Annotated in this window: 56 protein-coding genes (1 of these 56 cut by a window edge); 22 read left to right on the top strand and 34 right to left on the bottom strand. The window is 72.5% G+C overall.

Translation table 11 applies throughout. The features are described 5' to 3' along the window. The 5 genes in view from AC1DQF_RS03055 to AC1DQF_RS03035 are tightly spaced (at most 3 nt apart) and all read left to right on the top strand, a layout consistent with a single transcriptional unit that may run on beyond the window. A protein-coding gene (locus AC1DQF_RS03055; RefSeq protein WP_477523737.1) for an NAD(P)-binding domain-containing protein crosses the window boundary here: on the top strand, window positions 1–877 show its 3' portion. Its footprint begins 479 nt before the window's first position; the window shows 877 of its 1,356 coding nt (coding positions 480–1,356); its start codon lies beyond the left edge, outside the window; it ends in the stop codon at window positions 875–877. Next, entirely contained in the window at window positions 874–2,136 is a 1,263-nt protein-coding gene (locus AC1DQF_RS03050; RefSeq protein WP_477523736.1) for an MFS transporter, read from the top strand. Before AC1DQF_RS03055 ends, AC1DQF_RS03050 begins: the two co-directional genes overlap by 4 nt. 3 nt (window positions 2,137–2,139) lie before the next feature. Next, window positions 2,140–2,526 carry an ArsR/SmtB family transcription factor gene (locus tag AC1DQF_RS03045; protein ID WP_477523735.1) on the top strand — a complete coding sequence of 129 codons (387 nt, stop codon included), beginning with the start codon at window positions 2,140–2,142 and terminating at the stop codon, window positions 2,524–2,526. Then, window positions 2,523–3,629 carry an ACR3 family arsenite efflux transporter gene (gene arsB, locus AC1DQF_RS03040; RefSeq protein WP_477523734.1) on the top strand — a complete coding sequence of 369 codons (1,107 nt, stop codon included), beginning with the start codon at window positions 2,523–2,525 and terminating at the stop codon, window positions 3,627–3,629. Before AC1DQF_RS03045 ends, arsB begins: the two co-directional genes overlap by 4 nt. Beyond that, on the top strand, window positions 3,626–4,069 hold the full coding sequence (locus AC1DQF_RS03035) for an arsenate-mycothiol transferase ArsC (RefSeq protein WP_477523733.1): 444 nt from the start codon (window positions 3,626–3,628) through the stop codon (window positions 4,067–4,069). The genes arsB and AC1DQF_RS03035 overlap by 4 nt, the downstream gene beginning before the upstream one ends. 29 nt (window positions 4,070–4,098) lie before the next feature. Here the strand turns inward: AC1DQF_RS03035 and AC1DQF_RS03030 are convergent, their stop codons facing one another. Then, window positions 4,099–4,488, bottom strand: coding sequence for a helix-turn-helix domain-containing protein (locus AC1DQF_RS03030; protein ID WP_477523732.1), 390 nt, complete (start codon window positions 4,486–4,488; stop codon window positions 4,099–4,101). Window positions 4,489–4,641: 153 nt separating this feature from the next. On the opposite strand from AC1DQF_RS03030, the gene AC1DQF_RS03025 reads away from it, so the two are divergent. The 4 genes from AC1DQF_RS03025 to AC1DQF_RS03010 all read left to right on the top strand — a co-directional run bounded on the left by AC1DQF_RS03025 (window position 4,642) and on the right by AC1DQF_RS03010 (window position 10,099). Then, complete coding sequence (locus AC1DQF_RS03025) at window positions 4,642–6,153, top strand: SulP family inorganic anion transporter (RefSeq protein WP_477523731.1); 1,512 nt, start codon at window positions 4,642–4,644, stop codon at window positions 6,151–6,153. A gap of 133 nt (window positions 6,154–6,286) precedes the next feature. Further along, window positions 6,287–7,513: an SGNH/GDSL hydrolase family protein gene (locus AC1DQF_RS03020; RefSeq protein ID WP_477523730.1), complete on the top strand. Its 1,227-nt coding sequence runs from the start codon at window positions 6,287–6,289 to the stop codon at window positions 7,511–7,513. A 41-nt stretch (window positions 7,514–7,554) separates the two neighbouring features. Further along, window positions 7,555–8,904 carry a hypothetical protein gene (locus tag AC1DQF_RS03015; RefSeq protein ID WP_477523729.1) on the top strand — a complete coding sequence of 450 codons (1,350 nt, stop codon included), beginning with the start codon at window positions 7,555–7,557 and terminating at the stop codon, window positions 8,902–8,904. A 91-nt stretch (window positions 8,905–8,995) separates the two neighbouring features. Next, a complete protein-coding gene (locus AC1DQF_RS03010; protein ID WP_477523728.1) occupies window positions 8,996–10,099 on the top strand; it encodes a Glu/Leu/Phe/Val family dehydrogenase in 1,104 nt (367 codons plus the stop codon). Window positions 10,100–10,316: 217 nt separating this feature from the next. Here the strand turns inward: AC1DQF_RS03010 and AC1DQF_RS03005 are convergent, their stop codons facing one another. The 10 genes from AC1DQF_RS03005 to AC1DQF_RS02960 form a co-directional block, all read right to left on the bottom strand. Further along, window positions 10,317–10,502: a DUF3073 domain-containing protein gene (locus AC1DQF_RS03005; protein ID WP_477523727.1), complete on the bottom strand. Its 186-nt coding sequence runs from the start codon at window positions 10,500–10,502 to the stop codon at window positions 10,317–10,319. Between the two features lie 144 nt (window positions 10,503–10,646). Next, complete coding sequence (purM, locus tag AC1DQF_RS03000; RefSeq protein ID WP_477523726.1) at window positions 10,647–11,738, bottom strand: phosphoribosylformylglycinamidine cyclo-ligase; 1,092 nt, start codon at window positions 11,736–11,738, stop codon at window positions 10,647–10,649. 35 nt (window positions 11,739–11,773) lie between these two features. Further along, on the bottom strand, window positions 11,774–13,303 hold the full coding sequence (gene purF, locus AC1DQF_RS02995; RefSeq protein ID WP_477523725.1) for an amidophosphoribosyltransferase: 1,530 nt from the start codon (window positions 13,301–13,303) through the stop codon (window positions 11,774–11,776). 24 nt (window positions 13,304–13,327) lie between these two features. Then, window positions 13,328–13,822, bottom strand: a complete 495-nt coding sequence (locus AC1DQF_RS02990; protein ID WP_477523724.1) for a (2Fe-2S)-binding protein — start codon at window positions 13,820–13,822, stop codon at window positions 13,328–13,330. Window positions 13,823–13,832: 10 nt separating this feature from the next. Further along, entirely contained in the window at window positions 13,833–16,163 is a 2,331-nt protein-coding gene (locus AC1DQF_RS02985; protein ID WP_477523723.1) for a molybdopterin cofactor-binding domain-containing protein, read from the bottom strand. A gap of 133 nt (window positions 16,164–16,296) precedes the next feature. Next, entirely contained in the window at window positions 16,297–17,649 is a 1,353-nt protein-coding gene (locus AC1DQF_RS02980) for a M20/M25/M40 family metallo-hydrolase (RefSeq protein ID WP_477523722.1), read from the bottom strand. Between the two features lie 38 nt (window positions 17,650–17,687). Beyond that, entirely contained in the window at window positions 17,688–18,488 is an 801-nt protein-coding gene (locus tag AC1DQF_RS02975; RefSeq protein WP_477523721.1) for a GNAT family N-acetyltransferase, read from the bottom strand. Further along, window positions 18,489–18,869 carry a sterol carrier family protein gene (locus tag AC1DQF_RS02970; protein ID WP_477523720.1) on the bottom strand — a complete coding sequence of 127 codons (381 nt, stop codon included), beginning with the start codon at window positions 18,867–18,869 and terminating at the stop codon, window positions 18,489–18,491. Window positions 18,870–18,903: 34 nt separating this feature from the next. Continuing rightward, entirely contained in the window at window positions 18,904–19,773 is an 870-nt protein-coding gene (locus AC1DQF_RS02965) for an alpha/beta hydrolase family protein (protein WP_477523719.1), read from the bottom strand. 3 nt (window positions 19,774–19,776) lie between these two features. After that, a complete protein-coding gene (locus AC1DQF_RS02960; protein ID WP_477523718.1) occupies window positions 19,777–20,340 on the bottom strand; it encodes a winged helix-turn-helix domain-containing protein in 564 nt (187 codons plus the stop codon). A 68-nt stretch (window positions 20,341–20,408) separates the two neighbouring features. Here AC1DQF_RS02960 and AC1DQF_RS02955 point away from each other — a divergent pair, with 68 nt between their 5' ends. Then, on the top strand, window positions 20,409–21,677 hold the full coding sequence (locus tag AC1DQF_RS02955) for an MFS transporter (protein WP_477523717.1): 1,269 nt from the start codon (window positions 20,409–20,411) through the stop codon (window positions 21,675–21,677). A gap of 18 nt (window positions 21,678–21,695) precedes the next feature. Here the strand turns inward: AC1DQF_RS02955 and purL are convergent, their stop codons facing one another. Both purL and AC1DQF_RS02945 read right to left on the bottom strand, forming a co-directional pair. After that, on the bottom strand, window positions 21,696–24,002 hold the full coding sequence (purL, locus tag AC1DQF_RS02950; protein WP_477523716.1) for a phosphoribosylformylglycinamidine synthase subunit PurL: 2,307 nt from the start codon (window positions 24,000–24,002) through the stop codon (window positions 21,696–21,698). Window positions 24,003–24,045: 43 nt separating this feature from the next. Then, window positions 24,046–24,324: a hypothetical protein gene (locus AC1DQF_RS02945; RefSeq protein ID WP_477523715.1), complete on the bottom strand. Its 279-nt coding sequence runs from the start codon at window positions 24,322–24,324 to the stop codon at window positions 24,046–24,048. Between the two features lie 104 nt (window positions 24,325–24,428). Here AC1DQF_RS02945 and AC1DQF_RS02940 point away from each other — a divergent pair, with 104 nt between their 5' ends. Together AC1DQF_RS02940 and AC1DQF_RS02935 are read left to right on the top strand one after the other, a co-directional pair. After that, the gene (locus AC1DQF_RS02940; RefSeq protein ID WP_477523714.1) at window positions 24,429–24,551 is read left to right on the top strand and encodes a hypothetical protein; all 123 of its coding nucleotides are present in this window, start codon (window positions 24,429–24,431) and stop codon (window positions 24,549–24,551) included. A gap of 168 nt (window positions 24,552–24,719) precedes the next feature. Further along, window positions 24,720–26,153, top strand: a complete 1,434-nt coding sequence (locus AC1DQF_RS02935) for a glycoside hydrolase domain-containing protein (protein WP_477523713.1) — start codon at window positions 24,720–24,722, stop codon at window positions 26,151–26,153. A gap of 41 nt (window positions 26,154–26,194) precedes the next feature. On the opposite strand, the gene AC1DQF_RS02930 is transcribed toward AC1DQF_RS02935, so the two are convergent. The 8 genes from AC1DQF_RS02930 to AC1DQF_RS02895 all read right to left on the bottom strand — a co-directional run bounded on the left by AC1DQF_RS02930 (window position 26,195) and on the right by AC1DQF_RS02895 (window position 31,382). Then, window positions 26,195–26,638: a DUF3817 domain-containing protein gene (locus AC1DQF_RS02930; RefSeq protein WP_477523712.1), complete on the bottom strand. Its 444-nt coding sequence runs from the start codon at window positions 26,636–26,638 to the stop codon at window positions 26,195–26,197. After that, window positions 26,635–27,303, bottom strand: a complete 669-nt coding sequence (purQ, locus tag AC1DQF_RS02925; protein WP_477523711.1) for a phosphoribosylformylglycinamidine synthase subunit PurQ — start codon at window positions 27,301–27,303, stop codon at window positions 26,635–26,637. Before purQ ends, AC1DQF_RS02930 begins: the two co-directional genes overlap by 4 nt. Window positions 27,304–27,352: 49 nt before the next feature. Then, on the bottom strand, window positions 27,353–27,628 hold the full coding sequence (gene purS, locus AC1DQF_RS02920) for a phosphoribosylformylglycinamidine synthase subunit PurS (protein ID WP_477523710.1): 276 nt from the start codon (window positions 27,626–27,628) through the stop codon (window positions 27,353–27,355). An 85-nt stretch (window positions 27,629–27,713) separates the two neighbouring features. After that, window positions 27,714–27,899, bottom strand: coding sequence for a hypothetical protein (locus tag AC1DQF_RS02915; protein ID WP_477523709.1), 186 nt, complete (start codon window positions 27,897–27,899; stop codon window positions 27,714–27,716). Then, window positions 27,896–29,452: a long-chain-fatty-acid--CoA ligase gene (locus AC1DQF_RS02910; protein WP_477523708.1), complete on the bottom strand. Its 1,557-nt coding sequence runs from the start codon at window positions 29,450–29,452 to the stop codon at window positions 27,896–27,898. Before AC1DQF_RS02910 ends, AC1DQF_RS02915 begins: the two co-directional genes overlap by 4 nt. Window positions 29,453–29,484: 32 nt before the next feature. Next, window positions 29,485–29,928 carry an SRPBCC family protein gene (locus AC1DQF_RS02905; protein ID WP_477523758.1) on the bottom strand — a complete coding sequence of 148 codons (444 nt, stop codon included), beginning with the start codon at window positions 29,926–29,928 and terminating at the stop codon, window positions 29,485–29,487. Continuing rightward, the gene (locus tag AC1DQF_RS02900) at window positions 29,925–30,821 is read right to left on the bottom strand and encodes a phosphoribosylaminoimidazolesuccinocarboxamide synthase (protein WP_477523707.1); all 897 of its coding nucleotides are present in this window, start codon (window positions 30,819–30,821) and stop codon (window positions 29,925–29,927) included. Before AC1DQF_RS02900 ends, AC1DQF_RS02905 begins: the two co-directional genes overlap by 4 nt. A 9-nt stretch (window positions 30,822–30,830) precedes the next feature. After that, on the bottom strand, window positions 30,831–31,382 hold the full coding sequence (locus AC1DQF_RS02895) for an antibiotic biosynthesis monooxygenase (RefSeq protein ID WP_477523706.1): 552 nt from the start codon (window positions 31,380–31,382) through the stop codon (window positions 30,831–30,833). A 130-nt stretch (window positions 31,383–31,512) separates the two neighbouring features. On the opposite strand from AC1DQF_RS02895, the gene AC1DQF_RS02890 reads away from it, so the two are divergent. Further along, complete coding sequence (locus AC1DQF_RS02890) at window positions 31,513–32,499, top strand: sulfotransferase family protein (RefSeq protein ID WP_477523705.1); 987 nt, start codon at window positions 31,513–31,515, stop codon at window positions 32,497–32,499. On the opposite strand, the gene AC1DQF_RS02885 is transcribed toward AC1DQF_RS02890, so the two are convergent. Then, entirely contained in the window at window positions 32,483–33,361 is an 879-nt protein-coding gene (locus AC1DQF_RS02885; RefSeq protein ID WP_477523704.1) for a hypothetical protein, read from the bottom strand. The two genes, AC1DQF_RS02890 and AC1DQF_RS02885, sit on opposite strands and share 17 nt — an antisense overlap. 84 nt (window positions 33,362–33,445) lie before the next feature. Between AC1DQF_RS02885 and AC1DQF_RS02880 the strand changes: the two genes are divergently transcribed. After that, complete coding sequence (locus AC1DQF_RS02880) at window positions 33,446–34,888, top strand: MFS transporter (protein WP_477523703.1); 1,443 nt, start codon at window positions 33,446–33,448, stop codon at window positions 34,886–34,888. A 7-nt stretch (window positions 34,889–34,895) separates the two neighbouring features. Here AC1DQF_RS02880 and AC1DQF_RS02875 read toward each other — a convergent pair whose 3' ends face one another. From AC1DQF_RS02875 to AC1DQF_RS02855, 5 genes are read right to left on the bottom strand one after another with little or no spacing between them, the layout of a single operon-like run. Beyond that, window positions 34,896–35,183 (bottom strand): acylphosphatase, encoded by a 288-nt coding sequence (locus tag AC1DQF_RS02875; protein WP_477523702.1) that lies wholly within the window; start codon window positions 35,181–35,183, stop codon window positions 34,896–34,898. Then, on the bottom strand, window positions 35,180–36,598 hold the full coding sequence (gene purB / locus AC1DQF_RS02870; protein WP_477523701.1) for an adenylosuccinate lyase: 1,419 nt from the start codon (window positions 36,596–36,598) through the stop codon (window positions 35,180–35,182). The genes AC1DQF_RS02875 and purB overlap by 4 nt, the downstream gene beginning before the upstream one ends. A 1-nt stretch (window position 36,599) precedes the next feature. Further along, the gene (locus AC1DQF_RS02865; protein ID WP_477523700.1) at window positions 36,600–37,391 is read right to left on the bottom strand and encodes a DUF402 domain-containing protein; all 792 of its coding nucleotides are present in this window, start codon (window positions 37,389–37,391) and stop codon (window positions 36,600–36,602) included. 1 nt (window position 37,392) lies between these two features. Further along, a complete protein-coding gene (gene purD, locus AC1DQF_RS02860) occupies window positions 37,393–38,676 on the bottom strand; it encodes a phosphoribosylamine--glycine ligase (protein ID WP_477523699.1) in 1,284 nt (427 codons plus the stop codon). A 48-nt stretch (window positions 38,677–38,724) separates the two neighbouring features. Then, window positions 38,725–40,008 carry an adenylosuccinate synthase gene (locus AC1DQF_RS02855; RefSeq protein WP_477523698.1) on the bottom strand — a complete coding sequence of 428 codons (1,284 nt, stop codon included), beginning with the start codon at window positions 40,006–40,008 and terminating at the stop codon, window positions 38,725–38,727. Window positions 40,009–40,186: 178 nt separating this feature from the next. Here AC1DQF_RS02855 and AC1DQF_RS02850 point away from each other — a divergent pair, with 178 nt between their 5' ends. After that, window positions 40,187–41,092 (top strand): diacylglycerol/lipid kinase family protein, encoded by a 906-nt coding sequence (locus AC1DQF_RS02850; protein WP_477523757.1) that lies wholly within the window; start codon window positions 40,187–40,189, stop codon window positions 41,090–41,092. Between the two features lie 9 nt (window positions 41,093–41,101). Here AC1DQF_RS02850 and AC1DQF_RS02845 read toward each other — a convergent pair whose 3' ends face one another. The 3 genes from AC1DQF_RS02845 to AC1DQF_RS02835 form a co-directional block, all read right to left on the bottom strand. Beyond that, a complete protein-coding gene (locus AC1DQF_RS02845) occupies window positions 41,102–43,699 on the bottom strand; it encodes a zinc metalloprotease (RefSeq protein ID WP_477523697.1) in 2,598 nt (865 codons plus the stop codon). Continuing rightward, window positions 43,696–44,838: a hypothetical protein gene (locus AC1DQF_RS02840; RefSeq protein WP_477523696.1), complete on the bottom strand. Its 1,143-nt coding sequence runs from the start codon at window positions 44,836–44,838 to the stop codon at window positions 43,696–43,698. Before AC1DQF_RS02840 ends, AC1DQF_RS02845 begins: the two co-directional genes overlap by 4 nt. A gap of 151 nt (window positions 44,839–44,989) precedes the next feature. After that, window positions 44,990–45,982, bottom strand: coding sequence for a helix-turn-helix transcriptional regulator (locus AC1DQF_RS02835; protein WP_477523695.1), 993 nt, complete (start codon window positions 45,980–45,982; stop codon window positions 44,990–44,992). Between the two features lie 232 nt (window positions 45,983–46,214). Here AC1DQF_RS02835 and lysS point away from each other — a divergent pair, with 232 nt between their 5' ends. Further along, entirely contained in the window at window positions 46,215–47,939 is a 1,725-nt protein-coding gene (gene lysS, locus AC1DQF_RS02830) for a lysine--tRNA ligase (protein ID WP_477523694.1), read from the top strand. A 24-nt stretch (window positions 47,940–47,963) separates the two neighbouring features. On the opposite strand, the gene AC1DQF_RS02825 is transcribed toward lysS, so the two are convergent. Further along, the gene (locus tag AC1DQF_RS02825) at window positions 47,964–48,785 is read right to left on the bottom strand and encodes a nitrilase-related carbon-nitrogen hydrolase (RefSeq protein WP_477523693.1); all 822 of its coding nucleotides are present in this window, start codon (window positions 48,783–48,785) and stop codon (window positions 47,964–47,966) included. A gap of 31 nt (window positions 48,786–48,816) precedes the next feature. On the opposite strand from AC1DQF_RS02825, the gene AC1DQF_RS02820 reads away from it, so the two are divergent. From AC1DQF_RS02820 to mctP, 4 genes are read left to right on the top strand one after another with little or no spacing between them, the layout of a single operon-like run. Next, window positions 48,817–49,479: a GntR family transcriptional regulator gene (locus tag AC1DQF_RS02820; protein WP_477523692.1), complete on the top strand. Its 663-nt coding sequence runs from the start codon at window positions 48,817–48,819 to the stop codon at window positions 49,477–49,479. Window positions 49,480–49,483: 4 nt separating this feature from the next. After that, window positions 49,484–49,909 (top strand): DUF3151 domain-containing protein, encoded by a 426-nt coding sequence (locus tag AC1DQF_RS02815; RefSeq protein ID WP_477523691.1) that lies wholly within the window; start codon window positions 49,484–49,486, stop codon window positions 49,907–49,909. A 52-nt stretch (window positions 49,910–49,961) separates the two neighbouring features. After that, window positions 49,962–50,252, top strand: a complete 291-nt coding sequence (locus tag AC1DQF_RS02810) for a DUF3311 domain-containing protein (RefSeq protein WP_477523690.1) — start codon at window positions 49,962–49,964, stop codon at window positions 50,250–50,252. Beyond that, entirely contained in the window at window positions 50,249–51,964 is a 1,716-nt protein-coding gene (gene mctP / locus AC1DQF_RS02805; protein WP_477523689.1) for a monocarboxylate uptake permease MctP, read from the top strand. The genes AC1DQF_RS02810 and mctP overlap by 4 nt, the downstream gene beginning before the upstream one ends. Before the next feature lie 12 nt (window positions 51,965–51,976). On the opposite strand, the gene AC1DQF_RS02800 is transcribed toward mctP, so the two are convergent. The 3 genes from AC1DQF_RS02800 to fbaA all read right to left on the bottom strand — a co-directional run bounded on the left by AC1DQF_RS02800 (window position 51,977) and on the right by fbaA (window position 54,933). Further along, the gene (locus AC1DQF_RS02800) at window positions 51,977–52,702 is read right to left on the bottom strand and encodes a GAF and ANTAR domain-containing protein (protein ID WP_477523756.1); all 726 of its coding nucleotides are present in this window, start codon (window positions 52,700–52,702) and stop codon (window positions 51,977–51,979) included. Window positions 52,703–52,751: 49 nt separating this feature from the next. Beyond that, on the bottom strand, window positions 52,752–53,543 hold the full coding sequence (locus AC1DQF_RS02795) for a GAF and ANTAR domain-containing protein (protein WP_477523688.1): 792 nt from the start codon (window positions 53,541–53,543) through the stop codon (window positions 52,752–52,754). Window positions 53,544–53,898: 355 nt separating this feature from the next. Further along, window positions 53,899–54,933 carry a class II fructose-bisphosphate aldolase gene (gene fbaA, locus AC1DQF_RS02790; RefSeq protein ID WP_477523687.1) on the bottom strand — a complete coding sequence of 345 codons (1,035 nt, stop codon included), beginning with the start codon at window positions 54,931–54,933 and terminating at the stop codon, window positions 53,899–53,901. A 256-nt stretch (window positions 54,934–55,189) separates the two neighbouring features. Here fbaA and AC1DQF_RS02785 point away from each other — a divergent pair, with 256 nt between their 5' ends. Next, complete coding sequence (locus tag AC1DQF_RS02785; RefSeq protein ID WP_477523686.1) at window positions 55,190–55,762, top strand: sigma factor-like helix-turn-helix DNA-binding protein; 573 nt, start codon at window positions 55,190–55,192, stop codon at window positions 55,760–55,762. 65 nt (window positions 55,763–55,827) lie between these two features. Beyond that, the coding region (locus AC1DQF_RS02780; protein ID WP_477523685.1) for a hypothetical protein at window positions 55,828–56,248 on the top strand (421 nt) is incomplete at its 3' end.

The following is a 56,248-nucleotide window of genomic DNA, read 5'->3' as shown; positions in this document are numbered from 1 at the left end:
GAATCCGCTCGGCGCCGACGGCTACCCCGCCCTCGGTGAGCTGGAGCACTCGGCACGCATCACCTACGGGATCCCCGACCTCGCCGACCCCTCCGTGGCCGAGCGGTACGCCGGCATGCACGTCGCTGTCGCCGGGCGTGGGGCGTCCGCGCAGGGTGTGCTCGTCGGGCTGGCGGGCCTGGCCCGTCGCAACGGGGCCACCCGGGTCTCGTGGCTCCTGCGCCGGCCCAGCGTGGGCGACGCCTTCGGGGGTGGGGACAACGACCAGCTCGAGCAGCGCGGCCGCCTCGGGCAGGACGCCCGGGCCGCGGCCAGCGGTGGCGCGGTCACGCAGGTCACCCGCTTCCGCACCGAGGCGGTGGTGGGCCAGCCCGACGGACGCCTGACCCTCCGGTCCGTCGACGGGGGCGAGGTGACCGACGTCGACGAGGTCATCGTCGTCACCGGCTTCCGGCCCGACACGTCCTTCCTGTCCGAGGTGCGGCTCGACCTCGACCCCTCCCTCGGCTCGGCTCGCGCCCTGGCCGACCAGATCCACCCCGACCACCACTCCTGCGGCGACGTGGCCCCGCACGGCTACCGAGAGCTCGCCCAGCCGGAGCCGGGACTCTTCCTCGTCGGCATGAAGTCCTACGGGCGCGCGCCCTCCTTCCTCGCGATGACCGGCTTCGAGCAGGTGCGGTCCGTCGTGGCGGCACTCGCCGGTGACCTCGAGGCCGCCGGACGTGTCGAGCTCGTGCTGCCGGAGACGGGGGTCTGCAACGGCGCGGGCGCCTTCGACGCCGCTGACACGCTCGCGGCGGGCGGCGGGTGCTGCGGAGCTCCCGGCAACGCAGAGCCGGAGCTCCTCACGCTCGGTCGCCCGTCGGGCCAGTGACCCTCCCCGGCACCGCCCCGCCGCGGCCCGACGCCCTCGACGACGTCGGGCTGCGGCGCGTCGTCACGGTGCTCAGCACCGTGCAGATCGTCTCGTGGGGCTGCCTCTACTACGCCTTCGCCGCCCTCCAGTCCTCCATCACGGCCGACACCGGGTGGTCGGGCATGGCGGTCACGGGGGCGTTCTCGGCGTCCCAGCTCGTGGCCGCGGGCGCCGGCATCTGGGTCGGCCGCCACCTCGACGCGTTCGGACCCCGCCGCGTGATGACCGGCGCCTCGCTGCTCGCCGTACCCGGTCTCATCCTGGTTGCCCTTGCTCCCAGCCTGGGCGTCTTCTACGTCGGGTGGCTCGTCACGGGAGCCGCCATGGCCGGCACCCTCTACCCGCCCGCCTTCGCGGCGCTGACCCACTGGGGCGGTGTACGGCGGGTGCGCGCGCTCACCACCCTCACCCTGGTGGCCGGGCTCGCCAGCACGGTCTTCGCACCCCTCGCGGCGACCCTCGACGACCTGCTCGGCTGGCGGGGGGCCTACCTCGTCCTCCTCGCCGCCCTCGTCGTGGTCACCGTGCCGCTGCACTGGTGGGGCCTCGACCACCCCTGGCGGACCTCGGAGCGCGCGGCCCACGCCGGTCGGGCGGCACACGTCGTCCCGACCACGGTCCGGAGCCGGCCGTTCCTGCTGCTCGCCCTCGCCAACGCACTCACCGCAACGGCAGTCTTCGCGGTGGTGATCAACCTCGTCCCGATGCTCGTCGAGCAGGGACTGAGCCGCAACGCCGCGGCCTTCGCGCTCGGCCTCGGCGGGGTGGGCCAGGTCGCCGGTCGGCTGGCCTACGCCCGCTTCGCCGCCCGCACCTCGGTCGCTGCGCGCGGCGTCACCGTGGTGGCGGCGGTCGCCGCGGCCACAGGAGCCCTGGCCCTGGCGCCGGCGCACACCGGGCTGCTGGTGGGGATCGGCATGGTGCTCGGCCTGGCGCGCGGGGTCTACACCCTCGTCCAGGCCACTGCCGTGACCGACCGTTGGGGACCCCGCTCCTACGGCACCCTCAACGGGATCCTGACCGCACCGGCGCTGCTCGCCTCGGCACTGGCGCCGTTCGCCGGGGCCGCGCTCGCGGCGGTCCTCGGGTCGTACGCCGACGCGTTCCTCGTGCTCGCCGGCGTGGCCGGACTGGCCGCCTTGATGATGGTCGGCTCCACACCCCGGAGCGTCACCGGGCCGGAGTTGCCAGCACATATCGACGCCTGTCAACATTGACGCATGTCGATCTCCGTCACCGACGACCTCGTCCCGCCCGGCGCGGACCCGCTGACCCGCTGCGTCCCCCTGGCCCGGGAGCCGATCAGCGCGGAGCAGGCGGCGGGCGTCGTACCGATGCTCAAGGCCGTCGCCGATCCCGCTCGCCTGCGACTGCTGTCGCTGGTGCTGTCGCACGAGGGCGGGGAGGCGTGCGTGTGCGACCTCCTCCCCCACTTCGACCTCTCGCAACCGACGATCAGCCACCACCTCAAGGTGCTGCACGAATCGCGCCTCGTGGACCGCGAGAAGCGCGGCACCTGGGTGTACTACCGGGCACGTCCCGAGGCCATGGCGGCGCTGGCGGGCCTGTTCACCACCGACGCGGCGGGGACGGCGGTCGACGCATGAGCGACACCGTGCACGAACGGCCCGGCGGAGGCGACGACGTCGTCCTGCGGCGACTGTCGGTCCTGGACCGCTTCCTCCCGGTGTGGATCGGCGTGGCGATGGTCCTCGGCCTCCTGCTCGGTCGCGGCGTCCCCGGCCTCGACGACGCACTGGCCGCGGTGGAGGTCGGCTCCGTCTCGCTGCCGATCGCGCTCGGCCTGCTCATCATGATGTACCCCGTCCTGGCCAAGGTGCGGTACGACGAGCTGGGCCACGTCACCGGCGACCGGCGGTTGCTCGCGACCTCGATCCTCCTCAACTGGGTGGTGGGACCGGCGCTGATGTTCGCGCTGGCCTGGCTCCTCCTGCCGGACCTGCCGGAGTACCGCACCGGCCTGATCATCGTCGGGCTCGCCCGGTGCATCGCCATGGTGCTGGTCTGGAACGACCTGGCCTGCGGCGACCGCGAGGCGGCCGCGATCCTGGTCGCCATCAACGCGATCTTCCAGGTCCTGGCCTTCGCGCTGCTCGGCTACTTCTACCTCGACGTGCTGCCCGGCTGGCTCGGCCTCGCGCAGTCCGACCTCGACGTCTCGATGTGGGAGATCGCGAGGTCGGTGCTGGTCTTCCTCGGCATCCCGCTGCTCGCCGGCTTCCTCACCCGCACGCTCGGGGAGCGGGCCCGCGGACGCGAGTGGTACGAGACGACGTTCCTGCCCCGCATCGCTCCCGCGGCGCTCTACGGCCTGCTCTTCACGATCGTGCTGCTCTTCGCCCTCCAGGGCGACACGATCACCAGCGAGCCGCTCGACGTGGCTCGCATCGCGTTGCCACTGCTGGCCTACTTCGTGCTGATGTGGGGTGGCTCCATGGCGCTGACCCGCGCCCTCGGGTTCGGGTACGAGCGGGCGACCGCCGTCTCGTTCACGGCCGCCGGCAACAACTTCGAGCTGGCCATCGCCGTGGCCATCGGCGTGTTCGGCGTCGCGTCCGGCCAGGCCCTGGCCGGGGTCGTCGGCCCCCTCATCGAGGTGCCGGTCCTCGTCGGCCTCGTCTACGTGAGCCTCTGGGCCCGGCGCTTCTTCCCCGACCGCACCGCCACCCCGACCGGAGCTGCCCGATGACCACCGACCCCACCCCCCAGGTCGTCTTCGCCTGCGTCCGCAACGGCGGGCGCTCGGTGATCAGCCGGGTGCTGACCGAGCACTACGCGGGCGGGCGCGTCACGGCACTGTCGGCCGGCACCCAGCCGGGCGAGCACATCCACCCCGAGGTCGCCCGAGCGCTGGACTCGCTCGGCCTCGACACCTCCCGCGAGCGGCCGACGCTCCTGACCCGCGAGACCATCGCCGACAGCACGATGGCGATCACCCTCGGCTGCGGCGAGGAGTGCCCCTACGTCCCCGGCGTGACCTACCGCGACTGGCCGGTGGCCGACCCGGGCGGCCAGGACGACGAGGCGGTCCGCGCGATCATCGGGGACCTCGACGGGCGCGTGCGCGACCTGCTCACCGAGCTCGTCCCGGACCTCGACCTACCGCCCTCGGTGCTCGACGGGCGCTGACGGCCGACAGCACCACGACCGCCCGGGGCTCACCCGAGCCGGTCGCCCAACAGGTCGATGAACTCGTCGGCCATGGCGAGCTGGCGGACCAGCCGGGCCCGGCGCTCGGCGGCGTCGGACAGGACACCGGCGAGGCGACCACGCTCGTCATCGACGGTCGTGGCTGCCGCACCGTCCAGCGCCTCGATGTCCCGCATCACGGCACCCATCTGCTCGAGGGTGAAGCCCAGGGGCTTCATCCGCCGGATGACCAGGATCCGCTCGACGTCGCCCTCGGTGTAGAGGCGGAACCCGCCCTCGGAGCGGCCGGACGGTCGGAGCAGTCCGACCTCCTCCCAGTGCCGCAGGCTGCGCAGCGACAGCTCGGTGCGCGCGGCGACCTCGCCGATGTGCATGGCGGGGGTGGCTTCGCCGCTCACGGTGCCCTCTCTCGGGGCCGACGATGCCAACCCTCACGCAACGTCAGAGTACGGTCGTCGGCAGACTTCCGCCGGCGTCGACGCCGGCGCGCGCCCCCATGATGCGCACCCCCCGCCCGACCAGCCAAACCCCTGCCGCTCGAACGGAGCCCCGTGACCACCACGTCGTACGCCGATGCCCCCACGCTCGAGCCCACCGTGCGCAACGCGCTGCGCTCGCCCCGCCTGCTACGCACCGAGGTCCTCGCGGGACTCGTCGTCGCCCTGGCCCTGATCCCCGAGGCGATCTCGTTCTCGATCATCGCCGGCGTCGACCCGCGGCTCGGCCTCTTCGCGTCGTTCACCATGGCGGTGTCCATCGCCTTCCTCGGCGGCCGGCCGGCGATGATCTCGGCGGCCACCGGCGCGGTGGCCCTGGTGATCGCGCCCGTCGTGCGCGACCACGGCCTCGACTACCTCATCGCCACCGTGATCCTCGCCGGCGTCCTGCAGGTGGCGCTCGGCCTCGCAGGCGTGGCCCGCCTGATGCGGTTCATCCCCCGCTCGGTCATGGTCGGGTTCGTCAACGCCCTGGCGATCCTCATCTTCCTGGCCCAGGTGCCGCACCTGGTCGACGTGCCGTGGCTGGTCTACCCGATGGTCGCCGTCGGCATCGCCGTCATCGTCGCGCTGCCCCGGGTCACCCGGGTCGTCCCGGCCCCCCTGGTCGCCATCGTCGCCCTCACCGGCTTCGTGCTGCTGGCCGGCCTGCACGTGCCTGACGTGGGCGACGAGGGCGCCCTGCCCGACAGCCTCCCGTCGTTGCTCGTGCCCGACGTCCCGTGGACCCTGGAGACGCTGAGGATCATCGCGCCGTACGCGCTGGCGATGGCCGTGGTGGGCCTGCTCGAGTCGCTGCTGACCGCCAAGCTGGTCGACGACATCACCGACACCCGCTCGGACAAGACCCGCGAGGCGTGGGGCCAGGGTGCCGCCAACGTCATCACCGGCTTCTTCGGAGGGATGGGCGGCTGCGCCATGATCGGCCAGACGATGATCAACGTGAAGGTGTCCGGCGCCCGGACCCGGATCTCCACCTTCCTGGCCGGCGTGTTCCTGCTGATCCTCGTCGTCGGCTTCGGGGACGTCGTCGCCCTCATCCCGATGGCTGCGCTGGTCGCCGTGATGATCATGGTCTCCGTCGGCACCTTCGACTGGCACTCGATCCGCCCGGCGACGCTGCGTCGGATGCCGAAGTCGGAGACGACCGTCATGCTCGCCACCGTCGTGGTCACCGTGCTCAGCCACAACCTCGCCATCGGCGTCGTGGTCGGCGTGCTCGTCGCCATGACCCTCTTCGCCCGTCGCGTCGCCCACCTCACCGAGACTCACCGCGAGGTCGTGGCGGGTCCCGACGGCGCCTCGACCGCGGTCTACCGCGTCACCGGCGAGCTGTTCTTCGCCTCCAGCAACGACCTCTACACGCAGTTCGAGTACGCCGACGACCCGGACCGGGTGGTCATCGACCTCTCCGGTTCCCACGTCTGGGACGCCTCGACCGTCGCCTCGCTCGACGCCATCACCACCAAGTACGAGCGCAAGGGCAAGCACGTCGAGATCGTGGGGCTCAACGCCTCCAGCGCCGAGCGGCACGACCGGTTGAGCGGGTCGATGCCCGGGCACTAGCCCGGACCGGGAGGTCGTACGAGCGCGCGGAAGTCTTCACCCGGCGGTCGTTGACAGGTGTGACGGGCGCCACAAGAATCCGAGCGCCGGTGTGGGGCCGGCACCGCCGCCCACCCACACCACCAGGAGAACGATGAAGACCTCTCGTCCCCGCGCGCTCGTGCTGAGCGTGCTCGCCCTGCTCGCCTCCGGCCTCGCCGTCACCGCCACGACCGCCCCGGCCGTGGCCGACGGGCCGGGCACCGGCACCCCCTATGTCGTCACCCTCGGCGACTCCTACATCAGCGGGGAGGCCGGTCGCTGGGCCGGCAGCTCCAACGCGTCGTACTCGCGGGCCGACGCGCTCGGCGGGTCGGCGTACTTCGACAACGCCACCAACACCGGCGAGCAGATCAACCGCTGCCACCRCAGCAAGTCCTCGCAGTCCCAGATCGGCGCGGGGACCCTCGGCGTCAACCTCGCCTGCTCGGGGTCGCGCACCACGACGTTCACCGACTCCAACGGCTACTTCAAACCGGGCCTGGACTTCTACAACAGCGGCGGCCAGCAGGGCCAGGCGTTGATGCTGCAGAGCTTCGCGACGAGCCACAACGTCAAGCTGGTCTCGGTGTCGATCGGCGGCAACGACTTCAACTTCGCCTCCATCGTGCAGACCTGCGTCAGCAACTGGCTGACCTCGCCTTCGTGGGCCAAGAACTACTGCAACGACGACTCGTCGGTCACCGCCAACTTCACCGCCTCCGCGGTCGCCGCCCGACGGGCCGCGATCGCCACCGCGCTGCAGAACGTGCGCACGGCCATGCGCAACGCCGGGTACGCCGACAACGCCTGGACGCTGCTGGTCCAGAACTACCCCTCGCCGCTGCCGAGCTCGTCGTCGTTCCGCTACTCCGAGTCCGGCTACAGCCGGATGAGCACGGGTGGCTGCGGCTTCTGGAACCGTGATGCGGACTGGGCGAACAACACCGCGCTGCCCGCGATCAACGGTGCCGTCCTCGGCGGTGCCACCGACTCCGGGCTCACCAACGTGCGCACCCTCGACCTGTCGTCGGCCTTCAACGGCCGTCGGCTCTGCGAGAACACGGTTGGCCTCTACGAGGAGAAGGGGCTGTCGTCGTGGACGCAGCCCGGGGCCGTGGACCAGACCGAGTGGATCAACCAGATCCGCACCGTCTCGACCTGCTGCGACTCCAGCAACCCGTACTACATCCAGGAGTCGCTGCACCCGAACTACTGGGCGCAGATGGCCACCCGCTCGTGCGTCCGCCAGGCCTGGAACGGCGGCGCCGTGCGCAGCGGCAAGTGCACCATCGCCGGCACCGGGCTCGTCGGTGGCGAGCCGCGCATGTCGCTGAGCTGACGCTCGTCCGACGGGGCGGCACCGGCTGCGACAATCGCCCGGTGCTGCCCCGCCTCGAGATCGTGCGCCGCCTGCGGCCGGTGGACCTGGTCTCCTCGGAGCGGGTGCGCACCGCGTCGGGCGGCAGCCACCCGCTGCCGACCCTGGCGCCGTACGTCGCGGCGACGACGGTCCTCGCCTCCCCCACCTCGAGCGCGCACCTCGCCCTGCACCTCGACGAGACTCGCCTCGGCGTGGCGTACGACGAGTCCACGGTGTCCCTGGTCGTCACCCGCGGCGGCGACACTCGCGAGCACCGGAGCCGGCGGATGGGCACGGCGGAGTCACCGACCGGGCTCGGCCTCACCCTCACCGGGACCCACCTCACGGCGTGGTCGCAGGAGCAGGGCCGGTGGATCGCCCGGGCCCGCAGGGACCTGCGCGACGACCTCGACGTCCGTGTCCTGCACGACGAGGCGGTGCTGGCCGACCTGCGGGTCGAGCTGCCGGCCCTCCCCTCGGTCGCCGGCGGCTTCGGGCAGCTGGGGCTGCGCGACCTGCGGCTGGTCAGCAACGCCGACGGCACGCCGCTCCGCGACGGGGGCGACCTCTGGCTCAGCGCCACCTCGGCCGGGCCCGGCTTCTTCGACAGCGCGCACACCAGCCTGTGGCGACTCTCCCCCGACACCCTCGCCCTGCAACGCACCGGTGACCTCTTCTTCCGCCGGCCCGACCGCCCCGGGGTGTACGGCGACCACGCGACGCACGTCGTCCGGGACGGCGACCGCTGGCTGGTGGCCACCAGCACGTGGGGAGACTTCGAGCAGCCGACGACCCGGGGCGACCGGACCGGGCCGTCGACGCTGCGGGTGACGCTGGCGTCGGTCGACGCGTCCGTCGACCTCCTGCACGGGGAGCGCGTGCTGGACACCACCGAGCTGCCGCTGCCCACCGACGGCTTCACCTCGGTCGCGGTGTGGGACCCGCACCTGGTGCGCGACGACGGCCGGTGGCTCGTCGGCTTCGTCAGCGCGAGCCGGTTCTTCCGCTTCCACCCGGCTCTCGCGGCCGGGCCGTCGCTCGACGACCTCGCCCTGCTCTCCGCGGCCCCGGCCCGGCGAGCCACCGAGGGGACCACGCTGCTGCGGGTCGGCGGCGACGAGCTCCTGGTGCTCGCCAGTGACGGGAGGGACGGGCGCCGGGGCGAGCGCGCCCGGTTCCCGGTGTTCGGCACGGACCTGGTCGAGCGCGGCGCGCTGGACGCGCCGTACCCGACGAACCTGCCGTGGCCGACCCTCGCCCGGGTGGACGACGGATGGCTGATGGTCGCCTTCAACGGTGCGTCGGCGGGCGGGCGCCTGCTCGGCTACGGCACGCACGGCGACGTCGTGATCATGCGTGGGTCGGACTAACCTTGGACGTGACGGCGGTCACCACCCATGGACCGTCACGACCGGGTCGCACCACCCCTGCGGCCGCCACGACACATCGAAGGACACCACCATGTCTGGAAGCCCCTCCGTCTCCGGGAATCCCTCCGTCGACGTCTTCGACCTCGGCAGCGAGCACGAGCAGGTCGTCTTCTGCAACGACCGCGCCACCGGCCTGAAGGCCATCGTCGCCATCCACTCCACCGCCCTGGGTCCCGCCCTCGGCGGCACCCGCTTCTACCCCTACGCGAGCACCGACGACGCGATCGAGGACGTCCTCAACCTCTCGCGCGGCATGTCCTACAAGGCGGCGCTCGCCGGCCTCGACCTCGGCGGCGGCAAGGCGGTCATCATCGGCGACCCGGCGACCCTCAAGACCGAGGCGCTGCTGCGCGCCTACGGCCGGTTCGTGCAGTCGCTCGGCGGTCGCTACTACACCGCCTGCGACGTGGGGACCTTCTCCGACGACATGGACCACATCGCGCGCGAGTGCTCCTTCGTCACCGGCCGCACCACCGCCCACGGCGGCGCGGGCGACAGCTCGGTGCTGACGGCGTACGGCGTCTTCCAGGGCATGCGGGCGGCCGCCGAGGTCGTCTGGGGCGCCCCGACGCTCCACGGGCGCACCGTCGGCGTCGCGGGCGTGGGCAAGGTCGGTCGGCACCTCGTGCGCCACCTCGTCGAGGACGGCGCCTCGGTGGTCATCACCGACGTGCACCAGCCCTCCGTCGACGCGCTGGTCGCCGAGCACGAGGCCATCACCGCGGTCGCCTCGACCGAGGCGCTCGTCGCGAGCCCCCTCGACGTCTACGCGCCCTGCGCGCTCGGCGGGGCCCTCACCGACGAGGTCGTCGAGGTGCTGTCGGCCAAGATCGTGTGCGGCGCCGCCAACAACCAGCTCGCGCACCCCGGCGTGGAGAAGCAGCTCGAGGAGCGCGGGATCCTCTACGCCCCCGACTACTGCGTCAACGCCGGCGGGCTCATCCAGGTCGCCGACGAGCTCGAGGGCTTCTCGTTCGATCGCGCGCAGCAGCGGGCCACGGGCATCTTCGACACGACCAAGGCCGTCTTCGAGCTCGCGGCGACCGACGGGGTCGCCCCGGCCATCGCCGCCGACCGGCTCGCCGAGCGTCGGATGCGTGACGTCGGCCGCCTGCGCGGCGTGTGGCTTCCCTGACCGACCGGGCACTTCCCGGCGCATGAGAGCTGCCGACCGGGCACCTTCCGGGCGTTGAGCAGTGCCGACCGGGCGCTTCCTGCGAGATGCAGGAGGCGCCCGGTCGTTCGTTTCAGCCCGGACGTGCCCGCTCGGCACGTTCGAGGCGCACGAAACCGCCCGGTCGCTGCGGGTGAGTGCAGCGAGACCGCCCGGTCAGGGGACCGGGGGTGCGAGGTCAGTCGCGAGAGGTCTCGATGACGTCGGACCACTTCTCGAGGACCTCAGGATCCACCTGCTCGTCCACTGTGCCGCTGTCGCCGTGGAGCTCACTGGCGAGTGCCCCGAAGTCCGTCTCGTGAGTGCGGTACTTCAGGTCGCGAGCGACCTTCGTCTGCTTGGCTTTGGCTCGGCCGCGCCCCATAGGGTCAGCCCCCTCGCAAATCGGCCGGGGCAACGAAGGCTCCCGGGCTGTCTCAAGAATTTCTCGTGGGTACAACGCTACCTGTTACCTGGCTGTTCCCGCACGCCGGGGCCGCGCCAAATGACGACAAAGTCGCGAAACGGCTCAGCGGTGGTCCCCGGAGAGGCTCACGCGGCCCGCGCCCCCGTCATGGACCTCGCCGGCCACCCAGGCGGGGATGCCGTGCCCGTCGAGCACCGCGACCGCCCGGTCGGCGGACTCCGCGGGCAGCAGCGCGACCATGCCGACGCCGCAGTTGAGGGTCGCCTCGAGGTCGTCGCGGGAGACGTTGCCCACCTCGGCGACGAGGGAGAACACGGGCGGGAGCGACCAGGAGGCCCGGTCGAGGGTCGCCGACAGCTCGACCGGCATGACCCGCTCCAGGTTGGCCGCGAGCCCGCCGCCGGTGACGTGCGACATGGCGTGCACCTCGGTCTGGGCCGCGAGGTCCAGGCAGGCCTTGGCGTAGATCCGGGTGGGCTCGAGGAGCTCCTCGCCCAGGGTGCGGCCCAGCACGTCGACGTCGCGGTCGAGCGACCAGCCCGGCCCACCCGCGCCCAGCAGCACGTGGCGCACCAGGGAGTAGCCGTTGGAGTGCAGGCCGCTGGAGCCCATGGCCAGCACCACGTCGCCCGGACGCACCCGGCCGGGACCGAGCAGCCGGTCGGCCTCCACGACGCCCGTGGCGGCACCGGCGAGGTCGTACTCGTCGGGGGCGAGCAGGCCGGGGTGCTCGGCGGTCTCGCCGCCCACCAGGGCGCAGCCGGCGACGACGCAGGCGTCGGCGATGCCCTTGACGATGGCCGCGACCCGCTCCGGGACGACGCGGCCGGTGGCGATGTAGTCGGTCATGAAGAGCGGCTCGGCGCCGCACACCACGAGGTCGTCGACCACCATGCCGACGAGGTCGAAGCCGATGGTGTCGTGGACGTCCATGGCCTGCGCGATCGCGACCTTGGTGCCGACACCGTCGGTGGAGGTGGCGAGCAGCGGGCGCGCGTACCTGGTGAGCGCCGAGGCGTCGAAGAGGCCGGCGAAACCGCCCAGGCCGCCGATCACCTCGGGCCGCGTGGCCCGCGCCACCGAGCCCTTCATCAGCTCGATGGCCAGGTCGGCGGCCTCGATCGAGACGCCGGCGGCGGCGTACGCGCCCTCGTCTCCGGACGGCACGGGGTGGGTCACGTGGCTGTCGGTCACGTCGCTCCTGCTGCTGGGATGGGTACGGCGAGTGGTCAGGGGTTGTTGAGCACGGGCAGCGCGACCCGGTCGGAGGCCGGCTCGAGGATGCCCTTGCCGAGCCGCTCGGGCTCGGGCAGCGGGATCGGGTAGACCCCGTCGAAACAGGCGCGGCACAGGTCGTCCATCGGCACCGAGGTGGCCTCGACGAGGTCCTCGAGGTCGATGTAGCCGAGCGAGTCGGCGTCGATCGAGCGGCAGATCTCGTCGGACGTCAGGCCGTTGGCGATGAGCTCGGCGCGGGTCGCGAAGTCGATGCCGTAGAAGCAGGGCCACTTGACCGGCGGCGAGCTGATCCGCACGTGCACCTCGCGGGCGCCGGCCTCGCGCAGCATCCGCACGAGCGCCCGCTGGGTGTTGCCGCGCACGATCGAGTCGTCGACGACCACGAGGCGCTTGCCCTCGATGACGTCGCGCAACGGGTTGAGCTTGAGCCGGATGCCGAGCTGGCGGATGGTCTGGCTGGGTTGGATGAAGGTGCGCCCGACGTAGGAGTTCTTGACCAGGCCCATGCCGTAGGGGATGCCCGACTCCTCGGCGTACCCGATGGCCGACGGGGTGCCGGACTCGGGGACCGGGATGACCAGGTCCGCGTCGGCCGGGAAGGCCTTCGCGAGCCGACGACCGATCTCGACGCGCACGCTGTGCACCCGCTGGCCGGTGATGACGGTGTCGGGGCGGGCGAGGTAGACGAACTCGAAGAGGCAGTGCTTGGGCGCCGGCTCGGCGAACTGCTGGGTGCGCAACCCGTCCTCGTCGACCGCGACCATCTCGCCGGGCTCGATCTCGCGGATGAACGAGGCACCCACGATGTCGAGGGCGGCGGTCTCCGACGCGATCACCCAGCCGCGCTCCAGGCGGCCGAGGACCAGCGGGCGGATCCCCTGCGGGTCGCGGGCGGCGTACAGCGTGTGCTCGTCCATCCAGACGAAGGAGTAGGCGCCCTTGATCTGCGGCAGCAGGTCGGCGGCCCGCTCCTCCACCGTCTGGCCGGGGTGGTGGGCGAGGAGCTGGGTGACGACGGAGGTGTCGTTGGTCGACGCGGGCGGCATCCGCATCTGGAGGTCCAGGTGCTCGACGCCCTCGGCCCCGACGACCATCGCGGCCAGCTCGGGGGTGTTGATCAGGTTGCCGTTGTGGGCCAGCGCGATCGAGCCGGTCGCGGTGGGGTGGAACGTCGGCTGCGCGTTGTGCCAGGTGCTCGCGCCCGTCGTGGAGTAGCGCGAGTGCCCGACGGCGACGTGGCCCTTGAGGGACTCCAGCGTCGACTCGTCGAAGACCTGCGACACCAGGCCCATGTCCTTGTAGACGAGGATCTGRCGGCCGTTGCTCACCGCGATGCCGGCCGACTCCTGGCCGCGGTGCTGGAGCGCGTAGAGCCCGAAGTAGGTGAGCTTGGCGACGTCCTCCCCCGGGGCCCAGACCCCGAAGACACCACAGGCGTCCTGGGGGCCCTGGTCGTGGGGGTCGATGGCAGCCGTCAGACGGCCGTCACCGCCCTTGCGCTTGCTCGTCGGCGTGGGCACGCGGCGATTCTACGGGCCGCGGGCTCACATCCGTTCCGCCCCGTCCACGATGGCCTCGCGGATCCGGGTGTAGGTGCCGCACCGACAGATGTTGCGGATKCCGTCGAGGTCGGCCTCGGTGATCTCGCGGCCCTCCGCGCGCACCTTCCTGGCCAGGGCCACGGCGGCCATGATCTGGCCCGGCTGGCAGTAGCCGCACTGCACGACGTCGCGGTCCAGCCACGCCTCCTGCATGGGGTGCAGGCCGTGGTCGCCGCGCTTCTTCTTCGCGACCTGCTTCGGGAGCCCCTCGATCGTGGTGATCTCGTCGTCGGCCTTGAGCCTGCCGACCGGCACCGCGCAGGGGTTGAAGGCCTTGCCGTTGATGTGCGACGTGCAGGCCTTGCACACGTTGATGCCACAGCCGTACTTCGGGCCGGTCACGCCGAGGCGGTCCCGCAGCACCCAGAGGAGACGGACGTCGTCGGCGACGTCCACGGTCACGGTCTTGCCGTTGAGGATGAAGGTCTGGCGAGGCATGGGGGTCTCCTCAGGAGGTCAGGTCGAGGCCGTTGGTGGGCGACTGCGGGATCGGTGGGACGAAGGGCTTGGGGGTGAAGGAGAGGTCCTTGTGGTTGATCGGGAAGTACGTCGGGACGGTGCCCGTCGCACGCGCGTAGGCGCAGGCCACCGCCGCGAACGTCGCCGCGACACCCGCCTCGCCCGCGCCACCCGGCTGCTTCTCGGTCGAGGGCATCACGATCACCTCGACGGCCGGCGGGGTGTTCCACTGCCGCGTGTAGAAGTAGTTGTCCCAGCTGGCCTCGAGGAAGTGCCCGTCGCGCAGGTGCAGGCTCGACGTCAGGGCGAGGGCGATGCCGTCGTTGATGCCGCCCTGCATCTGGGCCTCGAGGCCGCGCGGGTTGATCGCGAGACCGACGTCGACGGCGTACGTCACCCTGGTGACCCGGGGCCCGGTGACCGCCTCGCGGATCGTGCGGCCCGTCGTGCCGGGGCGGCAGTCGATCTCGACCAGGCACGCCGACACGCCCTTGTACTCCTTGTGGATCGCGATGCCCTGGGCGGTTCCGGCCGGCATCTGCTTGCCCCACTCGCCCACCTCGGCGACCTTGTCGAGCACGGCGAGCAGGCGCTCGTTGCGCTGGAACTTGCGGCGGAACGCGTAGGGGTCGAGGCCCATCTTCGCCGCGAGCTGGTCGACGACGAGCTCGCTGGCGACGCGGACGTCGGGCGAGTAGATGTTGCGCATGGACCCGGTGTTGAAGCGGTCGTCGGTCTCCACGAGCGTCTGGGTGACCGCGCCGAAGTCGTAGGGCACCTCCTGGGTCAGCGCGAAGATCGTCTCGGCGAAGCCGAGGTTCCCCAGGCCGGCCGGCAGGTCGGCGGCCTTGGCGGTGATGATCTCGCCGAGCCCGTGGCGGAAGTCGGTCTCCACGCAGGTCAGCGACTGGTTGAACGCGAGCACCTCCTGGCCCACGACGGTGGCCTGGACCCGGCAGGTGCCCATCGGGTGCCCCCGACCGACCCGCGCGTCGTCGGCGCGGTGCCACATCAGCTTGACCGGCCTGCCCATCGCCTGGGAGATCTCGGCGGCCTCGAGGGCGCCGTCGAAGAACAGCCTGCGCCCGAACGAGCCGCCGGCGGTGACCACGTTGACCGTCACCTGGTCGACGCGCATCCCCAGCCTTTCGGCGATCTGCTCCTGTGCCACCACCGGCGACTTGAGCCCCGCCCAGATGGTGGCCCGGTCGGAGCGCACGTCGGCGATCGCCGAGTTGGTGTCCATCGCGGAGTTGCTGCGGAAGTAGAACGTGAAGTCCCCACCGACCGTCTGGGCGAGCGGGTTGCCGGGCAGCGCCGGCATCGGCAGCTGGGCGGACCGCAGCCTGCGCAGGACGGTCGCGTCGCTCTCGCCGGCCACCGGGCCGTCGGCCCACTGCACGTCGAGCGCCCGCACCGCGTCGATGCACTGTCCGAAGGTCTTCGCCCGCACGGCGACGCCGAAGCTCACCTGCTCGACGTGGGTGACCCCGGGCATCCGCGTGACCTTGCCCTTGTTGCGCACCCGCACGGGGGTGCCGTTGAGCGTGGGCGCCCGGCAGACCATCGTCGGGAGGGCGCCCTTGACCTGGATGTCGGTGGTGAAGTCCTTCTGCCCGGTCACCGCCGCCAGCGCGTCGACCCGGTTGGTGGGCGTGCCGACGATCGAGAAGTCGGCCTCACCCTTGAGCTGGACCTCGATTGCGCGGGTGGTGGGGCTGGCCGCGCGCGACGCCAGCTCGGCGTACGTCACGGACGAGCCGTCGGGGGCGGTGATGACGCCGCCCTTGGCCACCAGGCCGGCGACGGCGTCGCCCAGGACGATCGCCGCCGCGTCGAGGAGCGCGGCGCGGGCCACCGCGGCCGCGACGCGGATCGGGGTGTACGTCGAGATGGTGGTGTTGGAGCCACCGGTCAGCTGGTTGAAGACCAGCTCGGGACGGGCGGGCGCGAGGGTGACCTCGACCTTGTCGAGCGGCAGGTCGAGCTCCTCGGCGATCAGCATCGCCGTCGAGGTGGTGATGCCCTGTCCGACCTCCATGCGCGGCAGCGCGAAGGTCGCGGTGCCGTCCTCGCGGATCACCACGGTGATGAGGTTCGCCGTCGGTCGCGCCGCGTCGGTGAGCAGGTCGTTGAGGTCGTAGAGCTCGGGGACCTGGGGCGGCGTCGGGATCTCGGCGGAGGCCGGCGGCGCGTCCAGGAGGCCGAGGTCGGCGGCCGCGACCAGCGTCGTACCGGCCAGGACGTAGCCGAGGAAGCGACGACGGTCGAGCGGCAGCGTGGTGGGCGTGGTCGTGGGGGCGGGGTGTGGTGCGTTCATCGCGGGGGATCACCCGATCCGGTGCAGCCCCGGCAGCCTCCCGGGGCGGAGGTCCCTCCCAGGACCGCAGCCCACTATGACAGCAGCACTGTCACTTTCCAAGGGCGAGGTTGGCGCGCGTTCCGGTGGCGCTTCAGGCCCCGAGGTTGCGCAGCAGGAACGCCTCGGCGAGCACGACCTTCTCGAACTCGGCGAGGTGGAGCCCCTCGTTGGCGCCGTGGGCCCGCGTGTCGGGGTCCTCGACGCCGGTCACGAGCACGCTGGCCTGCGGGAACGCCTCGAGGAACTCGGCGATGAAGGGGATCGAGCCGCCCACGCCCATGTCGACCGGCTCGGTGCCGTCCCAGGCCTCCGCGAAGGCGTTGCGGGCGGCGTCGTACGCCGGACCGGTGGCGTCGATCTGGGTGGCCTCACCGGTGTCGACGACCGTCGTCTTCAGGGTGGCGCCCCACGGCACGTGCGCCTCCAGGTGGCGCTGGAGGCACTCGACCGCGTTCTCGGTGTTGTCGCCGGGAGCGATGCGCATGCTGATGCGGCAGCGGGCCGCCGGGACGAGGGTGTTGGAGGCGCCCTCGACCTTGGGGGCGTCGAAGCCGGTGATGCTGACCGACGGCTTGGTCCAGAGTCGCTCGACGACGCTGCCCTCGCCGATCCACTCGATGCCGGGGGCCGCGCCGGACTCGGCGCGGAGCCGGGCCTCGGGGTACTCCACGTCGGCGGCGGGGCCGGAGAAGAGCCCCTCGACGGCCACGTTGCCGGCGTCGTCGTTGAGGCTGGCGATGAGCCGGCTCAGGGCCATGATCGAGTCGGGCACGAGGCCGCCCCACATGCCGGAGTGGACGGCGTGGGTCAGCGTGCGGACCTCGACGTCCATCCGGACCAGGCCGCGCAGGCTGGTGGTGAGAGCGGGTTCCCCGATGTCCCAGTTGCCGGAGTCGGCGATGACGATGACGTCGGCGGACAGCCGCTCCTTGTGGGCCTCGAGGAGCGCGACGAGGGTGTCGGAGCCGACCTCCTCCTCGCCCTCGATGAACATCACCAGGTTGACCGGGAGCTCGTCGCCGAAGATGCGGACGGCGCCGAGGTGGGCGGCGATGCCGGCCTTGTCGTCGGCGGCACCTCGCGCATAGAGCCGGAGGTCGCCCCGCCCGTCCTCCCTGGCTGTGGGCTCCCACGGCGGGGAGTCCCAGTCGGCGTGGTCGTTCTCCGGCTGGACGTCGTGGTGGGCGTAGAGCAGGACCGTGGGCGCACCCTCGGGGCCGGTCTTCTTGGCGATCACGGCCGGCGGGGCGCCGTCGTGGGCCCGGACGATCTCGGCGTCGAAACCCTCGGCGGCGAACAGGTCGCGCGTCGCCTCGGCGCTGCGCTCGACCTCTCCGGCACGCGCCGGGTCGGCGCTGACGGACTGGATGCGGACCAGGTCCTCGAGGTCCTGGTGGATGCCGGGGAGCACCTCGGCGAGGCGGGCGCGGATGTCGATCGTCATGACTCGCACCCTAGTGGGGGGCACCCTCCCCGCAAGGGTCAGGCCCAGGTGCCCGGTCGCCGCTCCAGCGTGTTGTGCCGCTCGACGTCGGTGAAGCCGAGGCTGCGGTAGATCCGGATCGCGTCGCCGTCGGTGTCGGCGGCGATCACCAGCACCTCGATGCGGTACGTCGCGAGCGCGTGCTCCCCGGCCGCGTGCACGACCGCGGCGGCCAGACCCTGGCGCCGGTGGTCGGGGTGGGTCTCGACGCTCTGGTAGCGCGCGATGCCGGCGTGGGTGACGAAGATGCCGGCCGTGCTGACCAGCTCGCCGTCGACGAAGGCGCCGTACCGCCGGCCGAGGCCGCGCGCGACGAGCCCCCGCTCCTGCGCGCACTTGCGGCGCGCGTAGGTCATGAAGGTCGCCTCGTCGGTCTRGGACCACAGGTGGTGGCTGAGCCGTGCCCGTCCCTCCCAGTCGTCGTCGCTCTCGAGGGGTCGGACCTCGACCTCCTCGGCGACCGGGCGCGGCGCCACGAGCGCGCCGGTCGTGAGCACGGTGCCGACGTCGACCTCCATGCCGGCCTTGGCGAACGGCTCGAGCGCCTCGGTGAGGTCCTCGGCTCCGTCGACGCCGATCGAGACGTGCTCGGCGAGTGGGAACTCGGTGTGGAACGCACCGATCACCTCGCGCTCGCCGCCGGGGACGGGCAGCCCGCGCAGCAGCAGGAAGTTTCCCCAGAAGTACGTCGGGTTCTCGGGCGTGCGGATGACCAGGTGGGTGCCGCGGTCCTCGATCTCGCTGCCGGTCATCTCCAGCAGGCGCAGGTCGGTGCGGAAGCCGAGGGAGCGGATGTCCATTCAGTCCTCGTTCGTCGTGGCAGTCGTGGTGGCAGTCGTGGTGAGGGGGAGGTACGGCGTGAGGTCGGTCCGCTCGCCGCTGGCGATGACCCGTCCGCGGGCGATCGCCTCGTGCCAGGCGAGCTCGCCACTGGCGACTGCGATCCAGGTCTCGGGGTCGGTCTCGACGACGGCCGGCGGCGTGCCGCGCGTGTGCCGGACCCCGGGGATGACCTGGGCGGCGGCGACGGGCGGCACCCGGACCTCGACGGAGTTGCCGGGAGCACGCTCGGCGAGCACGGCGAGGAAGTGCTTGACGAGCAGGCGATCGTCGGCCGCGGACCGCGACGCCAGGGCGGCGGCGACCGCAGCGGGATCGGCGACTCGGAGGCGGGCGGGCACGGGGGGAGGTTATCCCCCCGCCTGGCGGCGAGCCTCAGGCGATGTCGTCCAGCACGGCCACGATGTCGGCCCACGCCGGCGCCTCGACGTCGATGACGCCGAAGTGGCCGCCCTCGACCTCGACCAGCTCCGCCTGGGCCCCGGCCCGGCGGGCCGCGGCGACGTAGTCCTGCGACTGGCTCATCGGCACGATCGGGTCGTCGGCGGCGTGCACCATCCAGGCGGGCACGTCGAGGGGGACGTGGCGCATCGGGTCGGCCAGCTCGTAGTCGAGGTCGTCGGGCGCGCTCCCCATGAGGGCCTCGACCGCACCGTCGCCCAGCTGCTGGTCGTAGGCGGCGGTGAGGTCGACGACGCCCGCCTGCGACACGACGTGCGTCACGGGGACCCGTGTCGGCCACGGCTCGAACCGGTCCCGGGCGGCCGCCCAGGTGGCCAGGTGGCCGCCGGCCGAGTGGCCCAGGGCGACGAGGGTCGAGGTGTCGACGTCGGTGCCGGCGAGCGCCTCGATCGCGGCGTGCACGTCGTCGAAGGTCTCCGGGAAGCCACCGCCGTTGCCGACCCGGCGGTACTCCACGTTGAGCGTGGTCCAGCCCTGCCCGGTGAGGTCGGCGGCGAGCGGTTCGCCCAGCGACGCGTCGTACTCGGCCTTCCAGAAGCCGCCGTGGAGGACCACCACCACGCCTCGGCTCGTCCCCTCGGGGCGTCGCAGGTCCGCCCACTGGGAAGGATCCTCGCCGTAGGTGAGGCGCTCGGTCATCGACTTCTCCTGCTTCTCGCCGGTGCCGCGGTCGGCGGCTCGGGTGCCATCCTCGCGGAGGTCGCCGTCGGTGGCACACGCGGTCGTCAGGGGCGCCAGCGCGACCGTGACGAGCAGGGTGCGGCGGCGTACCGACCGGGCCACCCCTCAGGCCTCGGGATAGGGCTGGACCAGCTGGAACACGAGATAGGTCCGCCGGTCGGGGTCGCGCCCGCGGGTCCGCTCCGCCCAGGCCTCCACGAGGTCGTCGAGCTCCTCGCGGAGCTGGTGGGCCTCCTCGTCGGTGAGCTTGAGGGCGTGGTCGGAGGCGGTGAACATCCCGCTCCCCTTCGGGTGGTCGGTGGCGAAGGCCCGGTCGACGACGTGATGGCCCCACGCCTGCTTGTTGTCGCGGAACACCCGGACCGCCGCCTTGCCACCGGGCGCCCCCTCGAGCTCGGTCAGGTTGACCGCCATCGCCGAGCGCGACGCGGCCCGCCACACCCGGTCGCGCTTGTCGCGCCCCTCCTCGGGCGCCTCCTCGACCAGGCCGTACTTCGCGAGCTGGCGCAGGTGGAAGCTCGCCTGGTTGGCCGGGATGCCCAGCTCGCGGGCCACGTCGGCGGCCCGCACGGGGCCGGAGGCCTCGATCTCGTCGAGGATCCGCGTCCGGACGGGGTGGGCGAGCGCGCGCAGCACCCGCGGGTCGTCGACACGCTGCGGTTCGGCCATGCCACCACCCTAGCCGATTTGCGCACGTACTATTGCGCAACAGTTCTTGCGCACCTTATGGTGCGGATATGACCGGCTATCGGCACCTCGCCCGCAACCACGACTTCACCGCCCTGTGGGTCGGCCAGACGCTCAGCGAGCTCGGCAGCCGGGTGAGCATGTTCGTGTTCCCGCTAATCACCTACGCGCTCACCGGCTCGGCGCTCCTGGCCGCGGCGGCCGAGGCGCTGCACCTGCTCGGGATGGTCGCGATGCTGCTGCCGGCCGGGGTGATGGCCGACCGGGTGCACCGGCTGCGCCTGATGCGCACGGCCAGCGGCGCGGGCGTGCTGCTCCACGCCTCGCTCGTCGTCGCCGGCGTGGCCGGCGCGCTCACGGTCCCGCACCTGCTCGTCGTCGCCCTCCTCACCGGAGCGTGCGCAGGGCTGTTCGCGCCGGCCGAGATGTCGGCCGTGYGGGCCGTCGTACCGGACGAGGACCTGCCCACGGCGCTGTCCCAGCAGCAGGCACGCCAGCACGTCGCCGGCCTGGTCGGCGGCCCGCTGGGGGCGGCGCTGTATGCCGTGACCCGGTGGGCGCCGTTCTGCTTCGACGCCCTGACGTACGCCGCGAGCTGGCTGCTGCTGGGACGGATCCGCACCGACCTGTCCGCGCCCCCACGCACCGGCCCCGCCAAGCGGCCGGTGCAGGACCTCGCCGAGGGGATCCGCTTCCTGCTCTCCGAGCCGCTGCTGCGGACCCTGCTGTGCTGGTCGCCGCTGGCCAACCTGACCATCAACGCGGTCTTCTTCGTGGCCGTGCTGCGGCTCATCGAGTCGGGCGTCGATCCCTTGGCCCTCGGGCTGGTCGAGACCGCGGCCGGCGCGTTCGGGATCCTGGGCGCCCTCGTGGCGCCGTGGCTGATCGAGCGCTGCGCCACCGGTCGGCTGACGGTGCTGGTGGCATGGAGCTTCGTGCCGCTCATGGTCCCGCTCGTCTTCTGGAACCACCCGGCGGTGGTGGCGCTCGCGCTGTCCGTGGGGATCTTCCTCAACCCGGCCGGCAACGCGGGGATCGGCGCCTACCGGGTCGCCGTCACGCCCCGGGAGCTGCTCGGACGCTCGCAGGCGACGATGAGCTTCGTGTCGATGTCCGTGATGCCGCTGGCCCCCGTGCTCGCCGGGCTGCTGCTCTCGACGCTCGGTGGCAGCGGTGCCGTCACGGCGCTCATCGCCGCCTGCGGGGTGGTCGCGCTCGTGCCGACCCTGAGCCGGAGCGTGCGCTCGGTGCCCCGCCCGGCCGTGTGGCAGGCGGAGCTCGCCGCGCGCGAGCCCGCGCCGGTCGTCCCGGTCGCGTGAGTCGGGTGCGCGGTCGGTTCAGGCCAGGGCGGCCGGCAGCGTCGCGCTCCAGGCGTCGCGGAGCTCCGCGACGGGCACCTCGAAGTGCCCCTCGACCGAGAGCGCGTCGCCACCGGTCTGCCCGAGGGGCGTGAGAGGTACGCCGTGGTGCTCGGCCAGCGCGACGAGGCGGTCGGCGTTGTCGGTGGTCACCGTCACGATGGCGCGTGCAGCGGACTCGGAGAAGAGGGCGACGAAGCCGTCCCCGCCGGCCACGCCGGCCAGCGACACCGAGACCCCGATCCCGTTGCGGAAGGAGGCCTCCGCCAGGGCCTGCGCCAGTCCACCGTCGGACAGGTCATGGGCACTGGTGACAACTGTATCGCGCGACGCGTCGGCGAGCAGGTTGCCGAGGGCCTGCTCGGCGGCCAGGTCGACCCGCGGCGGGAGGCCGCCGAGGTGCTCGTGCACGACGTGCGCCCACTCCGAGCCGGAGAGCTCCTCGCGGGTCTCGCCGAGCAGGAAGACGCGCTCGCCCGCGGCACCGAAGTGGCTCGACGTGCGCTTGGTGACGTCGTCGATCACCCCGAGCACGGCAACCACCGGCGTCGGGAGGATCGCGGTCTCGCCGGTCTGGTTGTAGAGACTCACGTTGCCGCCCGTGACCGGGATGCCCAGCTCGAGGCAGCCGTCCTTGAGCCCGCGGCAGGCCTCGGCGAACTGCCACATCACGTCGGGGTCCTCCGGGGAGCCGAAGTTGAGGCAGTCGGAGATCGCCAGCGGCCGGGCGCCGCCGGTGGCCACGTTGCGGTAGGACTCGGCCAGCGCCAGCTGGGCGCCGGCGTAGGGGTCGAGCTTGGCGAAGCGGCCGTTGCAGTCGGTCGCGACCGAGACGCCGAGGTTGGTCTCGGGGTCGACGCGCACCATGCCGCTGTCGTGCGGCTGGGCGAGCACGGTGTTGCCGCGCACGTAGCGGTCGTACTGGTCGGTGATCCACGACTTGTCGCAGAGGTTGGGGCTGGCGACCAGGCGCAGCAGGGTCGCGCGCAGGTCGTCGCCCGACTCCGGCCGGGCCAGCGCCTCGGCGCCGTCGGCCTGGAGGGCGTCCTGCCACGACGGGCGCGCGTAGGGCCGCTCGTAGGTGGGTCCGTCGTGCGCGACCGACCGCGGGGGTACGTCGACGACGCGCTCGCCGTGCCAGTCGATCTGGAGGCGGCCGGTGTCGGTCACCTCGCCGACGACGACGGCCTCCACGTCCCACTTGGCGCAGATCGCCATGAAGGCGTCGACGTCGCCGGGTTCGACGACAGCCATCATCCGCTCCTGCGACTCGCTCATGAGGATCTCCTCGGGCGCGAGCGTGGAGTCGCGCAGCGGCACCCGGTCGAGCTCGACCTGCATGCCGCCGTCACCGGCGCTGGCCAGCTCGGACGTCGCGCAGGAGAGCCCCGCGCCGCCGAGGTCCTGGATGCCCGCGACGAGACCCGCGGCGAAGATCTCCAGGGTGCACTCGATGAGCAGCTTCTCCATGAACGGGTCGCCGACCTGGACGCTGGGGCGCTTGGCGGGCCCGTCCGCGTCGAAGGTCTCCGAGGCCAGCACCGAGACGCCGCCGATGCCGTCCCCGCCGGTGCGGGCGCCGTACAGGATGACCTGGTTGCCGACGCCGGACGCCTTGGCGAGGTGCAGGTCCTCGTGCCGCAGCACGCCCACGCACAGCGCGTTCACCAGCGGGTTGCCGAGGTAGCTGCTGTCGAAGACCGCCTCGCCGCCGATGTTGGGCAGGCCGAGGCAGTTGCCGTAGCCGCCGACGCCGGCCACGATGCCGGGCAGTACCCGGTGGGTGTCGGGTGCGTCGAGCGGGCCGAAGCGCAGGGGGTCCATCACCGCGACGGGGCGGGCACCCATGGCGAGGATGTCGCGGACGATGCCGCCGACACCGGTTGCGGCGCCCTGGTAGGGCTCGACGTACGACGGGTGGTTGTGCGACTCAACCTTGAACGTGACCGCGTAGCCCTGGCCGATGTCGAGGACGCCGGCGTTCTCGCCGATGCCGGCGAGCATCTTGCCGACGGGGGTCTCCTGCGGGATCTCGGAGAACTGCTTGAGGTGCACCTTGGACGACTTGTAGGAGCAGTGCTCGCTCCACATGACCGAGTACATCGCCAGCTCGCTGCTCGTGGGGCGGCGGCCGAGGATCTCGCGGATCCGGGCGTACTCGTCGGACTTCAGTCCGAGGTCCGCCCACGGCTGGTCGCGCCCCGGGTCGCCGGACGCGACGGCGACGGTGTCGAGGGTGCTGCTACGTGTGCTGATGTCGGGGAAGGCCTGCTGGGTCTCGGGCACGGGCGTCAATCTACCGGCCCAGGCAGCCGCACCGAGCCGTCGGTCAGTCGGTGGCCTCGTCCGGCTCGTCGGCCTCCGGGGACCGCCGCCGCTCGGCACGACGTGCGGCGCGCGCGGCCTGCCGCTCCTGGACGACGAGCTTCTTGGCCGCCTTGGCCTCCGACCTCTCCCGGACCAGTCGTTCCTCGCGCTCGGCGTCGGTCTCGGTCAGCGTGACGGACCGCGACCCGGCGGCACCCGGCCGCACGGCCCCGGTCCGCGAGGTGGCCCCGGTGCGGCTGCCGCCCCGCGCCGAGCCCTGTCCGCCGCGCCCCGTCGTCATCCCCGGGGACATCGCCGGGTGGGCCGGCTCGAGCCGACCGTCGCGGCGCCGGCGAGGACTCGTGGGAGTCGGTCTTCGAGGGCCGCTCCCCGCACGCCCACCTGATGCAGTCCCACCTCACCGCCTTGGTGGAGGAGCACGGCGAGGACCTCGCGCTGGCCTGGGAGGACCTGGTCGACGCGGAGCTGGACAAGGGCAACGACCTCGAGGCCTGGCGCGACGCCTGACCCCCCTCCGAGCGCGCCGCGAGTGCCCGGTCACGTCATGTCGCCGAGCCGTCCGGCGAACTACTCCCGTGTAGTTCACGCGAAGCGCTGTGACTGGTGTGACGGGTGTGATTACAGTGGCCTGCCGTCGACCCGGAGACGGCCAGTCACCGAGTCGTGGGAGTCCCCGTGCGCCGCCGTACCAGCCAGCTCGTCACCGCCGCCCTGAGCACCGCCGTGGTCCTCGCCGGCACGTTGCTCGCCGCCCCGGCGCCGGCCGTGTCCGACACCGCCGCCCCGAACGCCCGGCTCGCCAAGGCGGCCCAGGTCGTCGCGTCGACGCCCGGTGACTTCACCGGCCAGGGCTTCGACCAGTGCGTCGCACCGACCCAGGCTGCCATGGACGCGTGGATCACCCACTCCCCCTTCCGCGCCGTGGGGATCTACATCTCCGGAGACTCCCGCGCCTGCCGCACCCAGCCCAACCTCTCCCCCACCTGGGTGGCGACGCAGGTGGCGCGCGGCTGGCGGCTCCTGCCGATCGCGTTGGGTCCGCAGGCCTCCTGCCTCGACCGGTTCCCCCGCTACAAGGACGACTTCACGATCAGCCCGACCGCCACCGCCGACTACTCCGCCGCCCGCGCGCAGGGCGTCGTCGAGGCCGACAAGAACGCCACCGACGCGGCGGCGTACGGCATCCCCGCCGGCAGCACGCTCTGGTACGACCTCGAGGGCTTCGACCTGACCAACACCGCCTGCCGCGAGTCGGCGCTGCGGTTCGTCTCCTCCTGGGTGACCCGGACCAAGGAGCTCGGCTACGTCGCCGGGTTCTACTCCAGCGCGAGCTCCGGCATCAAGATGCTCGACGACGCCCGCCTCAAGCGGCCCGGCCAGTTCGCCCTGCCGGACCGCATCTGGATCGCGCGCTGGGACGGCGTGGCGAACACGTCGACGAGCTACATCGGTGAGGACGGGTGGCGACCCGGCGGCCGGATGAAGCAGTACCGGGGTGGCCACAACGAGACCTGGGGCGGCGTGACGATCAACATCGACAGCAACTACCTCGAGCTCAGCGGGTCCGGCGCTCCCGCTCCCGCTCCCGCGCCCGCGCCGGCACCGGCACCGGCGCCTGCTCCCGCACCTGCGCCCGCGCCCGCGGCGGAGACCCACTGCGCCGGCACCCGGGTGGACTTCCCGGCGTACTACACCCTCAAGCCGCGGGCAGCCAGCCGGACCCGCACGCTCGCCCTGCAGTGCCTGCTCAAGGAGAAGAAGCGGTACGCCGGAAAGCTCGACGGTGTCTACGACCGCGAGACCCGTCGCGCCGCCGGCGCCTGGATGAGGTCGCGATCGTTCACGCCCACGCGCACCTGGCGACGCAAGAACTGGGTCGCGCTGCTCGCCGGCCAGGACCGGCCGGCCCTGGCCGTCGGCGCCACCGGTCCCGCCGTCTCGCGGGTCCAGCGGGCGCTGACCGCGGCCCGGCAGCGGGTCGCGGTGACCGGGACCTTCGACGAGGCCACCCGGACCGCGCTGCTCGCATACCAGGCGCGGGTCGGAGCGACGCCCACGGGCACGACGGACGCCGCCACGTGGCAGAAGCTGGCCAAGGGTCGCTTCTGACGGCACCGGGCGCGTCAACGCACTGCGGCCGGGGAACCGGGTCAGGCGGGTGGGCCGACGAGCAGCGCGACGCCGGTGAGCGCGAGCACCGCGACGACCCCGATGCCGAGGGCGCGACGCTGGTGCTCGAGCAACCACGACACGGCGCGCTGCGCAGCGCCCGAGCTGTCGGGACGCGAGAGCCAGGAGTCGCCGAGAAGGCCCCGCCGGTCGGCGTACCGCTCGAAGGGCAGGGTCGCGAACGGCGGGACCGCGGCGGCGAGGCCGAGTGCGAGCCGACCGAGCGACCAGCGCTGGTCGGTGGCCACCAGGATCGTGACCAGGCCGTAGGCGATGAACACGATCCCGTGGACCATGCCGAAGATGCTCACGCCGAGCTCGGTGGTCCTCGTGACGTACTTCAGGAACATGCCGGTCAGCAGCAGGGCCCAGGTGATGGCCTCGGCGGTCGCGAGCGCGCGGAACAGCCGACGTGGGGTGGTCATGCGAACGTCGCCGCGGCGAGCGAGGTGAAGAAGCCCAGCCCGTCAGTGCCGGGACCGCACAGGTCCTCGACGGCGTGCTCGGGGTGGGGCATCAGGCCGACCACGTTGCCGCGCTCGTTGGTGATGCCAGCGATGTCACGCAACGAGCCGTTGGGGTTGCCGTCGAGGTAGCGCGCCACCACGAGGCCCTCGCCCTCGAGCCGGTCCAGGGTGGGCTCGTCGGCGACGAAGCCCCCCTCGCCGTTCTTGAGGACGATGGTGACCTCGGCACCCTCGGCGTACGACGACGTCCACGCGGTGCGGTTGTTCTCGATGCGCAGCCGCTGGTCGCGGCAGACGAACGTGCGGTGGTCGTTGCGGATCAGCGCGCCGGGGAGCAGGTGCGACTCGCACAGGATCTGGAAGCCGTTGCAGATGCCGAGCACCGGCATCCCCTTGCCCGCAGCCTCGATGACCTCGGTCATCACCGGCGCGAAGCGCGAGATCGCCCCGCAGCGCAGGTAGTCGCCGTAGGAGAAGCCGCCGGGCAGCACGACGGCGTCGACGCCATGCAGGTCGTGGTCGCCGTGCCACAGCGCGACCGCCTCGTGGCCGCCGAAGCGGACCGCCCGCTGCGCGTCGACGTCGTCGAGCGAGCCGGGGAAGGTGACGACTCCGACCCTCATGCGGGGCCACCGCGGAAGTGGGAGTGCAGCGAGCAGTTGCGTGGGGTGATCACAGCTTGTGCTTCCCGCCGGCCGCGTCGTCACCCTCGACGTGGACCTCGAAGTCCTCGATCACCGGGTTGGAGAGCAGCGTCTCGGCCATCTGGGTGACCTCGGCGAGGGAGGCGTCGGAGGCCTCGCCCTCGATCTCGAGCTCGAAGCGCTTGCCCTGGCGGACGTCGGTGACACCGGCGAACCCCAGCCGCGGCAGGGCGCCGAGGACGGCCTTTCCCTGCGGGTCGAGGATCTCGGGCTTGGGCATGACATCGACCACGTATCGGGCCACGGGACGCTCCTGGGACGGCGGCGGGGTGCCCCCCGATCCTATCGGCGACGCCACCGGAGGCCACACCGCGTCCGGGACCGACGCGTCAGGTGCGCCGGGCCGAGACGATGAGGACCGCGACGCCGAGTCCCGCGATGATCGGCCCGGCGATCGCCCAGAACGACGAGCCGGTCATCGCCGAGCCGCCGACGTAGCCGAGCCCCTGGAGGGTGAAGAGGGTCCCGAAGACCACCATCACCACGCCGAGGGGGATGCCGATGCTGCGCCTCACTTCAGCTCGCGCTTGAGGATCTTGCCGGTGGCGGTCATCGGGAGCGCGTCGACGAGCTCGACGATGCGGGGGTACTTGTAGCCCGCCATCTGCTCCTTGCCCCACTCGACGAGCTCCTCGGGAGTCACGTCGACACCCTTCTCGGGGATGACGACGGCCTTGATCTCCTCGCCGTGGCTCTCGTGGGGGACGCCGATCACGGCGGCGAGGCTGACCGCGGGGTGCGTCATCAGCACCTCCTCGATCTCGCGCGGGTACACGTTGTAGCCACCGCGGATGATCATGTCCTTGGAGCGGTCGACGATGTAGTACCAGCCGTCCTCGTCCTTGCGACCGAGGTCACCGGAGCGGAACCAGCCGTCGTGGATCGCGTCGGCGGTGGCGTCGGGGCGGTCGTGGTAGCCCTTCATGATGTTGGGGCCCTTGATGGCGATCTCGCCCACGTCGCCCTCGGCGTCGTCCCAGCTGCCCGGCTCGGGGTTGATCAGCCTCATCTCGACGCCGGGGATCGGGATGCCGATCGACCCGACGCGGACCTTCTCGCCGTACGGCGAGAAGCTGGCCACCGGTGACGTCTCCGACAGGCCGTAGCCCTCGAGGATGGTGACGCCGAACTTCTTCTCGAAGTCCTTGTGGACCTCCACCGGCAGGGCGGACCCGCCAGCAGCGGCGATCCGCAGGTTGTCGGCCAGCGCGTGGGCGTCGACACCGGAGTCGGGGAGCGCGCCGAGCAGTCCCCAGTACATCGTCGGGACGCCGGCGAAGAAGGTGACGCCCTCCTTGACCATCGTCTTGAGCGCGGCGTCGGCCTCGAAGCGGGGCAGCATCACCACGGTGCCGCCGTACGCGAAGCCGGAGTTCTGGATGACCGTCTGGCCGAAGGAGTGGAAGAGCGGCAGCACGCACAGGTAGGTGTCGGGTCGGTCGGCGTCGGCGCCGAACAGGTCCTTGCCGGCGATCGCGTTGGAGTGCATGTTGCGGTGCCGCAGCTCGGCGCCCTTGGGCTGCCCGGTGGTGCCGGACGTGTAGAGGATGACCGCGGTGTCGTCGTCGTCCACGGCCACGGTCTCGAAGGTCGCCGGCTGGCCGGCCAGGGCCTGCCCGAGCGTCTCGGTGCCCTCGATCGGCGAGTCGGACGTGGGGTCCACGGTGATCACGAGGAAGTGCTCGCAGCCCTCGGTGGCCTGGAACCCCTCGTACCCGGCCTGCCCGATCGGCAGCTCCGGGGTGCCCTCGAAGCAGAGGTAGGCCCTCGCGTCCGAGTCGGCGAGGTGGTAGGCCACCTCGCGGCCCTTGAGCAGCACGTTGAGCGGCACCACGGTCGCCCCGGCCTTGAGGATCCCGTAGTAGACGATCGGGAAGTACGGCAGGTTCGGGCAGCTCAGCGCCACCTTGTCGCCGGGCTCGATGCCCCGGGAGACCAGCAGGTTGGCGACCTGGTTGGCGGCGCCGTTGACCTGCGCGTAGGTCAGCCGGGTGTCGCCCAGGACGACGGCCTCCCGGTCGGCGTACGTGCTGGCTGAGTCTTCGAGCAGCGAGGAGAGGTTCGGCATGGCGCCAACCTACTCAGCGGTCGTGACGCCCGTCACCCGTCGTCTCGCGCTGCGTCCTCGGCCAGGATCCTGCCGGCCTTGCGGACGTCCGCGGCGACAGCCGGTCCGGCCAGCCGACCCGCGACAGCCGCGGGCACGGCGTAGACCCCGCGGCCACCGACGTCGCCGCTGATCTCGACACGGCAGCCACGTGGCGTACGGGCGAAGTCGAGGGTCAGCGTCGCGGCCACGCCGCGCCACCAGCCACGCTCGGCCCACACGAGCGGCGGGTCCATCTCGATGATCTCCATCTTGGGACGCACGCCGACCGAGGTGGTCTCCTGCCAGCGCTGCCCCAGGTGCGGCTCCTCGTCGACCGGCACGGTGACCGAGCGCAGCGAGGACTGCCACTGCGGCCGGTTGCGGGGGTCGGAGAGATAGGCGTACGCCGTCTCGAGGGGGACGGGCAGGTCGACGCTCGCGCGGAAGGCGGTCAGAACGCCTCCCCGGTCAGTCGCTCGTAGGCCTCGACGTAGCGCGAGCGGGTGCGCTCGACGACCTCGGGCGGGAGCGGTGGCGGCACCTCGCCGGAGGTCCGGTCCCAGCCGGACTCGGGCGAGGTGAGCCAGTCGCGGACGATCTGCTTGTCGTACGACGGCTGCGCGCGGCCGGGCTGCCAGGCGTCGGCGGGCCAGAAGCGCGACGAGTCGGGCGTGAGCACCTCGTCGGCCAGCACGGTGGTGCCGTCGGGCCGCGCGCCGAACTCGACCTTGGTGTCGGCCAGGATGATGCCGCGGGTGCGGGCCAGCTCGTGGGCCCGGCCGTAGACCTCCATGGTGAGCATCCGCAGCTCGGCGGCCTCGTCGTCGCCGACGGCCTCCACGACCGCCTCGTAGTCGACGTTCTCGTCGTGGTCGCCCACGGCGGCCTTGGTCGCCGGCGTGAAGATCGGCTCGGGGAGGCGGGAGCCGTCCTGGAGGCCGGCGGGCAGCTTGATGCCGCACACGTGGCCGGTGTGCCGGTAGTCGAGGAGCCCGGACCCGGTGAGGTAGCCGCGGGCGACGCACTCGACGGGATACATGTCGAGGGGCTCGCACACCACCGCCCGGCCGCGGACGGCCTCGGGCACGTCGGTCGACACGACGTGGTGCGCGACGAGGCCCTTGAGCTGGTCGAACCACCACAGCGACATCCGGGTGAGGATCTCGCCCTTGTCGGGGATGGTCGTGTCGAGCACGAAGTCGTAGGCAGAGATCCGGTCGCTGGCCACCATGAGCAGGCGGCCGGCGTGCTCACCGGACTCGATGCGGTACAGGTCGCGCACCTTGCCGGAGTGCAGGTGGGTGGCGCCGTCGAGCGCCGGGGCGTCGGGGATGTTGTGGTCGGCCACGTGGCGACCCTAGCGGTGCAGCCACCAGGACATCTTGCGGGTGATCCACGGCAGCAGCACGTAGGTCATCAGCGGCGTCATCACCAGCACGGTCAGGAGCACCCGCAGCGGCAGCGGCCACTCGATGACCGGGGTGTGTCCCAGCACCCAGTTGGCGGCCAGGCTGAGCGGGAAGAAGACCATGAAGATGGTGCAGGCCTGCTTCCACCGCGGCGGCGCCGCGGGGGTCGGGGTGAGGGACTCGACGGCGGCGGGCTCGTCGAACCAGCCCTCGATGCCCGTACGCCGCTCGGTCCGCGTCGACTCGATCCGCCCCTGGGCCGCCTCCAGCCACCACGCGCGCTGCGGGCTGGCCTCCCACCGGGCCAGGGCGTCGGCGTCGGCGAAGCGGTAGAGCATGTGCCACTCCGGCGACTCCTCGGAGGGCCGCACCCAGCCGGACCCCAGGAACCCGTCGAAGTTCTCGGCCAGGGACGTGCCGGCCTGCACCCAGGCGCGCATCTCCGTCTCCTGGGACGGGTCGATGTGCCGGGTGACCGAGACGGTGACGGGAGCGGACATGGGAGCCATTGTCGCGGCGAGCGGGGCGTCGTACCGAACCGGCGACGACGGGATCTACGACACAGTGGCGATGCAATCACTACTGACTTAGTCTACTTACACCACTCCGTCCAGACCCCGGGAGCGACCCATGACCCGCACCCCCCGGCCCGACTTCCTCGTGATCGGCGCGCCCAAGGCAGGCACCACGGCGCTGCACGCGGCGCTCGCCCAGCACCCGGACGTGTTCGTCTCCTCGCCCAAGGAGCCCAAGTACTGGCTCTGCGACGGAGCACCGCCGCCGGCCTGGTGCGGACCCGGTGACAAGCACTCCCAGCAGGAGTGGATCTGGCGTGACGACCGCTACTTCCCACTCTTCGCGCCGGCACGCAACGACCAGGCACGCGGCGAGAGCACCCCGTTCTACCTGTGGAGCAAGGGCGCGCACCGCCGCATCGCCGAGCGGCTGCCGGACGTACGACTCGTCGCCGTGGTGCGCGACCCGATCGACCGCGCCTACTCGAACTGGATGCACCTGTGGTCCGACGGCCTCGAGCCGGAGGCGGACTTCGAGACGGCGTTCGCCGCCCAGGACGACCGGGTCCGCGCGGGCTGGGCGCCGTTCTGGCGCTACCGGGACCTGGGGCGTTACGGCGAGCAGCTCGACCACCTCTTCTCCTACGTCGCCCCGGAGCGGGTCCTGGTCCTGCGCTACCGCGACCTGGTCGACGACCCCCGCTCGGCGGTCGACCGGGTGAGCCGCTTCCTGGGCATCCGTGAGGGCCTCGTCGATGCGATCCCCCGCGACAACGCGCGCAGCTTCGTGCCGCCGGGGTGGCGTCCGCGGCTCCTCGGCCCGGTCGTGCGGAGCGGGGCCCGGCTCGGGCAGTTCGCTCCGCCGGAGGTCTGGCGGAAGATGCACCCGTCGCTCATCTCCCTGCTCAGCGACCGCCAGGAGGCGCACCGTCCCCGCCTGGACGCCGCGCAACGCTCACGCCTGCAGGAGTCGTTCGCCGACGACATCGACCTGCTGGCCTCGCTCACCGGTCAGGACTTCTCCGACTGGCTCTCCTGCGACAGCCGGGGCTCCTACAGCGAGCGGGCCGCGACCGTGACCCCGATCAGCGCACGCAGGTGACCAGGTCGTGCGCCCCGTCGGGACGGGCGGCCTCGACGTAGTACCGGACCCGGCCGTCGGGGAGCGGCACAGCACTGGCGTAGCGGAAGGCACCGTCGGAGTACGGCGAGGCGATCGGCGGCCGGCCGGTGCGGGTCAGCTCCACCCCGTCCCAGTGGGCGACGCCGGTCGTCTCGAACCAGTTGGACTCCGCGTCGGGTCGGCCGTCGTAGAGCACCGTGCCCCCGGGGAGCACCGCGCTCACCCGGGCCCCGCGGGCATCCCACTCCCCCGGACGGCCGGCCAGCACCTCGCCGCGGTCCTCCCAGACCAGGCCGTCGGCACTGGTCAGCCGCCGGGTGGTCATCCGGTCCTCCTGCCCCGGCTCGTCGAGGGGGTGGCAGCACAACCACATCTCGTAGCCGTCCTCGCCCACGGTCACCACCGGGTCCTTGACCGCGGTGTCGCGGTCGCCCATGTGCACCCGCTGCCGCACGCCGGCGGGAAGTCCCTCGACCGTGTCGGCCGTCAGGCTGTCGACCCACCAGTGCTTGGAGCCCGGGGTCGCGCACGAGAGGTAGAGCCGCCAGCCGCCCTCGCGCAGCGGCACCAGGACCGGGCGCTCGAAGGACTCGGCCCCGAAGTCCTCGCGCGACACCTCGGCCACCGGCTCGAACCGCACGCCGTCGGCGGAGCGGGCCACGACGACCGAGACCCCGCGACCGTCGGTGAGCGGGCGGCGTACCCGCCAGGTCAGYCAGGTCACGCCGTCGACCATCACGGCGCTCGCCGCCCCGGCCCAGTTGCCCGGCCCGTCGCCGGGCGCGGGCACCACGACCTCGACGTCGTCATGCGTGGGCGGGGAAACGGTGCTGGTCGTCATGGGACCACGATAGTCGACCAGATCGCTGGGGATAGTGCGTCAGTGCGTGGGCGCCCGCTTCCGGGTGGTGAGAAGGTGGCGGGGATGACACAGCACGAGGAGGCCGGCGCAGCCCCGGCCGAGCAGCGGGAGTACGTCCCCGACCCCCGGCGGTGGCGGATCCTCGCGGTGTCGCTGCTGGTCGGCTTCATGTCCCTGCTCGACGTCACGATCGTCAACGTGGCGATCCCCTCGATCCGGGCCGGGCTGGGGGCATCGACCAGCGCGGTGCAGTGGGTGGTGTCCGGCTACGCCCTGGCGTTCGGGATGACCCTCGTCGCCGGCGGCCGGCTGGGCGACGCGCACGGACGCCGCCGGATGATGACGATCGGGCTCCTCGGCTTCATCCTCTCCAGCGCGGCGGTCGGGCTCGCGCCCAACGCCGCTGCCATCGTCATCGCCCGGCTGGTGCAGGGCGCCAGCGCCGGACTGCTCACGCCGCAGAACTCGGGCCTCATCCAGCAGCTGTTCCGGGGCGACGAGCGGGGTCGGGCCTTCGGGATGTTCGGCTTCACGGTCGCGGTGGCCTCGGCCGCCGGTCCCCTCATCGGGGGCCTGCTCATCGGCGCGCTCGGCGAGGACAACGGCTGGCGGGCGCTCTTCCTGGTCAACGTCCCGATCGGACTGGTCGCACTGGTGCTGATCCTCCGGCTGGTCCCGGACAACCCCGGAGGTCGCGAGGCGGTCGAGGACACCCGCATCGACGTGCCCGGGGCCCTGCTGCTCGGCCTCGCCGTCGTCTCCGTGCTCTACCCGCTGATCAGCCTCGAGGGCGGCGCCCGTTGGCCGCTGCTGATCGCGCTCGCGTTCCCGGCACTGGCGTGGGCGTTCCTGCGCTGGGAGCGGCGCACGGTGGAGCGCGGGCACCCGCCCCTGCTCGACGTCTCCCTGCTCAGCGGGCTGCCGGGCTACGCCAACGGGCTGCTGGTCGGCACCTTGTACTTCACCGGCTTCACTGGGATCTTCCTGGTGCTGTCGGTCCACCTCCAGGAGGGCGTCGGCTTCTCGCCGCTGCAGGCCGCGCTGCTGATGACGCCCTTCGCGGTCGGGGCCGCGACCACGTCCCCGCTGGCCGGGCGACTGGTGGGGCGGATGGGTCGGCGGGTCACCCTGCTCGCGCTCTCGGTGATGATGACCGGTACGGCGCTCGCGGCCTGGCTGGTCACCTCGCCCTCCGACACCCTGTGGTGGACGCTCGCCCCTGCGATGTTCCTCGCCGGCATCGGCGGTGGTGGGGTCATCTCCCCCAACTTCACCCTGACGCTCGCCGAGGTCCCACCACAGATGGGCGGTGCCGCCGGCGGTGCGCTCCAGACCGGCCAACGCATCGGCTCCGCGCTCGGGGCCGCACTGCTGATGACCGTCTACCAGGCCGCGCAGGCCTTCACATCCGTCGAGGTCGCCGCGCGCTGGGCGCTGATCGCCGCGCTCGTGGTGCTGTCGATCGCGTTGGCGGCCGCCGTGCGGTCCTGGCGCCTCGGCGACTGAGCAGCACTCAGTAGCGGACCCGGAAGCCCCGGTCACCGGTCACGGCGGCCTCACGGACGGCGACGTCGCGGACCTTCGAGCCCGTGGGCCCGCGACGGCACCAGGCGACGAGCGCGTCGACCGCGTCCCGTTCGCCCTCGAGGTGCGCAGCCACCGAGCCGTCGGGCTCGTTGCGCACCCAGCCGGTCACCCCGAGCCGCTCGGCCTCCTGCTGGGTCGCGGCGCGGTAGGCGACGCCCTGCACCCGGCCGGTGACGTGGAGGTCGACGGCGGTGGACGCGGGGCCGGWGGTCACAGGATGGYGCCCGGTGAGTACGCCGCCGCGGCCGGGTGCTCGGCGGCCAGCGCCTCGACCCGCGCCACCACCGCCCGGGTCTGCGCGACCGCGGCGCCGGTGAACTCGATCGGCTCGGCCACCAGGCCGTCGATCTCCTCGCGACTCAGCCCGAGGCGGGGGTCGGCGGCGAGCCGGTCGAAGACGTCGTTGTCGGCCCGCCCCCGGCGCATGTCGAGGGCAACCCCGACGGCGGCCTCCTTGATCGCCTCGTGGCCGGTCTCGCGGCCGACGCCCTTGCGGACTGCGGCCATCAGGACCTTGGTGGTGGCCAGGAACGGCAGGTAGCGGTCCAGCTCGCGCTGGATGACCGCCGGGAAGGCGCCGAACTCGTCGAGCACCGTCAGGAACGTCTGGAAGAGACCGTCGACGGCGAAGAAGGCGTCGGGCAGCGCCACGCGGCGTACGACGGAGCAGGACACGTCGCCCTCGTTCCACTGGTCGCCGGCGAGCTCGCCGATCATCGACAGGTAGCCGCGGGTGATGACGGCCAGGCCGTTGACCCGCTCGCAGGAGCGGGTGTTCATCTTGTGCGGCATGGCCGACGAGCCGACCTGCCCCTCCTTGAAGCCCTCGGTCACCAGCTCGATGCCGGCCATCAGCCGGATCGTGGTGGCCAGGTTGGAGGGCGCGGCGGTCAGCTGGACCAGGGCGGAGAGCACGTCGAAGTCCAGCGAGCGTGGGTAGACCTGACCGACGCTGGTGAGCACGTGGTCGAAGCCGAGGTGGGCCGCGACCCGGGTCTCGAGCTCGTCGAGGCGGGTCGCGTCGCCGCCGAGCAGGTCGAGCATGTCCTGGGAGGTGCCCATCGGGCCCTTGATGCCACGCAGCGGGTAGCGCGCGAGCAGCTCCTCGACCCGCTGGACCGCGATGAGCAGCTCGTCGGCGACGGTCGCGAAGCGCTTGCCCAGCGTGGTCGCCTGCGCGGCGACGTTGTGCGAGCGGCCGGCCATGACGGTGGTCTCGTGCTCGGCGGCCAGGCGGGCGAGCCGGGTCAGGGTGGCGACGGCGCGGTCGCGCAACAGGGCCAGCGACTGCCGGACCTGGAGCTGCTCGACGTTCTCGGTGAGGTCGCGGCTGGTCATGCCCTTGTGGATGTGCTCGTGGCCGGCAAGCGCCGCGAACTCCTCGATGCGGGCCTTCACGTCGTGACGGGTGATCCGCTCGCGGCCGGCGATGGAGGCGAGGTCGACCTGGTCCACGACCTTCTCGTAGGCCTCGATGACACCGTCGGGGACGTCCACCCCCAGGTCGCGCTGGGCGGTGAGCACGGCGATCCACAGCTGCCGCTCGAGCACGATCTTGTGCTCGGGACTCCAGATGGCGGCCAGGTCGGCGCCGGCGTAGCGGGTGGCGAGGACGTTCGGAACGGTCATGTCATGACTCCAGGTGGTCGGGCAGCGTCAGGGGTCGGTCGATCTCAGGAGCAGGGCGCCAGGACTCCCAGTCCTCGCTGAGGGGCCAGCCACGGGGGTCGACGACCTCGGCGCGGACGCGGTCGGCGAGCGCGCGGACCACGTCGGCCTGCGCTGGGTCGAAGCGGCCGGCCGCGGTGAACGCCGCCAGCTCGTCCTCGTCCTTGAGCCACAGCTGGCCGTCGGCGTCGAGCCACAGGTCCAGGACGAGGTCGCGCGTGTGCACCCGCGGCTCGCCCGAGACCGGACGGTCGTGCACCAGCTCGAGGTTGACGTAGTGGCCGGCGAAGGACCCGTCGTCCTCCCAGAAGTACCAGAGCGACCACGGCACTCCCGTCGGGGCGATGCGCAGGATCCCGGAGCCGTCCCACGTCCGCCGGAGGCGGTCGACGTCCTGGCCGGCGCTGAGGGCGGCCCGCTCCTCCAGGCTGCGCTCGCGCATGCCCCTGCCGTCCCGCGGCACGGCGGCCAGCCGCTCGGAGCCGGCGGGGAGCCAGGCGACCAGTCCGCGCTCGTCGTCGCGCACCACCCGCAGCACGTCGACGCCCAGGGCGTAGTGCCACGTCATGACGGCGCCGCCCTCGAAGTACGGCGCCGGGCCGGGAGCCCGCACCGGGCCGTCGGGCATGGGCCACCGCAGGTCCGCGAGCAGGGCCAGGTCGGGCTCCACGCCCGCGGCCACGGGACCGGAGAGCCGGGTCATGGTGCCACCGGAGTCGGTGAGCACCTGCTCGTCGTCGGACGTCCCGGTCACCTCAGGACTCCCGGGCGGGAGCGGTGAGCGAGGCGCCCTCGACGACACCCAGCGGTTCGGCGGCGATGTCCCGGCGCCACTGCGCACCCGGGAMCGAGATGGTGTTGATGCCCTCGTAGGCCTTGGCCCGGGCGTCGGCGACGTCGGTGCCGGTGGCCCGGACCGCGAGCACCCGTCCTCCGGCGGTGACGAGCTCCCCCGCCTCGTTGCGCGCGGTCCCGGCGTGGACGACGTCGACGTCGGTCTCCACCTCGAGCGTCTCGGTGCCGACGACCACGTCGCCCTTCGACGACGACTCGGGGTACCCCGCGCTGGCCATCACCACGGTCACCGAGGCGCCCTCGGCGAACGTCGGGGCGGGTACGGCGCCGAGGTCGCCGTCGGCGGCCGCCCTGAGCAGGTCGCCGAGCGAGGACGTCAGCAGGGCGAGCACCGGCTGGACGTCGGGGTCGCCGAAGCGGCAGTTGAACTCGATCACCCGCGGGCCGTCGGCGGTGAGCGCGAGCCCGACGTACAGGGTGCCGACGAAGGGAGCGCCGCGTCGCACCATCTCGTCGAGGGTGGGCTGGACGACACTTGCGAGGACCTCGTCGGCGAGGTCGGCGGGCGCCCACGGCAGAGGCGAGTAGGCACCCATCCCGCCGGTGTTGGGGCCGCGGCCGCCGTCGAGGATGCGCTTGAAGTCCTGCGCGGGCTGCAGCGCCCGGGCCGTGGTCCCGTCGCAGACGGCGAAGAGGGAGACCTCGGGACCGTCGAGGAACTCCTCGACCACGACCTGCTCGCAGGCCGTGGCGTGCGCCAGCGCCTCTGCGCGGTCGGTGGTCACCACGACGCCCTTGCCGGCGGCGAGGCCGTCCTCCTTGACGACGTACGGCGCGCCCAGCGCATCGAGCGCGGCGGCCGCCTCGGCCGGGGTGGTGCACACGAAGGAGCGGGCCGTCGGCACCCCGGCGGCGGCCATCACGTCCTTGCTGAAGGCCTTGGACCCCTCGAGCCGCGCGGCCTCCCGCGAGGGGCCGAAGCAGGCGATGCCCGCCGCGCGCACGGCGTCGGCCACCCCCGCGACCAGCGGCGCCTCCGGCCCGACGACGACCAGGTCGACCGCCAGGCTCGTCGCCAGCGCGGCCACCGCGGCCCCGTCCATCGGGTCGACGTCGTGCAGCGTGGCGACCGCGGCGATACCCGGGTTGCCCGGCGCGGCGTGCACCTCGGCGTCGGGATCGAGGGCCAGGGAGCGGGCCAGCGCGTGCTCGCGGCCGCCGGTGCCGATGACGAGGGACTTCACGGGCGTTGATCCTATCGGCGGGCCGGGCCGGCGGATGTCCCGCGGGACTCAGTCGTGGACGGTGAGCGTCTGCTCGCGACCCGGACCGACGCCGACGCCCCAGATGCGGGCGCCCGAGATGTCCTCCAGCGCACGCACGTAGGTCTGTGCCTGGGCCGGCAGCTCGGCGAAGGTGCGGCACCCGGAGATGTCGGAGTTCCAGCCCTCGAAGGTCTCGTAGACCGGCTTGGCGTGGTGGAACTCGGTCTGGGTCATCGGCATCTCGTCGACGCGCGTGCCGTCGATCTCGTAGCCGACGCAGACCGGGATCTCGTCCCAGGCGCCGAGGATGTCGAGCTTGGTGAGGAAGAACTCGGTGAGGCCGTTGACGCGGGCGGCGTAGCGCGCGACCACGGCGTCGTACCAGCCACAGCGACGGGTGCGGCCGGTCGAGACGCCGATCTCGCCGCCGAGGCGCTGCAGCTCGAGGCCGTTGTCGTCGAAGAGCTCGGTGGGGAACGGTCCCGACCCGACGCGGGTCGAGTAGGCCTTGATGACCCCGATGACGCGGTCGATGCGGGTGGGCCCGATGCCGGCACCGGTGCACACCCCGCCGGCGATCGCGTTGGACGACGTCACGAACGGGTAGGTGCCGTGGTCGACGTCGAGCATGGTGGCCTGGGCGCCCTCGAAGAGCACCGTCCTGCCCTGGTCGAGCGCCTGGTTGAGCAGCAAGGAGGTGTCGGCGACCATCGGACGCAGCCGCTCAGCGTAGGACAGCAGCTCCTCGACGACGGCGTCGGCGTCGACGGCGCGCCGGTTGTAGACCTTGGTGAGCAGGTGGTTGCGGACGTCGAGGGCGGCCTCGACCTTCTGCTGGAGGATGCCCTCGTCGAAGAGGTCGGCGACGCGGATGCCGACGCGGTTGATCTTGTCGGCGTACGCCGGGCCGATCCCGCGGCCGGTGGTGCCGATCTGGTTCTTGCCGAGGAAGCGCTCGGTGACCTTGTCCATCGTCGAGTGGTACGACGCGATGACGTGCGCATTGGCGCTGACGACCAGGCCACCCATCTCGACACCGCGCTCGAGGAGCCCGTCGAGCTCGCGGAAGAGCGCCTCCGGCGAGACGACGACGCCGTTGGCGATGACGCTCGTGGCGCCCGGCGTCAGGATGCCGCTGGGGAGCAGGTGGGTGGCGTACTTCTCGCCGTTGATGACGATGGTGTGGCCGGCGTTGTGCCCGCCGCTCGTGCGGACCACGTAGTCGATGGTCTCGTTGGTGGCGAGCAGGTCGGTGGCCTTGCCCTTGCCCTCGTCACCCCACTGGGCACCGAGTACGACGATCGCGGGCATCGCAGCCCTCCTCAGATATCCGGCTCTGCCCACGAGAGGCGTGGCCCAAAAGAAACAGCCCCGGCACACGTGCACCGGAGCTCTTGCGACATCACGTTACCGCACCCGGCGGCCGCCGGACCCGATCGTGCCCGCACGGCCGCGACGGGGGGTCGACTACTGTCCAGCCGTGGACCCGATGCTCGTGATCACCAACGCCGAGGCCGGCACCTCCGACCAGGAGACCCTGGACCTCGCCCTGACCATCCTGCGCGAGCAGACGTCGGTCGAGGTGGCCGCGACCTCCAACCCCGGGGAGCTCGACGGCGTGCTGCACCGGGCGGGGTCCCGACGGATCGTGGTCGCCGGCGGCGACGGCAGCCTCCACGCGGTGGTCGCGGCGCTGCACAAGCGCCACGAGCTCGCCGACCGCACCCTGGCCCTGCTCCCGCTCGGCACCGGCAACGACTTCGCCCGGGGCACCGGCATCCCCCTCCCCATCGAGGACGCGGCCCGGCTCGTGCTCGAGGGCGAGCCCCGCCCGGTCGACCTCATCGTCGACGAGACCGGCTCCGTGGTCGTCAACAACGTGCACGTCGGCACCGGCGCCCAGGCCAGCCGCAAGGGCCACAAGTGGAAGCAGCGCCTCGGCTCGATCGGCGTCGGCAAGGTCAACATCGGCAAGCTCGGCTACCCCATCGGCGCGCTGCTCGCCGCCTTCCACCCGCCGCACCGCCGGCTGCGCGTCGAGGTCGACGGCACGGTCGTCAACGACGTCGACCAGCCGGTGCTGATGGTCGCCATCGGCAACGGCGCCAACGTCGGCGGCGGCACCGAGGTCACCCCGGACGCCGACCCCGAGGACGGCCGGCTCGACGTGATGATCAGCCGCGCGATCAGCCCCCGCGCCAAGCTCGGCTACGTCGCCCAGCTGCGCAAGGGCGAGCACCAGGAGCGCGACGACGTCGTGAGCCTGCGCGGCTCGACCGTCTCGGTCACCGGCGAGGAGTTCTGGGTCTCCGCGGACGGCGAGATCTACGGCCCCGAGCGCAGCCGCACGTGGCGCATCGAGCGGGCGGCGTACAAGATGGTCCTGCCCCGCTGACCCCTCCCCTCACGGGGTCGCGCCGGCCGAGGGCGACACCGCCCCGGAGGTCGTCGACGACGGGGACGGTGAGGCGCTCGACGTGCTGGTGCTCGGGGACGCGCTGGAGGACGCGCTCGGCGACGTGGTCGACGACGTCGTGCCGGGGGACGTGGTGGTGCCCGTCGTCGACGGCGACGTCGTGGTGGAGCTGGTGGTCGGAGCGGGCGGCGTGGACGACGTCGGCGCGGAAGGCGTGGTCGTGGTCGGCGCCGGCGTGGTGGGGGTGGTCGACGGCGTCGGCGAGGGCGTGGACGACGGCACGGACGGTGTGGTCGAGGGCGACTCGGATTCGCTCGGGCTCTCGCCGGGCGAGGTCGTGGCCGACGGCGCCGGCTCGATGACCGGGGCCTCGCCCAGGATGCCGACGATCTCGGCCTTGAACGCCTCGAGCTGCGCGTCGATCTCGGTGAGGGTGTAGCCGGTGATCCCCTGCGCGAACTCGAGCAGGCGGCCCCAGACCTCCCCCAGCGCCCGGAGCTGTGCCTCGCCGGGCTCGCCGGGGACCGTCAGGACCAGCTGGTTGGCGATCGCGGCGGTGATGCACTGGTAGCAGTCGTAGTTGGCGGCCACGGCGAGGTTCTGGGGTACGACGACCTGCGCGTCCTCGCTGATGAGAACCACCTGGAACGCCACGGCGACCGCGACGCAGTCCGAGCAGGACGCGTAGGCGTGTGCCTCGTTGCCGTTGTAGACCTCGTCGCCGTCCGCCCAGATCAGCGCGAACGCGAGGTCGTAGGTGACCGAGCCGTCGGTGGTGTTGACCGCGAGGGCCTGGTTGTCGCCCTCCTCGGGCGCCAGCGGCTTGTCGAAGGGCATCACCCAGGTGTCGTCGTCGGGGACGGCCCCGTCCGTCGCGGGCACCTCCTCGACATCGTCGGGGGCCGAGTCCGTCCCGTCGGTGGCCACGTCGGTCGGCTCCCCGGCGATCGGGGTGTCCTGCTCCGCGCCGGTGTCGGTGCCGGGTTCCTCCCCCGCCCCGTCGCTGGTCGGCACCAGCACCATCGCGAGCTCGGGGTCGTCCTTGGTCGGCACGGTGCCGCCCTCGGGGAGCATGGCCACGAGTGGGCGTCCGTCCGAGAGGCGCTTGCGGGCCGCGGTCCCCGGTGGCGGGCCGTCGTCCTCGGGGAGGTCCGCGGCGGCCCGGGCAAGCCCGGCGGCCGGCGCGTCCTGCAGCAGGGTGGTGAGGAGACCGCGCTCGTCGGGCTCGATGGGGCGGTAGGTGTCCGGTGCGGGCCACCACGCCCAGGCGAGACCGGTCAGCATCACGGTGCTCAGCGCCGCCGCCAGCACCCGCTTGGGCGCCGACCCGCGGCTCCACCCGGCGAGGCCGCGGAACCAGCGCAGCCCCATGCGTCCCAGGATCAGGGCGCACGCCACGACGGGCAGCACGACGGAGAGCACCTGCAGCACGTGGGCCGCGACGTCGATCGGGGTGCCGGTCGACCAGGCCGCGCCGAGCTCCTCGGTGTCCGCGCGGACGGCCGAGCCCGCGCTGCCCAGCATGCGCGGCACCGCGGTGACCAGGGCGTAGAGCATCAGTCCCATGAGCGGGACGGTGACCAGCACCCACAGGGTGATCACGACGCGGGCCCAGGGGGTCAGGACACGGTTCTCCGGCGAGCTCCACCGGTGCGGGAGGAGTCCCAGGAGCGTGGGACGGATGCGCTGGTAGAGATCGGGCACGCCGGCGAGGTCTGCCAGCAGGTGGTAGCCGTCGAAACGGAGCAGCGGCAGCAGCTGCTGGACCATCTGCAGCACCTGGGTCGCGACGAGCAGCAGCAGTGCCTCCCAGCCCGAGACCCACCACCACCCGAAGGTGAGGACCGCGACGATGGCGTTGAAGTAGAGGCCGCCCAGGTCGGTGCGGATCCGCCCGGCCCGGCCGAGGCGGTAGCTGTCGGTGACGTCGGTGTAGAACGCCGGCCAGACGAGGTAGAGCCCCGCCCCCATGACACCGGGCTCGGCACCGCTGTAGCGGGCCGCGGCCGCGTGGCCGAACTCGTGGAAGCCGCCGGACAGGACTGTCATCACGAAGACGAGCAGGAGCAGGTGGGGACGGTCGAAGGCGTCGTAGGCCGACGCACCGAGGCCGCGCTCGAAGAAGACCCAGATCAGGACGGCCGCGAAGGCGAGGACCACCACGGCGGCGACGACCGGCCGGAACAGGACGCGGAAGGGGTCGGTGAGCCGATGGGTCGTCCGCGGATCGGTGACGGACACCTTGAGCTTGAGGGCCAGCAGGGGGTTGGAGCGTCGCAGCTCCGGCTCGGAGCCGTCGGCCGGCCGCACCAGCCCCAGCGGGCGCAGGTGGCCGTCCACCAGGGTCCGTACATCGTCCGCGGAGACGCGTCGCTGCATCCTCGCGCCGACCTCCTCGGCGACCTCGTCCCAGCCACGGCCGCCGTCCGATGCCTCGAGGACCAGGTAGAGCAGCGGCGTGAGCTGGAGGACCTGCCCGTCGTTGCGTCGTACGAGGGCGGGCGGGGTCCGGTAGCCGGACCCCACCATCTCCCCGATGAGCTGGACGCCGTCGACGCGGACGGGCCCGTCGACCAGGGTCGTCACCGCATGGAGCTGCCGGCGGGCCCGGTGGCCGACTGCTCGACCGTCGAGGTGCCGGTCACGTCGGTCGCGGCCCCGGGCTCGACAGGCTCGGTCGCCGCCGGGTCGGTCGCCGCCGGGTCGGTCGTCGCCGGGTCGTCGGTCGACGCCGTGTCGGTGTCGACCGGCTCGACGGACGACTGGTCGATGTCGGACACCTGGTCGGAGGTCGCCTCAGCGCCTCCGGTGACCGACTGGGTGATGATCGCGTCCTGCTGGGCGATCGCGACCGCCTCCGAGTTGTCGGAGAGGATGTTGGCGGCCACGGAGGCGTCGATGGGCGCCGCGACGTTGGCGTTCGCCGCGACCGCGCCGTTGATCGGCGCGGCCAGGTCGGCGTCGAGGTCGACGTTGACGTCCACGTTGAGCAGGTTGCCGTCGAGCAGGTCGCCGGTGTCCAGGCCGCCGACGGTGTCGGTGGCGTCGTCGAGGACCTGGCCCACTGTGCCGACGACGTTGCCCGCGGTGTCGAGGACCTCACCCGTGGCCTCGTTGAGCGTCCCCACGACGGTGCCGTCGGGTGCGACGACGTTGCCGGTGGCCCCGTCGAGCGTGCCGATGACGGCGCCGGTGGAATCCACGACGACGCTGCCGTCCACGGGCGCACCGGCCACCGCGGCGAGGTCGTCGGTGCCGGCGAGGCCGTCCGTGCCGGTGGTCTGGGCTGCGGGCTCGGCGGCGGGCTGGGTGGCGTCGCCGGTGGCCGTCGACGCGTCGAGGATGCCGTCGCCGGTGCCGTCCGTGCCGCCGGTCGCGGTGGAGGTCCCGCCCTCGGTGGTGTCGCCCTGGTCGATGGTGCTGTCCTGGATGCCGGTGGCCACGGCGTCGGCGTCCACCGTCTGCGTCACCTGGACGCCCTGGTCGGACAGGGCCTGCGCCGAGGAGTTGTCGCTCAGCACGTTGGCGCTCACCGCCGCGTCGATGGGGGCGACCACGTTGGCGTTGAGGGCCACGGCCAGGTCGATGGGAGCGGCACCGTCGATGGCCAGGTCGACGTCGGCGGCCAGGTCGAGGATCGACACGACCTCCTTGTCGGGAAGCGCGGTCACACCCTCGCCGGCCAGCTCCTCAGCGGTCAGGGGGGTGGACTCGTGCGTGCTCATGCGGTCTCCTCGAAGCGTCCGGCAAGGGTGGGTGCGGACCCCGTCAACGGGCCGGCGGAGCCGGAGGTTACGACGGATCGCACTTTTCGTTGCCGGATCCATCCGCAGGGGTGGGAAGACCACCCGGGGGGTGCTCCCCCGCCGCAGCCGGCTAGATCCAGCCCCGACGGCTGGCCTCGACGCCCGCCTGGAAGCGGGTGTCCACTCCCAGGTCGGACATCAGTGAGGCGATGCGACGACGGACGGTCCGCAGGCTGAGGCCGAGCTTGCGGGAGATCATCTCGTCGGTGGCGCCGGCCACCAGCTGCTCCAGCAGGAACCGGCGCAGGTCGGGGCGCGCCGAGCCCCCGTCGAGCTCGGGCACCGGCGAGGCCCGCGCCCAGATCGAGTCGAACCACAGCGTCAGCGCGGCGACCACGGAGCGCTGGCGCACGTGCACGCGGGGCTCGTCGGCGAAGCCGAGCGGCTCCGGCAGGACGGCGTGCGCGTCCCCGAGGATGAACATCCGGGTCGGGACCTCGGAGATGACCCGGACCTGCTCGCCCACCCGGGCCCGCGCCCGCAGCGCCTCGGGCGCCTCGGAGAGGGCCCGGATCGGGTAGATCGCGCGCGATCGGCGCCCGGTCGCCATGGCCTCGGCGAGCAGCTGGCTCACGGCCGACTCGCGCGGCATCGCCCACGCGTCCGGACGCAGCCAGAGCATGTCGCCGCGGCTGGTCCGCAGCATCTGGCCGATCAGCTCGAGCGGGTTGCCGCCCGAGCTCAGCTCGCCGTCGAGGGGACGTACGTCGGCCAGGTCGCGCTCGTCGGGGCGGGTGGTGGCGGCCACGAGGTGGGGCACGACCCCGGCCAGCGCGGCCAGCCGGTCGTGCGACGTCGCGGCCCGACGCGACTCGCGCCGGACCAGCTCCGCCACGGCCAGCGCCATGGGCGGCACCATCACCCGGTCGTCCTGCAGCTCGACCAGCCCCAGCTCCATCAGCGGGGCCAGGTCGTGGAGCAGGCTGCGAGGCGTCTCGTGGACCAGTCGCGCCATCCCCTGCAGGGTGTGCCCGGACGCCGGGGCGACCCGGAAGTAGAGCTGCTCGGCCGCACGGTCGAGGCCCAGGGCGGACAGGGCGGAGGACGGGCTGTTGGTGACCACGGTGGCAGGTTAGTGCCACCGGCACCCGCGAGCCACGTGGCAGGCAGCGGCCACGGCGATACTTCTACCGGTGCCGCGCGGGGGTGCGGCCCGGACTGCTCCCCTCGGGGAGCGTGGGCGTCGAAGTCGCCGCAGGGGACGACTTCGGCGCCCTTGTCATTTCCGGACCCTCGTCGGCCCCTCGTCGGCCCCTCGTCGGGCCGGTCGTGCGGGCGGCCGATAATCTGCGGCCATGGCACGTGGTGGACGGCAGGGCGGACAGCAGGGAGAGCCCATCGACTGGGTGACCCGCGCCGCCGACGACGCGATCCGGCACGCGGGCGAGGGGAACAAGGTCACCGTCGCCTCGGGCGCCAGTCCCTCCGGGCCGATCCACCTGGGCAACCTGCGGGAGTTCCTCACGCCGCACTTCGTCGCCGAGGAGCTGCGCCGCCGCGGCGTCGAGACCCGCCACCTGCACAGCTGGGACGACTACGACCGATTCCGCAAGGTGCCGGCCGGCGTGCCCGCCGAGTGGGCCGACCACATCGGCCGCCCGCTCTCGGCCGTCCCCGACCCGTGGGGCTGCCACCCGTCGTGGGCCGAGCACTTCAAGGAGCCGCTCCGGACCTCCCTCGCCGAGCTGGGCGTGGAGATGGACGAGATCAGCCAGACGGAGATGTACCGGGCGGGCACCTACCGCGAGCAGATCCTGCACGCCATCCGCCACCGCGACCGGATCGAGGAGGTGCTGGGGCGCTACCGCACCAAGGCCGCCCCGGCCGCGGAGACCGAGGAGGAGGCCGCCGAGCTGGCCGAGTCCGTCGCCAACGACGAGGACGACGCCAACGAGGCCGGCAGCTCTACCAGTCCGTGGGCCCGGTTCCCCTACAAGCCGTGGTGCGCCACCTGCGGGCGCGACACCACCGACGTCACGGCGTACGACGACGAGACCACCGACCTCGCCTACACCTGCCGCGAGTGCGGCCACTCGGGCGTCACCAACGTCGCCACGCAGGACGAGGGCAAGCTCGTCTGGAAGGTCGACTGGCCGATGCGCTGGGCCTGGGAGAAGGTCGACTTCGAGCCCGCCGGCCTCGACCACATGACGCCCGGGTCGTCGTACACCGTGGGCCAGGAGCTGGTGTCCTCCGTCTTCGGCTGGGAGGCCCCCGCGCGGGTGACCTACGCGTTCGTCGGCATCGCCGGCATGCAGAAGATGTCGTCGTCGAGCGGCGGCGTCCCCACCCCGGCCGACGCGCTGGAGATCCTCGAGGCGCCGATGGTGCGCTGGCTCTACACCCGCCGCGCGCCCAAGCAGGCCTTCACCATCGACTTCGGTCCCGAGGTCGTGCGCCTGTACGACGAGTGGGACGCCCTGGGCCGCAAGGCCGCCGACCCCGCCAAGCGCGACGCCCACGTGCTCGCCTTCGAGCGCGCGTCGTCCACGCACGCGGCCGGCCGGCTGCCCACGCCGGCCGTGGTCGTGCCGTTCCGGGTGCTCTCCTCGGTCGCCGACGTGACGGCCGGGTCCCGCGACCAGATCAGCCGCATCGTCGGCGACGTCGGTCACGCGCACGCGTCCGTCGACGACCTCCAGCCGCGGCTCGACCGGGCGATGGCGTGGACCGCGGCGCTGCCCGAGGACGAGCGCACCACCGTGCGCGAGACCCCGGACGCCGAGCGGCTCGCCTCGCTCAGCGAGGACGAGGAGCTGTGGCTGCGGATCTTCCTGGACCGCCTGCCCGCCTCCATGGACCTCGACGAGGTGACCGCCGTCGTCTACGGCGTGCCCAAGGTGGCGCGCGGCCTCGGCTTCGAGGACGCCCCGACCGAGCAGGTCAAGGCCGACCAGAAGGACTTCTTCCGGCTGCTCTACAACCTGCTGGTGTCGGCCGACCGCGGGCCGCGGCTGCCCACCCTCGTCGTGGCGCTCGGGCACGACACGGTCCGGACCCTGCTCGGGGCGGGCTCCTGACGGACCGCCGATGTCCCCTGCGGGTCAGGGCAGCACGGGGATGCGCGACCTGACCCGGGCGACCAGGTCGAGGTCCACCTCGCCGACGAGCAGCCCCGGGTCCGCGTCGAGCCGCTGGCGCACGGCCCCGAGCGGGTCGACCAGGGCACTTCGGCCGACCCCGAGGGGAGCGCCCCGCACCGGTTCCTGCCACGCCTGCCCGGCCGCGAGGAGCCAGGCCTGGGCGTCGAGGGCCCGGGCCCGCACGAGCACGTCCCACTGGTCGGCCTTGCCGGGTCCGTCCCCCCACGATGCCGGCAGCACGACGACCTCGGCCCCCCGGGCGCCGAGCGCGGTGAACTGGTCGGCGAACCGCACGTCGTAGCAGGTGGCGAGCCCGACCCGCACCGGTCCGGCGTCCCCACCGTCGACGTCCACGACGACGTAGCCCTCCCCCGGCGCGACCGTGTCGGACTCCCGGGAGTCGAAGGCGTCGAAGAGGTGGACCTTGCGGTACGTCGCGTCGCCGGACGGCCCCGTGACGAGCAGCGTGTTGTGCACCCGGCCGTCGTCGGCCGGCTCGAAGAGCCCCACCACCGCCGTCACCCCGGCGGCGGCCGCGGCGTCACGGATGCCGCTGGCGAACGGACCGTCGAGGGGTTCCGCGGAACGGGCCGGGTTGCGGGCGAAGCTGGCCATCGTGGCCTCGGGCAGCACGATCAGACGAGCGCCCGCGTCGGCGGCCCGGCGTACGGCCGTGACGGCATCGTGGAGGTTGGCGACGGGGTCGGTCCCACTGCGCACCTGGGCGGCGGCCACCGTGATCGTGCGCGAACCTGTGGTGGGACGTGTGGGCGAACCGGCCATGGCGACCCCTCCGGACTGCTATGAAGCGAGGATGAACACCCCACGATCGGGGCGCGAACGTGCCTATGAGTATCTCCGGACGTCGGTCCTCACCGACCCGGGGCTGGTCGGGACGTTCATCAACGAGCAGGACGTGGCCGCTGCGGTCGGCGTCTCACGCACCCCGGTCCGGGAGGCGCTGCTGCGCTTGGCGGCCGAGGACCTCGTCCAGCTCCAGCCCAACCGCGGCGCCTTCCTCGCCCCCGTCAGCCCCGAGCAGACGCGCCAGATCCTGCAGGCCCGCGGGGTGATCGAGACGTGGGCGGCGCGGCACTGCCTCGCCGCCGGGACGGTCCCGCTCGGCGCCCTGGGAGCACGGTTGCGCGAGCAGGAGTCCCTGCGCCCGGAGGACCCCGACGAGGAGTTCGCGCGCATCGACGCCGAGTTCCACGTGCTGCTGGTCCGCGCCGCCGGCAATCCGCTGCTCGAGCGGATGTACGACGGGCTGCACGCGCGCCACGTCCTGCTCGGCATCACCGCCGCCCGCCGCCACGGGCTCCAGCGGGAGAGCGTCGTCCGAGAGCACCGCGCCATCCTGGCGGCGATGGCAAGTGGTGACCCCGACGCCACCGAGCGGGAGATCTGGCAGCACCTCGCCGAGACGCAACGGGTGCTCACCGGCGTCGAGCGCCCCACGACCGGCGTGGGAGGCTAGTCGCATGAGTACTGGTCCCTTCACGGGCGGCGACCTGATGGCCGGCCCCCCGCCCACCCACCTCCCCGCGGACCCGGCCGACGCCGAGCTCGCCGGCGGCGACGCGCCGGCCACCGTCGTGCGCCGCCACCCCGCCTCCCCGGCCGCGTGGGCCGCCCTCGCACTCCAGGCCCAGGAGGCCGGCGCCGACGACGTCACCGTCTACGCCTACTCCCGCGTCGGCTACCACCGGTCGCTCGACATGCTGCGCCGCAACGGGTGGAAGGGCCACGGCCCGGTGCCGTGGGAGCACGAGCCCAACCGCGGCTTCCTGCGGTCCCTGGCCCTGCTCGCCCTCAGCGCCCGCGCGATCGGCGAGACCGAGGAGTGGGAGCGCTGCTCGGGCTTCCTGCGCGACTCGAGCCCCGCGGCGGCCGACGCCCTGCTGTGACCCGGGTCGGGGGCGTGGTGTGAAGTGAGTCACGGGGAGTAACCTCCCGCGCATGACACTCGGGCAGAACCCCCCTCCGTCGCGCCCCCAGCCGGGCGCCACCCCTGAAATCCCACCCACGAACCGCGGCAGGATGGCGCTCGCCGGCGTGCTGCTGATGATCCCGATCATCGCCCTGATGTGGGTGCCGTCGTACGCGAAGACCGACCCGGAGCTCTTCGGCTTCCCGTTCTTCTTCTGGTACCAGTTCCTCTGGGTCTTCCTGTGCTCCGGCCTGACCTGGACGGCCTACAAGCTCACCCTGTCCGCTCGCCCGCCTCGCACCCCCAAGGCCGACCGATGAGCGCGCAGGTGGCCGTGATGGCGGCCGACACCGGCGTCAACGGCGTCGCACTGGCGGTGTTGATCGTGCTGTTCCTGATCGTCACGGTCGCGGGCTTCATGGCGTCGCGCTTCCAGCGGGCGGACTCGATGGAGTCCCTCGACGAGTGGGGCCTCGGGGGCCGCAAGTTCGGCACCTGGGTGACCTGGTTCCTGCTGGGCGGCGACCTCTACACGGCGTACACCTTCGTCGCGGTGCCGGCGGCGATGTTCGCCACCGGTGCGGTGGCGGGGTTCTTCGCGGTGCCGTACACGATCGTGCTCTACCCGATCATCTTCATCTTCATGGCCCGGCTGTGGTCGGTCAGCCACCGCCACGGCTACGTCACCACCGCCGACTTCGTGCGCGGGCGCTACAACTCCCGCGCGTTGTCGCTCGCGGTCGCCGTCACCGGCTTCGTCGCGACGATGCCGTACATCGCGCTGCAGCTCGTCGGCATCCAGGCGGTCCTCGAGGTGGCCGGCGTGGGCGGCGGCGACAACATCATCGCCAAGGACCTGCCGCTGTTCATCGCCTTCGCGCTGCTGGCGGCCTACACCTACTCGAGCGGCCTGCGGGCGCCCGCGGTCATCGCGTTCGTCAAGGACATCCTGATCTACCTCGTCATCATTGTCGCGGTGATCTACCTGCCCGGCCAGGTCGGCGGCTGGGACGCGATCTTCGGTGCCGCACAGGACAAGATGGCGACCACCAACGAGGCCACCGGCAAGCCGACCGGCGCGTTCATCCCCGGCGTCGGCCAGGGCTGGGCGTACGCCACCCTCGCGCTCGGCTCGGCGCTCGCGCTGTTCATGTACCCGCACTCGGTGACCGCGTCGCTGTCGTCCAACAGCCGCAACACGATCCGGCGCAACGCCGCGATCCTGCCGGCCTACTCGTTCGTGCTCGGCCTGCTGGCCCTGCTCGGCTGGGTCGCCATCGCGGCAGGCACCCAGCCCATCGGGCTGGACGGGGAGCCCAACGCGCAGCTGGTGATCCCGCAGCTGTTCGAGGACATGTTCCCGGCGTGGTTCGCGGGTGTCGCCTTCGCCGCGGTCGCGATCGGCGCGCTGGTGCCGGCCGCGATCATGTCGATCGCCGCCGCCAACACCTTCAGCCGCAACATCTACAAGGAGTGGCTCAAACCCGACGCGACCCCGGCCCAGGAGGCCAAGGTCTCCAAGCTGATGTCACTGGTGGTCAAGGCCTTCGCGCTGGTCTTCGTGCTGACGCTGGACAAGCAGAACGCCATCAACTTCCAGCTCCTCGGCGGCATCTGGATCCTCCAGACCTTCCCGGCCGTGGTGTTCAGCCTGTACACCCGCTGGTTCCACCGCTACGCGCTGCTCGCCGGCTGGGCGGTCGCGATGGTCTACGGCACCGTCGAGGCCTACAAGGTCGTCAACCCGGCCACCGGGAAGCACTTCGGCGGCTCCCTCGCGATGATCCCCGGCCTGGAGCAGATGGGCTACATCGCGATGACGGCCTTCGCTCTCAACCTGGTCATCGCGGTCGTGCTCAGCGCGATCCTCAACGCCACCAAGGTGTCGAACGGCCAGGACGAGACCGTCGCGTTCGACTACGTGGCCGACGCCGACGACCCGCGGGTGCAGAAGGACCTCGTCGAGCACGACACGCACGAGGACGCGTACGGGGACGCGGACGACATCCCGGGCAACGCCGGCGCCGTCTGAGTCCAGCGCCGATCAGACCTCCTGCTCCAGCTCCGCGATCTGCTCGGGGTGCTGGAGCAGGAGGACGGCATACTCGGTGAGCGGCACCCGGGCCGAGCGTGCGTGCCGACGCATGAGGTCGAAGGCCGTGGCCACGCTGACGCCCAGCGACGCGGCGACCGCACCCTTGGCCTGCTCGATGGCCACCCTGTTGTTGAGGGCGGCCTGGAGCTGCTCGTTGACCACGTCCGCGCGAGAGATCGCCTGCTCCTGGATGAGTGCGATCGTGGCGACGTCGGCGAGCGCCTGCACCACCCCCACCACCTCGACGGTGAGGCCGCTCCGGTCCCGCCCGAAGACGTTGAGCGCCCCGATCACCCGGTCGCGCAGCCGCATCGGGAAGGCGTGGACCGACTGGATCCCGGCTTCGACAGCCTTCGGGGCGAAGGACGGCCACCGCTCGAGGGCCTGGGTGAGGTCGGCCTCGACCACGGCCGCGCCGGTGAGGTAGCAGTCGCGGCACGGACCCTCCTCGTCCTGGAGCTGGACCAGCTCGAGCAACGTCGCACTCTGGTGGGAGGACCCCACGTGGTGCAGACGCCCCTCCTCGTCCGCGAGCACGAGGCCTACGGCCGTCCCACCGCTCAGGTCGGCGGCGTGGGCCGCGACCGTGTGCAGGAAGTCGATGAGGTCGAAGTCCGCGACGAGGCTGTCGGCCACCTCGACGAACACGTGTGCCAGGCGTTCCGAAGCGATCATCACGTCCCACTCTCCCCGCTGTGCCTTCGATCCATCACGACGTGCGTGCTCACAAGGGATCATCTCCCCATCTCCTCGGATCCACCACGCCCGAAACGACGTCTCGTGCCAGGTCTGCCAACGGGCGGTCGAGCGTGAAGGCACGCGCCCGGATCAGCACCATGGCCTCGCCCAGGCTGACATCCAGCAGGACCATCACCATGCCCTGCGCCTGGTACACCTCGGCCCGACCCAGGGCGGCGTCCAGGCCCGACGCCAGCTCGGACACCAGGTCCGGCGACGCCCCCACGGACTGTCCATCACTCTCGGCACCGGCCATCACGCTCGCGACGGCCACCCGGGCCAGCGCGAGCGCCAGGGCCAGGTCGGGCGGCGCGAGGCCGCCGGGCGTGGCGGCGTACAGGTCGAGGACGCCGAAGGTGACGGCACCGACCTGGAGGGGCAGGGAGAACACGGCGGCGACCCGGTGCCCCGCGAGCGCACCGGCGTAGGCCGGCCAGCGCCGGAGGTCGCGCGCGAGGTCGGCCACCAGCACCGGTCGCAGGGTGCGGGCGGCGTCCAGGCACGGTGCCTCCCCCAGGGTGAAGGCGGTCTCGCCCACCTGCCGCCAACGGGCGTCCGAAGCGGCGGCGACGCCCGCGGCCTCAGGCCCGGGCACGACGTGGATGACGGCACCGTCCACGGGCAGGCCGGTCACCGCGGCGCGGCACACGCGCTGCAGGTCGGCGGCGACGCCGGTCAGGCCCGCGTCGGTCCGGGCTGCGGCCACCAGGGCCTGGGCGCGCCGACCGCTCGGAAGAAGTCCGCCCTCGGGCGGGTGCACCGGGTCGTCCGACACCATGACGGTCCAGCCTCCCGGTCCGCGGGGACGCACCAGCCCCACTGTCGAGACCCTACTCAGACGTGTTCGGACCGGTTGGCAGGACGGCGTCGGAGGTCTAGCCTCGGGTCCAACGGCCGTCCCGGACCCCGACGGCTCATCGCTCGCTCGGTGAGGAAGGGGACAGGCACGTGCTCCAGACCATCGACGACGTCGTCGGCTCCCCTCGCCGCGCGCTCCCGTCCCAGGACTTCGCAGAGCGCACCTACCAGGGGGAAACGGGGAACCGGGGGACGACAACGACGACGGGCCCGCATGCCGTGGGGGGCAGGCCCGTCGTCGTTGTCGTGACGTGACTCGTGCTGCCTGAGGTGACTCAGGCTTCGAGCGAGGTGCCCGCGGAGCGCAGGTTCTGGCACGCCTCGACGATGCGGGCGGCCATGCCGTTCTCGCCCGCCTTGCCCCAGGCGCGGGGGTCGTAGGCCTTCTTGTTGCCGACCTCGCCGTCGACCTTGAGGACACCGTCGTAGTTGGCGAACATGTGCGCCGCCACCGGACGGGTGAAGGCGTACTGGGTGTCGGTGTCGACGTTCATCTTGATGACGCCGTAGTCGACCGCGGCACCGATCTCCTCGGCGGTGGACCCCGAGCCGCCGTGGAAGACCAGGTCGAAGGGCTTGGCACCGGCGTCGAGGCCGAGCTCGCCCACCACGGCCTCCTGGGCCGCCTTGAGGATCTCGGGGCGGAGCTTGACGTTGCCGGGCTTGTAGACGCCGTGCACGTTGCCGAAGGTCAGCGCCGTCATGTAGCGGCCCTTCTCACCGACGCCGAGGGCGCGCACGGTCGCCAGGGCGTCCTCGGGGGTGGAGTACAGCTTGTCGTCGATCGCGCCCTCGACGCCGTCCTCCTCGCCACCGACGACGCCGATCTCGACCTCGAGGATGATGTGCGCGGCCGCGCACTTCTCCAGCAGCTCCTGGGCGATCTGGAGGTTCTCCTCCAGCGGCACGGCCGAGCCGTCCCACATGTGCGACTGGAAGAGCGGGGCCTCGCCGCGGGCGACGCGCTCGGCGGAGATGTCGATCAGCGGGCGGACGAAGCCGTCGAGCTTGTCCTTGGGGCAGTGGTCGGTGTGCAGCGCGATGTTGACCGGGTAGTTCTTGGCGACCTCGGCGGCGTAGGCCGCGAAGGCGACCGAGCCGGTGACCATGTTCTTGATGCTCGGGCCGGACAGGTAGTCCGCGCCTCCCGTCGAGATCTGGATGATGCCGTCGGAGCCGGCGTCGGCGAAGCCCTTGAGGGCCGCGTTGAGGGTCTGGGACGAGGACACGTTGATGGCCGGGTAGGCGAAGGACTTGTCCTTCGCGGCGTCCAGCATCTGCGCGTAGACCTCAGGAGTGGCGATGGGCATGTCGGATCCTTTGGGAGGACGTCTCGGGATGTCTCCGACCCTAGTCGCTCCCGCGCTCCCTGCGAACGGCAGATCAGGAGCCGTCCAGGCGCTGACCTTCACGGCCACGGGGTGGCGCCGGTGCGTGCGCCACAGGTCTGATCCACCGGACCGGTCACCACCACGACGCAACCGAACGGCCGCGCACTGCGTCTCCCCTGCGAGGCGTCACCACGGCGCCGCTCAGGACCAGCAGCACCGGCGAGGGGGAACCGCCATGACCACCAGCATCGACTGGGTGCACGAGATCGACGCGTCGTTCGACGGCTACGACGTCAGCGACGTCTACGTCGCCGGCGTCCAGGCGTCCAGGTGGGGCGCCCGGCGCGACCTGCGCGACGCCGACGGCTTCACCGCCTACCTCCTCGACCGTCAGCAGCACGTACGCCGCGTGGCCCACGCCATCTGCTGCGACTGGCTGCAGGCCGAGGACGCCGTACGCCGCACCCTGGCCCACCTCGAGGCCGCGTGGCCGCACCTCGCGGGCGCCGCCGAGGCCGACGCGTTCGTCCACCGGGCCCTGGCCCGCCTCGATGTCCACGAGTCGCCGAGCCCGCGCAGCTGCCGGGAGGACCGCGCCGTCGACTTCCCCGTCGAGGACCAGTCACTCATCTTCGACGGCCTTCAGTCGTTGCCCGCCGTCCAGCGCAAGGTGCTCGTGCTCCACGACTGGCTCGACCTGCCGACCGACGAGGTGGCCGGCCTGCTCGGCATCGACACCTCGATGGTCCTGCGGCACGCGACCCGGGGCCGCGCCGCGCTGGCGATGTTGATGCCCGAGCAGGGCTGACAACCGATCACACCCCGCGCCCCGTACTCCCGGTGACGAGGTCGGACGGGGAGAGGACACCGGAGATGGGCAGCGCGCGAGCAGACCAGATGTGGGCGGACGACATGTGGGCGGACGAGATCGAGCGGTCGTTCGGCGAGGGGCCGACCCCGCCGCCTCCGGCGACCTACGTCGCCGCCGGGCGGGCGGCCGTACGCCGTCGTCGGCTCGCCGCCTCGGCGGTCTCGCTGGCGGCCGTCCTGGTCGTCGGCGGCGTCGGCTGGGCCTCGCTGCCGGGGGACGCCCGCGCCGGCGCCGGGCAGGTCGCGACCGACCCGTCCCCGACGGCGACCGCGTCCCCGACTCCCACGACAGCGGCAGCTCCCGAGCTCGCGCCGCTCGCGGACTCGCCGGACGACGTCCGGGTGGCCCGTCCCGAGGAGCGCGAACAGCTCGTCGGGGGTCCGTCGGTGAACGCGCTGGCCGACGGGGCCCTCGTCCATCGGG

The sequence above is a fragment of the Nocardioides sp. P4_G4 genome (assembly GCF_056401085.1).
Note: the sequence above shows the minus strand (reverse complement) of the source record. Positions and strands in the feature narration are given on the sequence as shown.

Bases quoted from the DNA above. Each gene is read 5' to 3' on its own strand.
- AC1DQF_RS03045 (WP_477523735.1), top strand. From the start codon at position 2,140: ATGTCGATCTCCGTCACCGACGACCTCGTCCCGCCCGGCGCGGACCCG.
- arsB (WP_477523734.1), top strand. From the start codon at position 2,523: ATGAGCGACACCGTGCACGAACGGCCCGGCGGAGGCGACGACGTCGTC.
- AC1DQF_RS03035 (WP_477523733.1), top strand. From the start codon at position 3,626: ATGACCACCGACCCCACCCCCCAGGTCGTCTTCGCCTGCGTCCGCAAC.
- AC1DQF_RS03010 (WP_477523728.1), top strand. From the start codon at position 8,996: ATGTCTGGAAGCCCCTCCGTCTCCGGGAATCCCTCCGTCGACGTCTTC.
- AC1DQF_RS03005 (WP_477523727.1), bottom strand. From the start codon at position 10,502: ATGGGGCGCGGCCGAGCCAAAGCCAAGCAGACGAAGGTCGCTCGCGAC.
- AC1DQF_RS02985 (WP_477523723.1), bottom strand. From the start codon at position 16,163: ATGAACGCACCACACCCCGCCCCCACGACCACGCCCACCACGCTGCCG.
- AC1DQF_RS02980 (WP_477523722.1), bottom strand. From the start codon at position 17,649: ATGACGATCGACATCCGCGCCCGCCTCGCCGAGGTGCTCCCCGGCATC.
- AC1DQF_RS02960 (WP_477523718.1), bottom strand. From the start codon at position 20,340: ATGGCCGAACCGCAGCGTGTCGACGACCCGCGGGTGCTGCGCGCGCTC.
- AC1DQF_RS02945 (WP_477523715.1), bottom strand. From the start codon at position 24,324: ATGACGACGGGGCGCGGCGGACAGGGCTCGGCGCGGGGCGGCAGCCGC.
- AC1DQF_RS02940 (WP_477523714.1), top strand. From the start codon at position 24,429: ATGCAGTCCCACCTCACCGCCTTGGTGGAGGAGCACGGCGAGGACCTC.
- AC1DQF_RS02930 (WP_477523712.1), bottom strand. From the start codon at position 26,638: ATGACCACCCCACGTCGGCTGTTCCGCGCGCTCGCGACCGCCGAGGCC.
- purQ (WP_477523711.1), bottom strand. From the start codon at position 27,303: ATGAGGGTCGGAGTCGTCACCTTCCCCGGCTCGCTCGACGACGTCGAC.
- AC1DQF_RS02910 (WP_477523708.1), bottom strand. From the start codon at position 29,452: ATGCCGAACCTCTCCTCGCTGCTCGAAGACTCAGCCAGCACGTACGCC.
- AC1DQF_RS02895 (WP_477523706.1), bottom strand. From the start codon at position 31,382: ATGTCCGCTCCCGTCACCGTCTCGGTCACCCGGCACATCGACCCGTCC.
- AC1DQF_RS02890 (WP_477523705.1), top strand. From the start codon at position 31,513: ATGACCCGCACCCCCCGGCCCGACTTCCTCGTGATCGGCGCGCCCAAG.
- AC1DQF_RS02880 (WP_477523703.1), top strand. From the start codon at position 33,446: ATGACACAGCACGAGGAGGCCGGCGCAGCCCCGGCCGAGCAGCGGGAG.
- AC1DQF_RS02855 (WP_477523698.1), bottom strand. From the start codon at position 40,008: ATGCCCGCGATCGTCGTACTCGGTGCCCAGTGGGGTGACGAGGGCAAG.
- AC1DQF_RS02850 (WP_477523757.1), top strand. From the start codon at position 40,187: ATGCTCGTGATCACCAACGCCGAGGCCGGCACCTCCGACCAGGAGACC.
- AC1DQF_RS02840 (WP_477523696.1), bottom strand. From the start codon at position 44,838: ATGAGCACGCACGAGTCCACCCCCCTGACCGCTGAGGAGCTGGCCGGC.
- lysS (WP_477523694.1), top strand. From the start codon at position 46,215: ATGGCACGTGGTGGACGGCAGGGCGGACAGCAGGGAGAGCCCATCGAC.
- AC1DQF_RS02825 (WP_477523693.1), bottom strand. From the start codon at position 48,785: ATGGCCGGTTCGCCCACACGTCCCACCACAGGTTCGCGCACGATCACG.
- AC1DQF_RS02820 (WP_477523692.1), top strand. From the start codon at position 48,817: ATGAACACCCCACGATCGGGGCGCGAACGTGCCTATGAGTATCTCCGG.
- AC1DQF_RS02815 (WP_477523691.1), top strand. From the start codon at position 49,484: ATGAGTACTGGTCCCTTCACGGGCGGCGACCTGATGGCCGGCCCCCCG.
- AC1DQF_RS02810 (WP_477523690.1), top strand. From the start codon at position 49,962: ATGACACTCGGGCAGAACCCCCCTCCGTCGCGCCCCCAGCCGGGCGCC.
- mctP (WP_477523689.1), top strand. From the start codon at position 50,249: ATGAGCGCGCAGGTGGCCGTGATGGCGGCCGACACCGGCGTCAACGGC.
- AC1DQF_RS02800 (WP_477523756.1), bottom strand. From the start codon at position 52,702: ATGATCGCTTCGGAACGCCTGGCACACGTGTTCGTCGAGGTGGCCGAC.
- AC1DQF_RS02795 (WP_477523688.1), bottom strand. From the start codon at position 53,543: ATGGTGTCGGACGACCCGGTGCACCCGCCCGAGGGCGGACTTCTTCCG.
- fbaA (WP_477523687.1), bottom strand. From the start codon at position 54,933: ATGCCCATCGCCACTCCTGAGGTCTACGCGCAGATGCTGGACGCCGCG.
- AC1DQF_RS02785 (WP_477523686.1), top strand. From the start codon at position 55,190: ATGACCACCAGCATCGACTGGGTGCACGAGATCGACGCGTCGTTCGAC.